The organism is Pseudanabaena sp. CCNP1317, assembly GCF_034931345.1.
GTDB lineage: Bacteria > Cyanobacteriota > Cyanobacteriia > Pseudanabaenales > Pseudanabaenaceae > Pseudanabaena > Pseudanabaena galeata.
Map to the genome: position 1 here is coordinate 1 of NZ_JAYGIF010000111.1, position 43497 is coordinate 43497.

Below are 43497 nucleotides of genomic sequence, written 5' to 3' on the forward strand. Positions count from 1 at the left end.
TTTCAGGATGCTATTTCTTCATGTATTGAGAACGCTCATATTAACCATAAAAAAGAACTGCTATCGCTACTCACTCTCCGTTTCCAAAATCTCAAAAAAGCTCAGATTATACCCGTTTAAAGTATAGCAGAGAACCCATGACAAATTTGCCGCTAGGGACATAGACCATCTCTAAATTGATGCCATTCTTAAGATCGAATTTGAGAAAAGAATCTGGTTGCTTTGGTGGACTAACTATTAAAGGTTCTTCTTGGACTGCGAAAGATTTAGCAACTGACGTTAATTGAGGATTTGGGGCTACATTAACAGACAGAAATTGATTGTGAATAGAACTAATATCTTCATCTCTCAAGCCCAAGATATCTTGCAAATCTTTAAGCTGTCCAAGTATTTTGTTAGACAGTGGCAAGCCCTGCTTAACAACTCTTTCAAGACTTTTTTGATAGCGAGCAAGATTTTTTAGTCGCTTACGATCTGGCTCTAAGACCTCATTCTCGATCGCAATAGCCACCTCATCTGACAAACCCCACCTCTCGCGCTGAACCTCCAAAATATCCTGACCCACAAAAGATATTTCGCCATTCTCAGCATATCTCTCCACCAAACGTCGATACTCTAACTTCGCGTCAACCCTTGCCCTAGCAAGACGAATCTTAATCCCCTGTCTAATTCCATAAATCTCAGGCTTCATCGCAGGCTTAGCCGACTGCACATGCCGCTTAGCATACTCATGCAACTCATCCGCCGAGATCATTCCATCGCCATCAGACTCCGCCGCCCCCGACTCAATCCCCTGCACAATGTAATTTGTATAGAGCGACAGTTCCCCCTCCTTATCCTCATAGGATTTTTGAGTCGAAGTCGAAGAAGTCAACACCACACTCCCCTCCACCTCAAGCTGTGGCTTCAGATTGATATCTGCACTCTTCGCCAGCCAACCCTCCGCAAACGCGCCACTATAGCAACAGTCCAAAATCAAAACATGCTGACGTTGATAGCCACGATCGCGCATGATCCCCTGAATAAAACTCGCCGATACCGCCGTAGATCGAAACGTATCCTTACCCGTGCGGCGCGTTGCCAAATATAGGCGATCGCTATCATCGGTAATCCCATGCCCCGAAAAATAAAGCAAACCCAAATCACCCTTTTGACAGCTTTGAAACAAGCGATCGATCGCTGTTTGCATTTTTTCTAAATCAGGATCGATCAGCGTCTCGACCTCATCAAAAGCCCCAAGCTCAGGACTTTTCAACACGCGCTCCATCGCCGCCACATCCTTTGGTGCAGCCGCAAGGGGTGGCAAACCCGCCTCATACTGACTTACGCCAATCAGTAGAGCCTTCTTAGCCATTAGCAACATCCCCACGCAGAGCAGCTTGCAAATCAATAGCCGCCTGTTTGGCTTGAGCGATCGCCTTTTCGCCAGTGCCTTTAATCGTCACTTCGCGATCGCCAATTTTCACATGGACTTCAATCGGCTTTTCCGCAAATTTCTCACCGACAAAACCAAAAAAGCTGATCACTTTGTCGAACTTAACCTCAGTCGTCAATGCTCCAACCAGTTTATCAATACCGCCTTTACTACCAACTTCAGAGCCAAGATCAACAGTGCATTCTAGGCTCTCCGCATCACCCTGTTCTCGGAGTTGCTTCAATAATTTCTTGGTGAACTCTTGGCGTTCGTAGTCATCCAAATTGGGATCGTCTAGCGCAAAAGTGACTTCAACTAAGGACTCGCTCACCGCAAAAGCTCCAAGAATAAATACTAAAAATAACTATAAACCGAAATCTTATTCTAAAAGGTAGAAATCCTCAAAATTTGTGGTCAAAAGTAATGTCTTCTGCGGGAATTCCTAGCTCTCGGTTTAACTTTCTAATCATTTCTAGAGTTAGAGAAAACTTACGAGATAATACATCAACCGATCTAGCGCGATCGCCAAGACAAGCATCTAAATCATGTTGTGTCCAACCACGAGTATCCATATAGTATTGAATTGCCTCAATCGGATCAGGAATTTCTATAGGAAAATGTAATCTTTCATAGGCTTCAGCTAAGGTACTGAAAATATCTAAGCGATCGCATTCAGGGGTATCAGGAGCAGCATCAAATGAAGATTCAAACTCTTGTAAAACTTGTTGATAGTCTGCTTCATTCCTAATAGGACGTAATTGCATATATTTACCTCTATGAGAATACTAAGATTAGCTTTTATGGCGGCTGGGCTTTGCCAATTAGCATGAGATGCTTCGTAATACCAAGTTTTTAAAGCTTCTTCAACATCAGGGTGAGATCCCCAAAAATCTCGCAAAGTGCTACGGGATAAAATACGCATCGAATTTGTGTTTATCTTAGTGTTTTACTTGTGGATGCACCTGCATTTGTTCCTAAATATTATCTTAAATTTTCTAGATTTATGCTTTACCCAGTAGGCGATCGCGTAAAGACTTAATCTTGTCGCGAAAAGCAGCGGCTTGCTCAAATTCTTGTTTCTTTGCCGCATCTTTCATTTGCACTTCCAATTGCTCAATGATTGAAGGAATGTCATCTAGTGAAATTTCCTTGGCATTATTTACCACATACTCAAGCTGACGCTCATTGAGGCGACGCGACACAGATAGAAAGTCGAGAATTGCGTTACCTTCAATGGATTTCACAATCGATGTTGGGGTAATCTGATTGTCTTCATTATGTTTAATCTGAATACGGCGACGACGCTCCGTTTCCGAAATTGCTTTCTCCATACTGTTAGTCATGCGATCGGCATACATAATCACCTGTCCGCCAATATTTCGCGCCGCCCGTCCGATAGTCTGAATCAGCGATCGCTCGGCTCTTAAAAATCCTTCTTTATCTGCATCCAAAATTGCTACTAGTGAAACTTCGGGTAAATCTAAACCTTCACGCAGTAGGTTTACTCCAATCAACACATCAAAAGTTCCTCTGCGTAAATCTTGGAGAATTTCAATCCGTTCAATTGATTTAATATCTGAATGGAGATAACGCACGGCAAGATTTCGCTCTTGGAAATATGTGGTCAAGTCCTCAGCCATTTTCTTAGTTAGAGTGGTAATTAACACCCGCTCCTTCCGCTTGACCCTTTCTTGGATCTCATGATAGAGATCATCGACTTGCCCTTCCGTTGGACGCACAAATATCTCTGGATCGACAACGCCTGTCGGTCTGATGATCTGTTCGACAACTTGCTCAGAAACTTCCATTTCCCAATCCCCAGGGGTTGCTGACACAAAAATACATTGTTTGACCATGCCCCAAAATTCATCAGCCTTTAATGGACGATTATCCGCCGCACTCGGTAGGCGAAAACCATGATCGATCAGCGTCATCTTCCTAGCCCGATCGCCGTTATACATGCCCCTGATTTGCGGAATGGAAACATGAGACTCATCAACAACCAGCAACCAATCATCCTTGGGGAAATAATCCACCAAACAGGCGGGAGACTCTCCAGCTTGACGACCTGCTAAATGCCGCGAATAGTTTTCGACTCCATTACAAAAGCCGACTTCTTGCAACAGTTCCAAATCATATTTGGTGCGTTGCTCTAAACGTTGAGCTTCAAGTAATTTTCCTGCATTGGTTAACTCTTCAAGTCGCGCTTCTAGTTCTTCTTTGATCTCTGCACAGGCAATTTCTAAGCGATCGGCTGGGGTGACAAAGTGACGTGCAGGATAGATATTCAGTGCTTCCAAACTTTGCAAAATCTCACCCGTCACAGGATCAACATAGCGAATTGCTTCGATTTCATCACCAAAAAATTCTACGCGAATGGTGCGATCTTCATAGGCGGGACCAATTTCTAGAATGTCCCCTTTTACCCGAAACTTACCACGACCTAGCTCAATATCATTACGTTCGTACTGTACATTGGTCAATGCTTTTAGCAATTCTCTCTGGTCATATTCCACACCCACCCCTAACGGAATCGAAGCCTTAAGATATTCTTCGGGAATCCCCAAACCGTAGATACAGCTTACAGATGCGACCACAATCACATCCTTGCGCTCGAAAAGCGATCGCGTAGCCGAGTGGCGCAACATATCGATTTCATCATTAATTGAGGCTGTCTTCTCAATATAAGTATCGGTAACAGGAATGTAGGCTTCTGGTTGGTAGTAATCGTAATAACTGATGAAGTATTCGACTGCATTATTGGGAAAGAATTCGCGCAATTCATTACATAGCTGTGCCGCCAAGGTCTTGTTATGGGCTAACACCAAAGTGGGCTTTTGATATTTGGCGATCGCATTGGCTACGGTCATGGTTTTGCCTGTCCCCGTTGCCCCCAACAATGTCTGATAACGGAGTCCTTTTTGTAATCCATCAAATAACTGGGCGATCGCTTTGGGTTGGTCGGCAGTGGGAGACCAAGGGGTACGAATATCAAACAGAGCCATGAGCTTAGCAAGTATTGAGGAAAGGATCAAAATAGATCTCTATCATAATCAATGGTCAATCATTTAAAGTGCTTTGCGCTTAAACCCAAACCAAGAAAACCTTTAAAAGTGTTGCTTTGCAACACTTTTAAAGGTTTTCTTGGGATTTGTTGCTCTGTGTAAGGTGAGTAATATTCAGATATAATCTAAACTAGTTCACATTCTTGCTAAGGAGTTGTATATGCTAGACAAGCGCGACTATACCCTGATCATCGATAAAAGTGGAAGCATGTCAAATACTGACAGAGGCACTAACAAAAGTCGATGGGAAATTGTCAAGGAATCGACGCTTGCCCTTGCGCGTAAATGCGATCAGTTAGATCCAGATGGGATTACGGTATATTTATTTTCAGGAAAGTTTAAGCGGTTCGATAATGTTTCAGCAGCGAAGGTTGAGCAAATTTTCCAAGAAAATGATCCGATGGGTGGGACTAATCTCACTGCTGTTCTCCAAGATGCGATTAATCAATTCTTTCAGCGCAAAAAGGCTGGTCAAGCGAAAACTGGGGAAACAATTTTAGTGATTACCGATGGCGAACCAGACGATCGCCGTTCTGTGTTTGAAGTCATCATCGAAGCCACAAAGAAGATGAATTCTGATGCAGAGTTAGCCATCTCGTTTATCCAAGTTGGTTCCGATGCTAGTGCTACTGATTTTCTGAAGGCGCTAGATGACAAATTGCAGAGTATCGGTGCAAATTTTGACATTGTGGACACGATTACACTTAGTGATATGGAAGATATGACCTTGGCAGAAGTGTTATTGAGCGCGATTAATGATTGATGTTACGTGGAACTCAGATAATGAACCTCTTGTTGCTAGCATAACAGGGCAACCACGGGGGGATTGCCCCTACCTGTAAATTTTAGATCTTGTAGGGGCTGCGCCCCCGTGCCAGCCCTAGACTTACGCCATCGCAAGAATTCCTTCCACGTAACATCAGTAATGATTAGGTGATTTTTTGAGTAGCGCGGCTTCGCCGCGCCACTCAAAAGCAGAATTAAGTACAAGCAAATTTTATAAATAAATACAAAAATACAAACCAAATGGAATCTCTTGAATCCATTCTTTCCGATCTTCAGGGTAAATATAAAGATCCAAATAAAGAGCCGAATGCTAATAAACAGGATCAGGAAGAGCCGATCGCAACTCCGTCTTTACCCAGTCAAACGAGTATCCCAGCCCCTAACTCACTGGATAGTTTGTTAAATGATTTGCGTAATAATTCACAAAGTCATTCGCAAACCTATACGCCTGATTACACATTTCCGCAGGTAACGCCTGAAGCGTTACCAAGCCAGCCTTCACCTGCGATCGATCGCGATTTACAGCAAATTAGCGATCGCCAAAAAGCTGAAGAGCAAGAGGCGATCGTCAAAACTGCAACTGAATGGGTAAAAAAGCTCGATCCATTGGGTGGTGAAGGCTTATGGTTTGAGGAATTTGCTAAAAATTATCCTTCGCGTCTAGAGGCCGCGATCGCCCTACTACAATCCAAATAATTATAAAGAACCAGTTTTATGTCTTGCGGCAAATCCACTCTACATAAAACTAAATCGCAGGAACCTAATTTATGAATATCTACCGTCTAGCCGTTTTAAGTGACAATTACGTTTTTGTTTTGCATGATCCTGTTAGCAACACTGCGGCAGTGGTTGATCCTGCTGTTCCTGAACCTGTACTCGCCAAAATAGAAGAGTTAGGGGCAACTTTGGTAGCGATTTTTAATACTCATCACCATGGCGATCATGTGGGTGGGAATAAGGCGCTAATAGAAAAGTTTCCCAAGGCAATTGTTTATGGTGGTGAAAAAGATCGCGATCGCATTCCCCATCAGCAAGTATTTTTAAAAGGCGGCGATCGCGTGACTTTTGGCGATCGGGAAGCGCAAGTATTTTTTGTACCTGGTCATACCTACGCTCATATAGCCTATTATTTTGAGCCAAGTGGCGATCAAGGTGGTGAATTGTTCTGTGGTGATACTTTGTTTGCTGGCGGCTGTGGCAGGCTGTTTGAAGGGACTCCTGCGGAGATGCTTGCCTCATTGTCACAATTGCGTCAACTGCCAGATGATACGCGTGTTTGGTGCGCCCATGAGTACACCCTTGGCAATCTCAAGTTTGCTCTAACTGTGGATCAAGATAATCTGGATTTACAAGAACGGATGACAACAGCCACGGCGATGCGTCAAAGAGGCGAGTCAACTGTGCCAACTACGATTGGACTAGAAAAGCGGACTAATCCTTTTATGCGCTGGGATTTTCCTGCTATTCAGCGATCGGCGGGTATTGAGATTCCCGATCGCGTATTTGCCAGAATTCGCGGACAAAAAGATAATTTTGCAGGCTAGGCTCACAGAGCCAAACCCTGCATGTAGGAAGTAGATGAAGGAGAGTTTGTTATCGGGACTGAGGATGCTAACTAGGAATACTGAAAGAAAAAATTGCGCCTTTGCAAAATGAAATCAATCGCCTCAATCGTCAGTTTTGTGTAGATTGGGCTTTGGTCAAATCAAATAAGTATGATCTGTCTGCTAGTCGCTATCGAGTGGTGGAGCAGGATGAGGTGTTTTACGAGTTGCCAGAGGTGACGACGGGACGGATGCTCAAGCTAGAATCTTTTATAGCGGCTGAGGTGCAAGAGTTAGAGCAATTATTGGAGAGTTAAATATATGAATGAACTGCTAACTCGAATCACGTTTGATTCAAAAATTATGGGCGGTCGGGCTTGCATTCGAGGAATGCGGGTTACTGTGTCGCTTGTGTTGAGTCTGATTGCTAATGGTTTGACAACTACCGAAATATTAGAAGAATATCCAGATCTTGAGCCTGAAGATATTAGGGCAAGTCTTTTGTATGCTGCCTTTTTAGCAAATGAAGAGGTGCGTAGTTTTGCGGGGATTAGTGCATGAGGTTTATTGCCGATATGGGCGTTTCGCAAACAGTAGTGCGATCGCTTCAATCGTTAGGCTATGATGCCGTTCACCTGCGAGATCAGGGTTTGCAACGTCTACCTGATGCGTTAATTCTAGACAAGGCAAGATTAGAAGAGCGAATTGTTTTAACTTTTGATCTTGATTTTGGTGATTTGATGGCGGCTAGTAAGGAAAATTTGCCAAGTGTTGTTATATTTCGCTTGAAAAATACATCACCGAAATTTGTTTGGGACAAGCTACAAAGCATTATTGCTGAATGTGCTGATGAGTTGAAGACAGGGGCTATTGTGGTGGTTACCGATGAACGTTATCGAGTTAGACGATTGCCAATCTCATGATATTTAGGATGAAAATCTATGCAGTTAACTGAAAAGCCCGTAAGTGCTGAGCAAGTACCTGAGCAGTCGCAGGAGTCGGCTTTGTTGTCTATTAATGCTCAAGTGTCGTTTGCGAGTTTGCTGGCTCTGATTCAAACTTTGTCCAAAGATCAGAAATGGCAGGTTTATCAAGCGTTGGGCGCGGAGCTTGCGCCCCAGTCGGCGGAGGCTAAGGCGATCGCCCGTTTAGCGGATGAGGATGATGAGTCTATGTGGATCACGGTTGTCCATGAGGATGATGAGATCGATGAAGAGGCTTTAAATGAATGGTTGATGAAGCGTGGTTACAAAAAAGCCGAAGTATAGGGTTACGTTACATCCGCTAGTGGGTGTTGAAGATTTACCTCTGTTACCTGAGTTTCTACGGGACGATCTCGCTAAATATCAGTTTATTTTGGCGATCGATCCAGTGCAAACGCAGGGAGTGCCGAGCCATGACTTACGGGGTGATTTGAGACGTTATCGAGCCTTGGAGATTGACTATAGAGGTGTTTACTATCGTTTGGTGTATCGGGTGTATGAATCACCTACGCCGAAACGAGTGCAGGTGATTAGTTTTGCTGAGCATGATTTAGCTTATGAAAGGGCAAAAGAGAGATGCTGAGAATTTAGGAGTAAGAGAACTTAGAAAGCAGAGATTAGTTCTAGATTGGCTCAGGTGGTAATATTTCCACATCACAATTCTTCGTAAAATGCTTACTAACTGAACCTGTCTTATTTCCAACAACACATCCATGAGCAGAATTGGTGCACACTAACTTTTTTGAAGATACATCGGCTTGATATGCACGACACCCAGCATCTACTACACATACACCTTCATTAGCCAGTTCACATATTTGCGTTGGACAGTGGTTAACCTTTTGCTTTAATTCAAAAGCCAATTGTGCCTTAAAAGATACAACAGCATCCTTTCGCGCTTTTTTTGCCCGTTTATAGCTTTCGTCTAAATTAGTAAGCTCAGCTATATCAACAGACATATAATTGTCTCGAAAAGCTGCTGAAGTTGGGCGCATCTCATCCCACTTAAACTGTCCTGGATGTAACCACCTAAAAAGCTTGTCAGCAGGTTGTACTTGATAGTTGGCGCTCATTCAACCCCTGTTTCCATTAGCCATTCAAGCAGAGAAATTACAAAATCTACATCTGTAAAATTGCCATCCTCATCACTTTCGTGATCGCTTTTTAGATATTCAAAAGGTTGTTCCAAGTCCACAGGTATAAATATCTCTAACTGTCGATCAGGGAACCTCCTACCACACCACTCAAATAGAATTGCCCCATCTGAGCAAGGAGCAATAAAAGGCGATAAGAGAGAGAATCTCAAATTATGAGCATTAAAATAGCATTGAGTCACTGCAAATAAATCTAAAGCTCTTTGAATATGTTGTCTGCTAAAACCTGCTGCCCCATATCCATCCCAGTTATCTTTAAGAGTAATAAGATGCTTTAATCGCTGAAAAGCATTAATATTAGTGATCCAATCAAACTCAGCCTGATGAACTTGAATAGAAACATTTTTCTCAGCTGAGTTTAATTTTGATATTGCTGTATCTCCACCACTAAATTTTGATCTAGAGAGAGCATTAATAGCTACGTCTTCAGTAAACATACTTAACTCCTATCTTAGAGACTCATAATAGTCTGGATTGAGAGATGCGATAAAAGCGTTTTCAACACAATCATGCGCTTCATTAAGCCAATTTTGAAGCCAACTAGATAGATCAAACATTTTATCACTGGACTCAATAGACTCAATTTTTTGAGAAATAAAGTCTAAATCTAGTAGTAACACTAGCTTACCATCAACCCTTTGAACAACCCCTGTTTGGTGTTTCAAAATTGCTTTGGGTTGTACATGCTGAAATTCATAAACTTGGCTAAAACCAGCTAAGTCAAGATTTAAAGGGCTAGGCAATATAGGAAAAACTGATAAGAATTGCTCAATATCAAATCGACCTTCGGGAGGAGAAATATGATTGATATAACGAAGTCCCACCCTCTCAAGTTTGACTTCTCCAATCAGTTCGACATACTTACTACCCATCCTAAGTATTAAATCTTTAAAACTTTCCCAACTTGTATATGGTTGCAGATGATTTACTACTAATAAGTCTGCACCAATTTGTACTACTACAGAGTTGTCTTTATTCCTAATTTGCAATCTTGACAATGCTTTAGTTTGCTCTGGCATATCAATAGTTTGCCCCCCAACAGCAACCTGAAAACTAACTGGATTAAGTGTTGTATACTCTGGGAATTCATCTTTTACTTGGTTATAAAAAAGTTCAGGGATATCTGTGTCCCACTTATCTGAGGGACTAAACTTTAACTCGCAAAGAGCCTCTACGAGTGGTTGTTTAGTTAGTAGTTCACCCATATTTTTATCAACACATCATAAGATTTATTAAATAACAGACATTTAAGTATCTCATTTTAAATCAGTCAAACGACGAAGCAACTTTTATTTCAGTTTAAGTGTTTTGGAGTTTTTGCATCCCTTCGCAATCTAAAAATCAAAGTAGATAAAGGGTAATTTCTTATCGGGACTGAGGATGCTAACTAGAAAAAGGCTAACGGGGACTAGGAATAACTTTACTTGCCAATTTAATTGCCACTTGGCGCGATCGCAGCGATAGGCAATCAGTGACAACAGAACTATCGCAAACATTAATAACGAGATTTGCCCCACCGTAATACCAAGGGATTCCACATAGATTTTTACGCCAAACTGAGGATCGCTCTCGTAGCCCCAAAGCCTTTGTAAAAACATATTGGTATCGGCTAAATTTGGCAAACGGAAGGGAATCCAGCCTAAAAAGACCACTAACTGCGTGATCACAATTGCCAAAATCTGCATTGGTATAGGTTTCCAGATTTTATGTAACCCTTCAAATACGCTGCAAACCTCCATCCAGAGGCGATGGACTACTAGCGCCGCACCATGCCAGACACCCCAAATAATGAAGCCCCAGTTTGCGCCGTGCCAAATGCCTACAACGAGCATAATAATCATCAAATTTAGGCAAGTGCGCCAAAGCCCACCCCTAGAACCACCGAGGGGGATATAGAGATAATTTCTCATCCATGCGCCGAGGGTCATGTGCCAACGTCGCCAAAAATCAGAGATGCTCGCAGAGAAATAGGGGAAATCAAAATTTTGAGGTAGCTTAAAACCAAGTAACAAAGCGCTACCTCTCGCCATATCGATATAGCCGCTAAAGTCACAATAAATCTGAATACCATAGGCAAATAAAGCTAGCCATAGCTCCACACTGCCTGCACGTTCAGTATTCCGAAAAGTGAGATCGACCAGTCGCGCCATATTGTCGGCGATGATCCCTTTTTTGACGGCTCCACAGGCAAATAGCCAGATACCTTCAGCGATATCAGGTAAGACGGGACGCGATCGCGTGACTAGTTGCGGTGCAAATTCTTGATAGCGGGTAATGGGACCAGATAGAAGTTTGGCAAAAAATAACTTATAAGCGGCAAAGTGGAGAAAATCCTTGGCGGGGCTATTACCGCGATAGGTATCGATCAGATAAGCAATTAACTCAAACACAAAAAAACTAAGGGTGATCGGCGGTACGATGTTTGCCTTCGCCCAGATTGCTAGCGAACTCCCCACTGGTAAACCCGTAATATTGCCGATCGCCGTTGCGACAAAAGGAATGTACTTAAACCCAAATAGCAGTAGCACATTAAAAAATATCCCCACAAACAGCAGCCACTGCTTCAGGAATTTATCTCCTTTGCGAATTTCTCCTCCTAGCCAGAAATTAACTGCCAACATCACTAGCAACAGCCAAACATATTGCCTCTGAATAAATGAATAAAACATTAAGCTTGCTGTCAAAATAACTAACAAGCGTGCTTGCACATTTGGTAAGAGCCAATAAACAATCGTTGTGACAATCAGGAATTGAGCATAATCAAGGGATAAAAAATCCATTTTTATGCCAGCCAAAAACTGAGAAAACTGGAGGGATAGAAAATCCATCGTTAGGAGACTACTTCGGGTTCAGGCAGATTTAGCAGCACCGAAGGATCATCAAGGGGGTTGTCGTCAAGTGACTTGATCGGAACCCAGCTTGGTAAGGTGGAGCTAGCTTCTTCTACCTGTAATTGGACACAGGGAATTGTATCCGAAAGTATGGAGCTTGCCATCATGCCTGTATGAATCTCAACATGAGCCGAGGCGATCGCTTCAAAGATGAGATTTTGACCAGGGAACACAACCCGCTCGAAATACCACTGGGGGACATTAGTAATCCGCGCTATTTGGATTTTGCTAGTGGCATTTACATAGGAGCAGACAATTATTTTGTCTTGCAAATCAGCAGGTAATGGATCAAATATGGACATAGTATTTTTTATATAAAGTTATTTAAGCAAAAATTAACAAGATTTTTGAACATCAAACTAACCTAGATTAGTCATAGATCCAAAAATATCCTTAATCAAGTCAAACAGACCCTGCCGATCTCTTTAAAATTAACAAGAATACTAATCTTGCCATTTTGCTCGTACATAAAACTAACACTCAAGGCTAACTAACGATTGTAAACACTACTACCAACTACTAATTCGGCGATCGCTAATTTGATCCCCACTTTGTTGATCCCCATGATTACCGAACTAGTCGTAAAGTGAATATAATTAAGATATGTAAAGACCTAGCGATGAATATTCTCCAATTTTCCAAGGTGGAAATTGTGGTGAAATCTCCAACAAATAATAAGAACAATAAGAAAAAACTTAGATCAAAGATAAAATCCTATGTCCACCACTGAGTTTATAAAAAATCCCATTGATTTAACGAGAGATCGATCTGGTGTATCTGTGGGCTGCGATCGCATTCTCTACATCCGCCTACCATGCAACCCGATTTTCCCGATTGGTGTAGTTTATTTGTCCGATCACATTCATAAGATTGCGCCCAATGTGCAGCAAAATATTTTTGATTTAGGTACTGTGCCACCCCTTGATTTTTATGGGGCGCTGGATCGAGCGATCGACAAGTTTCAACCAAATTTATTAGTATTCTCGTGGCGCGATATTCAGATTTATGCACCTGTGGGCGGACGCGGCGGTAATCCTCTGCAAAATGCCTTTGAGTTTTACTATGCCAAAAATCCTTTCAAGAAATTACGGGGAGCCGTGAATGGGCTGCGTCTATTTACCTCTTACTACACCGAACTTTGGCGCAATTCGCAGTTAATCAGACGCGGATTGGCTCGTGCGAGACGTTATCATCCCGAGGCTCGAACCGTTATCGGTGGCGGTGCGGTCAGTGTGTTCTATGAACAGCTAGGAAATATTTTGCCAAAGGGGACGATTATTTCTGTAGGTGAAGGCGAATCATTACTGGAGCGCTTAGTCCAAGGGCGAGAAATTGAAAGCGATCGCTGCTATGTGGTCGGTGAAACCAAGCCCCGTGAAAGATTAATCCACGAGCAACCTGCACCAATTGAAAAAAGTGCTTGCGATTACGAATACATCGAATCGATTTGGGAAGATTTTAATTACTATTTCCGCGATCGCGACTTTTATATTGGTGTCCAAACTAAGCGCGGCTGTCCCCATAACTGTTGTTACTGCATTTACACCGTCATCGAAGGCAAGCAAGTTCGGATCAATCCTACCGATGAAGTGATCAAGGAAATGCGGACACTTTACGATCGCGGTGTTCGCAATTTTTGGTTCACCGATGCTCAGTTTATTCCTGCCAAAAAATTCATTGATGATGCCGTTGAATTATTAGAAAAAGTCAAAGCATCGGGTATGACTGACATCCATTGGGCTGCCTATATTCGTGCGGACAATCTCACACCTTACCTCTGTCAGTTAATGGTGGAGACAGGCATGAGCTATTTTGAGATCGGCATCACTAGCGGTTCGCAGGAGCTTGTTCGCAAAATGCGAATGGGCTATAACCTCAAGTCTGTTTTACAAAATTGTCGTGATCTCAAAGCCGCAGGTTTTAATGAGTTGGTATCGGTTAACTATTCCTTCAATGTTATTGATGAAACCCTAGAGACAATTCGCCAGACGATCGCCTATCACCGCGAACTGGAGGCAATTTTTGGAGCCGACAAAGTGGAACCTGCCATCTTCTTCATTGGCTTACAACCCCATACACATTTGGAAGACTACGCCTTCAAAAATAACATTCTCAAACCTGACTACAATCCTATGAGCATGATGCCTTGGACAGCCAAGAAATTACTCTGGAATCCTGAGCCGCTTGGTTCTTTCTTTGGTGAAGTCTGTTTGGAAGCATGGAAGCGTGATGATGATGACTTCGGGCGCACAGTGATGGATATTCTAGAGGAGCGTCTTGGACGCGCACCATTGGAAGAAGCTCTCGCTGCACCAATGAAGGAACTAGTTAACGTCTAAAAAAAGAAGATTCGCAATGCGAATCTTCTTTTTTGTGATTCAAAACCCAAATAGTGTGAGGCGGCGCTTCGCGCCGCCTCACACTATTTGGGTTTTATGTCCTAACAAGAATGGCGACAGCTATAATATGTAATCAGCGAATGGAATAACATTTATGGTTCAAGCCGCGAGTCCCCAAGTCAAGTATCTATCCTACGAAGAATACTATGCCTATGATGACGGCAGCGAAGTTTGCTATGAGCTAGAGGATGGAGAATTAGTTGCGATGCCCCCCGAATCAATTTTTAACTCTGATGTATCAAGACGACTGTTTTTTGCTTTAGGTAAATTTATTCCTCCTCACTTGTTAGCCTACAAGGAGGTTTCGATTGAGGTAAGTGGTCGTCGAGCAAGAGTCAGAATACCTGATCTGATCATTTTGGGGGAAGAATGTCGAGCGGCTCTAGAAACTACGAACAGAGGAACAATTACCCATGATATGCCACCGCCATTAGTGGTAATCGAGGTGGTGTCGGCTGGTCATGAAAATGAAGCAAGGGACTATCGTTTTAAGCGTTCCGAGTATGCAGCACGAGGGATAGCAGAATATTGGATTGTTGATCCTGTGCGTAGCCAGATTACGCTGCTGTCTTGGGTTGAAGGTTTTTATGATGAGTCTATCTATACTGGGGATATGGTGATTAAAAGTGGCGTGATACCAGAAATTGAGATTAACTTGAGTGATATTCTGGGTTAGCTTTTTCATGCAAGATTATCTCCAACAGGTGCGCGATCGCCTAATTACTTATCGCAATTTATTCAATCAAGAATTAAAGGAATCTGAGCTAGCAGAGATATCATTCCTTGAAGAGAAGCTAGATAAATGCGCGATCGCGATCGCAGTTTTTGGCATGGTGTCACGGGGGAAATCATCTTTAATTAATGCCTTGCTTGGGCAGAAGTTGAGTGAAACAGGAGCGATTCACGGAATCACTAAGGATATTGCTGTGTATGCGTGGGATATTCTCTCACCCCCAACCCCTCTCCCAAAAGGAGAGGGGAGAAAGAAAATTCAATTGCGATTAATTGATACTCAGGGTATTGATGAGGTGGGTGGTGAAGTGCGGGGAGCAATCGCCCTAGAAGCAGCGAAACAAGCGGATTTAATCTTGTTTGTGATTGCGGGGGATATGACGCGACTAGAACAAGAAGCGATCGCCAATCTTCAAAAAACCTATAAGCCAGTTTTATTGGTTTTCAATAAAACTGACCTTTATCCTGAGTGCGATCGCGTCGCAATTCATCAAGCATTGCAGAATGTTGAAATGCGTAAACTGATCTCACCCCAAGAGATTGTCTTAACATCGGTAGAACCAAAGCCTGTTAAGGTACGCATCCAATATAGTGATGGGCGCGATAGTCAAGAGATTTGGGAACAACCAAAACCTGATGTCCAAGCTTTAAAAGAGAGAATTCTGGAGTTGCTGAATACTGAAGGAAAAGAACTGCTAGCAGTAAATGTGTTGCGATCGCTGTTAGAAATTCAAAACACGGTTACACAGAGATATGTCCAAAGATTACAAGCATCAACAGCGATCGCCTCTCTAGTATTTATCATAGAGGCGATCGCTGTACTAATATCTCCTTTGCGATGGGTTGATGGTTTGATTAGTGGTGGGATTACGGGCTTATTTGTGATTTGGGCGATTGGTAGATATCCGAGTCAGAAGAAGTATTTATGGTTATTTTTGACTGTAGCGATCGCCTGTATGTCAGGAGGTTTGGGAATCAATAACGAAGTTACACGCTATGTTCAAATTATTGGTTTAGGCTTAAGTTTGTTGTTTCTATTTAAGAGCCTCATTACTGATATTGAACAGAGTCGCGCTTCTGGAAAGCTTGGTGCAAAAACGCTTATTACCGCGATTATTCAGGCTGTGCCTGAAGGCTCCATACTGCAAAGATTACAGAACATGTAAGGGCTTCGCCCTAAAGATTTTTGAAGGCGCGGCGAAGCCGTGCCTTCAAAAATCTGGTTCGCTTTGTGCCGAATAATCCCAAAATACAAAATGGCGTAGCCATTTTGTATTTTGGGATTACAGGTTCCAATCACGGCGAAAATTAAACCAGTCTTTGAGTTTGGCTAGTTGGGCATGATTGCGATGAAGTTCAGTCCATTGCTCAGTAATCCGTAACTCTTGTAAGACACCAATATCTTGGATTTTGACTTTGCCTTGCATAGCGATCGCGATTGCCTCTATCACTAACCGAGCACGATCGCCAAACATACTTGCGCCAAGAATTTGTCCTTGGCGATCGCAAATAATTTTACATAACCCATTCTCAGCATAGCTATCCAAAACGTAAACTTGCTTATACTTCAGTCTTGCCAATACTTCGGTCATGCCAATCTGAACGAGTGGCGGTGTTGTAGATACATTAGTAATTTCTGGAACTGTTGGCATAGATGCGGATCGCCAAAAACTAGTTTGTAGGGTCTGGTTTAAAATCTTGGCGATATCTTGATCATTACGACATTGATAAATATGACGATCGCTTGGATAGTCAAACTCTTTTGGTGCTGAGGTTACTAAAAGGCGATCGCAATCTATAGTTGTGTTATTTAGCCAAATTCTGGAACGATCTTGCTCGGCCTTGCTTACCGCCGTTACTTGCATTGACGTATATACTTCCACCCCTTCCGCTTCTAGTTGGGCTTGTAAAGTACGGGCGATCGCCACATCAATATTTGGTAAAACATGGCTGCTATTGGTAATTAAGCTTGTATGTACACCCAGAAAGTTTAGGGTTTGGGCGATCGCACAAGTATCGGGGTCGTCACCTAAAACGGCGATCGAGTTTGGTAAATCTTGTAAATGTAATAGCTGATGTGCGGTTATGTAATTATGGTCAGCAAGTCCAAAGATTTTCCGTAGTGGTGTTGGGGTGTCATAGGCGATCGCATAGGCTCGTGAACTGAGGCAGCGCTGAGAAGTATCGTGGGATAATGCTGAAAGGGAAGTTTCACTAACTTCTAAAATATATGAATTTTTTGCTTGGCTCTGAAACTTACATGCCCCAACAATCACATCAACCCCATTTTTTTGCAATATCTCTTGTATTTCCTCGTGACAAAAATTATGGATAATTGATGGGATTTGCTGTGCAGACAGTTTTAAACGCTCAGGTTTTGGGCGATCCCCTACCTTAGTTTTTAATAACTGTAAAATATAATTAATCTGAGCAATATTCTGAGCAATATTTAGATAAGAGTCATTTGCTTGATTCCAGACCCACGCAACTCTAGCTTTACGCTGAGCCGCAAGGTTAACTAATTTATGAGCAGACGCGCTCATCCCAATTACAACAAGGTCATAATCGACCGACATTCTAAACAAGCTCTTAAATAAATTAACGACTAAACCAATGCTAGTACAAAACAGCATTTATCTTGACCTAGCCATCGATCATTGCCCCCTCATAATTGCTCCAAACAGATCTGTATTAGACGCAATTAATTTGATGAATCAAAGGATTGAGGCTGAATCTATACAGCCCTGTGACCATATATTGCTAGCGGCTAGGGCAAGCTATGTTGTGGTGGTTGATGAGCAAAGGTTAATCGGAGTTTTTTCTGAACGGGACGTATTGCAGCTAGTGCAGAAGCAGGTAGATCTGCCATCTTTACAGGTGATTAATGCTATTTCAGATCGCCCAATGGTGATTAAGCGATCGCAAATTCAAGATTTGGATTCAATGCTCCAGATCTTGCAGTATTCTCAACGTCGCCATCTACCTGTAATTGATGACTCTGGCAACATCATCGGAGTAGCGACGAAGGAAAGTATTCTCTTTGCCAAGAGCAAGCTAACCGAAGATACTTTAGCGAATGTAGAAGCCCAAAAACGTGCAGTTTTAACGGCAATTCCCGATCTAATCTATCGCTTGAGTATTGATGGTATTTATTTGGAATGCTTCTCCAGTAGTTATGTTACGGATTTACTACCATCAGATCTTGATCCGATTAGCAAGCATCTTTCCGATGTTTTGCCTAAAGAATTAGCCGATCGCAAATTGCACTTACTCAGACAAGCGATCGCCACTGGAGAGATTCAGTCCTTTGAGCAGCAATGGAATATTAAGGGGAAAATACAATATGAAGAGGTGCAAATTGTAAAAGTCAATGAACAAGAAGTTTTGACAATTATTCGGAATATTAGCGATCGCAAGCGCTCCGAAGAAGCTTTACGCGAATCAGAAATGCGATTTAGAAGCGTATTTGACAGTGCGGCGGTAGGAATATCATTAGCTGCACTTGATGGAAAACATATTGCTGTCAACCAATCTTTATGCCACATGTTGGGATATACAGAGACGGAACTACAAGTGTTGACGTTTCAGGAAATCACCCATCCTGATGATCTCGATCTCGATCTTTATCACTATCAGAAACTACTTAACAATGAGATTGATAGTTTTCATATCGAGAAACGCTTTCGTCATAAAAATGGGCAATTTATTTGGGGATTAATGAGTGTTTCTATGGTTCGAGATCCCCAAAATCAACCGATGTATGATATTGCGCTAATTCAAAATATTAATGAACTGAAAAATACACAGCAGGAACTATCTAAACTCAATCAAGAATTAGAAATTAGAATTGAACAAAGAACCCTCGATCTTGCCGAAAGTGAAACTCGCAAACAACAGATACTCAATGCGATTCCCGATTTATTACTGCGGCTGAAACTAGATGGGACTTGTCTAGATTGTATGATGCCAATTTTTCCCGATAAGGAAGCTTTCATCCCAATCAAGCAAAATATTTCTGAAATTCTAGCGCCGTCAGTTCTTGCGGAACAATTGGCTGTTTTTAATAAGGCGATCGCCATAGGTGAGGTACAAATCTATGAGCATAAGTTGCGAAAGTATGGCGAATGGGTTTATGAGGAAGTGCGGATCAGTCCCTGTGGTGAAGATGAAGTTTTAGTCTTAGTAAGAAATATCAGCGATCGTAAACGTGCCGAAGAAGCTCTCCAGTTGAGTAATGAAAAACTTCTCGCCACAAATAAAGAACTAGAACGAGTTACCCGTCTTAAGGATGAATTTCTTGCCACGATGAGCCATGAACTAAGAACTCCACTCAATGCCATTTTAGGAATTTCTGAAGGTTTACTTGAGCAAGTTTTTGGTGAACTTAATCAGCGACAACAAAACTCATTAAAAACGATTCAAAAAAGTGGTCAACATCTTCTAGAACTAATTAACGATATTCTCGATGTAGCCAAAATTGAAGCAGGAATGTTTACGCTAGAAATAACATCAGTCTCAGTACGCTATTTATGCGAGAGTAGCCTTAGCTTTGTCAAACACCAAGCTTTACAAAAAAATATTCTATTAAATCTGACAATTCATGACAATATGCCAAAGGCGATCGAGATTGATGAGCGCCGAATGCGTCAGTTGCTAATTAACTTGTTGAGTAATGCCGTCAAATTTACGCCTAAAAATGGGAATGTCACCCTAGAAGCCAAGTTAGTCAATGTTGCCATAGGTGACACAGCCGTAAATACCGAAGCACATTTTCAAGAACATTCTAAAACTGAGATTCATTTTTTGGTGTCTGATACTGGTATTGGTATTTCCCAAGATGATATCAATAAATTATTTCAGCCTTTTATGCAGATTGATAGTAGTCTCAGTCGGCAGTATGCAGGTACGGGGTTAGGTTTAAATTTGGTCAAGAAACTTGCTGAACTTCACGGGGGACAAGTAAGTGTTGAAAGTAAAGTCGGCGAAGGTAGTTGCTTTACTGTTAATTTGCCCTATGAAAGTAGCTAAAGCCATTGTGATAAGTACAGCATTACTGAAGCGCATCTATCGACTGTTTCATTATTGCCCTTGAAGCACTATGAGCCAGTCAGTGATGAGCCAATACCTTGAAAGAAAGCCCACGACAAAAAGAAGTTACTGATAAAGATCGCCAGTAATGCCGTCACAACTGCGGTAGTAGTGGACTCACCCACACCCTTTGCACCACCTGTAGTGGTTAAGCCCCATGTTGTACCGATCGCTGCAATCAAAACTCCAAAAATACTGGATTTGATTAGCGCCGCAATTAAATCCCAAGGCTTCAGTAAATTCTGCACAGAGTTAAGAAACATGCTCTGAGGAATCGCATACATGGCTTGAGATAAAAACAAGCCACCTACCATACCTGTTAAAAAACCTAAAATTGTGAGGACAGGTAGCATCAACAAACAAGCGATCGCACGTGGTGTTGCTAGATAATCAACGGGATTTGTGCGGAGCATGTAGAGCGCATCAATTTGTTCAGTTACTTGCATTGTGCCAATTTCCGCAGCAAATGCTGAACCCACACGCCCCGCGATAATTACCGCTGTCAATACAGGGATTAACTCACGGGCTAAGGCGATCGCCAAAATCCCACCGATCGCTTGTTGTGCGCCAAAGTTAATAAATTCTCGTGCCACTTGAATTGTGAAGACAGCACCAACAAAGGAAGCCGTAATTAAAGTGATCAGCAGTGACTCTGTGCCAACTATCGACATTTGCTCAATCGTATTGCGCCAATGAAAGCGGCGATAGATCAAAACATGGGTGATGATTTGACCGATTAGTAAACAACTTTGCCCAAGCTTAATTAGCCAACTGCCAAAATTTCCCATGTTTTCAATTTCCTATATCACCACTGACAAGCCACAAACAATTTTTGTTTTATCGTAGCCTTCGCAATTATAGCTCTAGCTTTTGACAGGAAAAAGATGGAGCGTCCAGTTGCAGGGTTGTTGGAGATCACCAAACCGACCACTTACCCAATACCAGAGCGTGAGTCGAGTAGGAAAAAATCCAATTACGAGAAAATGATCATCTGGAGTAGCTGTACCATATTTAAGCCCATTGGTGGCGGAGACTAACCAAGGCGTATCAGTATCCTTGACCAATAGCTGAGAACGATGGTAGATGTCTTTGTACTGCAAAGGCAAAGCAAAGATAGAGTAAACATGATGCTCACCGCGCCAAGGTTCGGCGACAACTTTGATGGGGTGAAACCTCAAGCTATTTGACTTACTTAAGTTATCTGTCATTGTGGTACATAAAACAGGATTTGGCTCAGATGAATTTGTTTGCGATGAGTCCTGTAATGACCAAGCAATCACAGTAAAAATAGTTCCTATGGTTAAAGTTATAGCAACAACGAATGAGAATTTACTTTGAGTAGACCAGTTTTTCATTCACAGGGTTCAAGGCGAGTTAGTAGTAGGGCAATCTCATCAACATACTTTTGCAATTCTCTCGGTGTAAGATTGCTGTTATTAATGATGATACTGAAAACCACTTCACGATAATTTTGAGGACTAGCATAACCTGACAGAACAATTGCGCCTGATAGTGTTCCCGTCTTGGCTTGTAGTAAACTTTGCGCTGAAGTATTTTTAAATCGATTGGTCAATGTGCCATCAACATTGGCGATCGCCAATGATTGACGAAAATTGCGATCGCTTGCAACGGTTTGCAAAAGTTGAACGATCGCTTTTGGTGTAGTTAAACTGTGACGGGACAATCCAGAGCCATCAGCTAGAGAAACTTGAGCAGATGGAATATTCACGGACTGTAGGTATTGGCTAATAGCTAACATCCCTCCCTTAACACTGTCATCGGGACTGATACCTTGAAGGCGATCACCTAAAGCTCTTAGTAACAATTCAGCATAGAGATTATTACTATCTTTGTTGGTGATAATAATTAATTGAGAGATTGGTGGAGAGAGATTGATCGCTAAATCTTTGGTGGGTGGAAGCTTTTTTGAAGCAGTGATATCTGATGAGATTTCAATACCTTGAACGGTTAGTTCTTGGCGTAATAAATCTAAAAAATTAGCTTCAGGATCAGGAATAGCTACACCGCCGAGTCTGGGTTTTGACTTTTCAGGGATTTGCCCAGTAATGATTAGTAGGTTTTGTCCATAGGGGCGTTCAACTTTTAAACTGTAGGGAGAATCTGCACTAGCTGTGATTGCTTGATTTTGGATGCGCCAATCTTTAGCCCATTCGGGGTTGTCCCATGTAAAGATTGGAGGTTTGCCAACTTCATCAGGACTCACTGTCCAATAGAGAGAGTTTTCATTGATTGTGAAAGGAGAGGCGATCGCTGCATAGTAATGTTGTAAATCTGACCATTCCCAGCTACCAGAAACTTCTGCTCCTCTGCGAGATGTCAATGACCAAATTCCACCATTAATCCGCTTTACTCCTTTCCTTTTGAGTTGATTAACTAGTGATTTTAAGCCAGTCTTTGAGTTAAAACTAGGATCTCCCGATCCAATTAGCCATAATCCGTTTTCTAGCTCACCATTGGCATTAGGTAAATCATGCGACATCAACCGTGTAGCAAATTGATAGTTGGGACCTAATGCTTTTAGAGCGATCGCCGTTACAAACAGTTTGGCATTTGAGGCAGGTATAAAATAGCGATCCCCATCAAGGTTCGCTAATACTTGGGGACTAGGTGAGTTAGTTTGGACAAATACACCAACTCGCGCAGCCTTTAATTTAGGGGATTGAGCAACTTTTTCTACTTCTCTTTGTAATTGCGCTGGACAAAGACGATTACTATTTGCCTGAGCAGGAGCAGCCGTAATTAGAGAAATTACAACTAAAGTAATCTTGATAAATATTGTATTTCTCAATGGACAAACTGACTAGAACAAGAGTGACAAAAGATTAGCATAAAAAACAATAAAAAACATTACAAAGCATCACCCATAAAATATTTAGGATAATCTAATCATCTAAAATCCATAGATAAATTCTATGTTCGCGATTGCCAACCTTAACTTTCTCAATTTGTTTAGGAGGTAAATCTCCTAAGTTGTATTCATGGGAAACAACTCTTGTTCCTGACTTTAATTTTGGTAAAATTTCAGAGCGTACTCGTAGATTTGCCAGTGGTAGAAGATAAAGGGTAATTACAGTAGCGTCACTTAAATCGGCTTTAAAAAGATCTTGTTTAATAAATTTAATGCGATCGCGAATTTCTGGTGTTTTGGCGATCGCAGCCTTTGATTCTCGATCTGATTCCCTAATTAACTCAGGATCAATCTCGATACCGATTGCCTTTGCTCCAAATTTTTGTGCAGCAGTAATCACGATTCGACCATCGCCACTACCTAGATCATAAACAACATCATTTTTATCAACCTTTGCCATTTCTAGCATTTTTAGAACTACTTCTGGCGGCGTTTGTACATACGGAGCATCGGGAATACGCTCTGGTTCAATATCTTTAGTCGCCATGGAGGGAAGCGGCGGCAATGGTTTGTTTTCTGGTTTATTTTCTAAGGGATCACTTGACGATGTTGAATTATTAAACATCAGAGAATTACAAGCCAATAATGTTGATGATGTGATGGCAGCAATCAACACAAACCTCAAGATCAATCTCAATAAATTTGCCATATTTAGCTTTGGTCAAAACCCAGTTTTTGCAAAACAGCTTCCTGTGACTCTGGCTGTTGACTATAGGCAAACCCCCAAGGCATTTGGATTGGTAATAGCGGCAACAATCGATCTAGTGAGTAGGGACTGCCATAGAGGACTAAAGCTTGCAGTTTATGCTCTAATGTCAATTCTGTTACTAAAATTTGAATCTTATCCTGCAAATTGGTATTGCCACGAAATGGATTGCCACGACTGAAAATTTGGATAAATATTTGCGAAAATTGGTCGTATTTTAGATTTGCTAAAGTCAATCCATCTGCGACAATGCGCTGATAGCCATTGTTTTTTGGCAATAACACCGCAGGCGATCGCGAGTTGAGAAATTCATCGCAAGTCAGGGGATCATCAACAATAATTAAGTTCAGATAATTTGCTTCGATGCGTTCTTGAACAGTAATAGATTGTAGATTGGCAATTGAGGAATAAACATTTATCGATTTTGTGGCGATCGACTTGGCAATTCCTAGATTCAGAGGATTGCCTAATTTTTTAAGATTAGGAGGAATACCACAAACTCTTTGTTTCGCTCTCCATATCCTTTGAACTGAGGCTCGAATTTGATCGCGATCTATTTCTCTGGATTCCACAGCTTCACAGATGGCATGAATTGTGGCGATCGGATCGACAGGCATCAGCAAAATATCTACGCCAGCCTTGACAGCTTGGACAGCGATCGCTTCAGGACTACCCAAATTCGCCACCCCTGACATAATTAGCGCGTCAGTGGTAATCAGTCCCTCGAACCCTAACTCGTTCCGCAAAATTCCCGTAATGATATGGTGTGACAAAGTTGCAATATTATGACGATCAAAAGCTGGCACTAGAATATGTGCGCTCATAATTGCATCCACTCCCGCCGCGATCGCATTGATAAATGGCGGAAACTCCACATTCTCAAATCTTTGGCGATCGTGGGGGATCATTGGTGTTTGTAAATGCGAATCCACAGATGTATCGCCATGTCCGGGGAAATGCTTGGCAGTCGTCAACACAGGATACTGCTTGGCTCCCGCGATAAATCCTCGCGTTGCTCCCATCACTTCGCCGACTGTAATCCCAAAGGCTCGCACATTAATCACAGGATTATCAGGATTGTTATTGACATCAACAATCGGCGCAAGCACCCAATTGAGTCCGATCGCCAAGGCTTCCTCCGCCGTGATTTTACCCATCGCCTCGGCGTATTTCATAGACACTGCTTGCAAAGCCATCGGCGGCGGGAACCATGTTGCACCACTAAAGCGTTGTCCTACACCCTCCTCAATATCAGCAGCAATCAACAACGGAATCTTAGCCCACGACTGCATCTGCTGCGTTCTAAGGGCAATTTCTGGCGCACTACCACCGAGTAAAATTACACCGCCAACTCCATATTCGCCGATCAGAGTTTGTAATTTTGCATTGTTCAACTCCCACTGTGGATACTGAATCTGATGGTCGTAAAGCATCCCGCAGGTGCGAACCACCACCATTTGAGAAACTTGCTCAATGAGGCTAAGGCTGTCAATATCAGGCAAGTTGATTGGCAACATAATTAACTAAGATCAGGACTTAACTAGGAATGTGCGGTGCTTTTCACCGCACATTCCTAAAACTCTAGCGCGAAATCTTTGCGGGTCATTGGTTGCGGTACTTCTAAACCTTCACCACCGATATATTTTAATGGTTTACCTTCAACGGACAAATAAACTTTTGCATCGGGTTCCAAAGTTGTGGCTGTATATAAAACCTGAATGATCCTTCCCTGCATTGAGGCTGAGCCACCACCTTTAGTAAAGTCTTTAGATAAATCAATGCGAATTTCCTTGTTTTTTGATGTTGAACTTAAGACTTTCGTACTTTCAGGAATAGCGCTATAAAGTTCAGTTTCAGGAGGCTTTTCGGTAATCAACATGTTAATTACTGAAGCGATCGCCTCATCATTGCTTTTGGCTTTAACGGCGATCGGCACGGCTGTTAGTTTGTTGCTGCTAGCCTCGATCCAATAAACTGCCAACTCACCATCTACAGCCCTAGTTGCTGAAGGTGATTGAGCCACTTGATTGATTGAAGACGGGACTGATGATTGGGAATTTGGCTGATTATTTAAAGTACTATGCACCAACACAGCCGCACTAGAACCGCCAACAACAGCCGCAGCTACAAGTGCAAACCAAGTACTTTTGCTTAAAACTGGAATTTTCATAATTTCGCTCTTTAATGCTAATTAAGTTTGCATGGTTCTTGACGCAAACAAACATGAATTAGCTCCTTAATCTATTTTATAGCAGTTAGCTCTGCTGAAATTTATGTCTTAAGGCGATCGCTACTTCTGGGGTAACTAAATGTCCAATTTCACCGCCAAAACGGGCAATTTCACGCACTACGCTACTACTTAAAAAACTATATTCGTTGGAAGTAGATAAAAAAACTGTCTCGATATCATTTGCCAAAGTCTTATTGGTATGCGCCATTTGCAATTCCAACTCAAAATCAGAAACTGCGCGTAATCCTCTAATTAAAACCTGTGCTTGCTTGAGATGAGCATAGGTGACAGTTAATCCCGTAAAGGTATCAACATCCACATTATTTAAGTGCTGCGTTGCTTCACGGATCTGAAGCATCCGCTCCTCCATGGTAAATAGAGGATTTTTATTAGGATTGCGTAAAACGGCAACAATCACGCGATCGAACAGATGACTACCGCGCTTAATAATATCGAGATGTCCAAAGGTAATCGGATCAAAACTACCTGGATAAATGGCAATCAATGCAGTCACCAACTTGCTACAGTCAGCGATTATATCGCATAAAACCCAAAAGCATGATGGCGGCGCGAAGCGCCGCCATCATGCTTTTGGGTTTTATGCTTACAGGCTACTGGAGCCAAGATATTTACCGATCGCTGGTGAATAAATTTCATAGAGCATGGTGATCGGTTCGCCGCCATGCCATAACAAATAATGTCTAGCCCAATAGGTGTCAACCTCAGGATAGCCAAAAGCTTTCGCCAAATTAGGACAAGCCCCCTTATAAATACCCTTGAGATCGCGATAAAGCTCGGTATATTTTTGGTTGAGGCTGACCCAGATCGGTAGAGACGGATCTTTTAAATATTTTTGCATCGCCGCTTCTGACCACCAAGATGTCGCATGGGAGAAAATTTCCCCCGTTTGCTGCGATCGCAAAAAGATCTGTCGGCGAATCCGTGGCGCAGCAATCAATGAAATATCCGAAGGCGCATTATCATTATCGTCCCCAATATTCGTCATCGCAAGCACCTCAACCGAGATATCCGATTGAGTCAATAGCTGCAAATGTCTAGTTGGCGCTCCATCACCCATCAAGAACATTTGCCAAGTGGGAGACAGTAAATTAAAAGGTAAACCTTTACGAATATCAGCTTCGCTGCCCTGCCACATGGGTTCTTCGATACGATTCCACGCGGAAATACTTTCCCCGTTGAGAGATTGAGAGTCAGGAATTTGAATGCTTTGAGCAGATGAGATAGTCATACAGGATTTCTCTTAACAATCCGTAACATATCCTCTATTGTAGTCTTAAACAAAAGGAAACGTGCTAAGCGCATTTCTTTTTGTTTAAGACATGCGTAATAGTCTGATTTGAGCAACGATGAAGATGGCAGGAATAATTCGTCCGTAATTAGTAGCGATCGCCCGCCAGCCGAGATCTGCAAAAAACAAGCCCCAAAGTGCAGGTGTAATCACCGAAAAAACAGTCCGCGCCGCCGTGTATTGCGTCGCCGCAACTGCCATGCCCCGTTTGGCTAAATACGTTGACACATAGGCGTTTAATCTTGTGGCGATCGCTGTACCACCAGCCTTAAGTACCTCATAACCAACTTGATAGGATGCAAAATGCCAAGCCATTTGTCGAGCGATCGCCGTTAGTACCGCCGAACGAATCACCGTACTCACGGCGATCGCACTGCCACCTTTGACCAACAAACTCATAGGGTTGCGCTGAGCATCAAGTGGCAAAGACTTTTGCAAATCTGACTCTGTGAGCGCGGCTTGCATCGAATCATCAATACTAGATCGCTCTTGAGGCGAAAGTTTTTTCCACGAGTTGCTAATTAAATTCAGAAATAATTCTGATTCAATATCTTCAATAGTTTGATTTTTGGAATATTTAATGTTTAAGTGCTGACATACGCGCTCTAGAACTTCGCGATAGCTGACATTGCTAGTTTTGCGACGTAAAACCGTTAATCCATCGGCAGCCAGAAATCGAAAACGCTTCGCGATCGCCTCAATCAGTTCATCACGATCCCAGCTTTGTAATTCCTTAACTGGCGGTGTAGCAAAATAGTCAAGGGGATTGAACTTGCGCCGAAAGAGGATATCCGCGATTTGGTATAACTCCTCATCGGTCGCCAGTGTTAGAACATTGCTTAACTCGTCCATTGCCCCATCCATTGATTTGTAACGAACAGCATCTCAAGCTTACTTAAGCTTAGAAGATTCTAGTACTAATTACTCAAATCACAAAATTAAGCAGAGAGGGCTTTCCTAGTCTCTTCCCAGCCTAAAAGAAACAAGTATTAGTGTTGCGGCGCAAAGCCGCCACAACACTAATACTAATTCACGAAAGTGTGACAACATTTTGTGATGTCAGTTCGATATAACCATTTGCGGCGTGCTTCGCACGCCGCAAATGGCTATATCGAACTCACGTTCTATTAATACTAAATAGGTTGTGAGAGTGCGCCCCGAAGGGGCGCACTCTCACAACCCTCAAAATCTTACAACTCATTTAGGAGTGCTATAGCTGTCGCCATTTTTGTTAGGACATAAAACCCAAATAATGTAAGGCGGCGCGAAGCGCCGCCTTACATTATTTGGGTTTTGATTTGTCCTGATACAGGTGACCATAGCTATATATATGAGACACAAGCAGAGTTTTTATAGGTTTTGACCGTCATTTTTAATTGTGACCATCGACCTATAGGTTTCCACGTCGGGCTTGTTCGTTTTCAAGGGCGATAAATAAAGACTTAAAGTTTCCTGCCCCAAATCCTTTTGAGCCATGTCTCTCAATAATCTCAAAAAATAACGTTGGGCGATCGCCAACTGGCTTGGTGAAAATCTGTAATAGATAACCATCAAGATCGCGATCCACTAGAATTCCTAACTCTGCTAGCTTTTCTACAGGAAGCCCTGTTTCAATTACCCAATCCTCTAAATTTTCATAGTAAGCCTTGGGGATAGGAAGAAACTCGACTCCAGATTTTTTGAGCTGAACTACTGTTTGAACAATATCATCAGTACAGAGACCAATATGCTGAATACCAGGACCATAATGGAAATCTAGAAATTCTTGAATCTGAGATTTGCGCTTGCCAATGGCGGGTTCATTTATATTGAAGAAGGTTTTATTGTTGCATCGAAGTACTTTTGACATTAAAGCAGAGTATTCCGTTGAGATAGCTCGATCATCGAAATGCATATGCATATCAAATCCAAGTGCTTTAACAAAGAAATCACACCACCGATCCATTTCACCTTGCTCGACGTTACCAACAACATGATCGATGTGCTTCAAACCAACGGAGTTGGAGGTGGTGGTGGAGCACTCAACAAAACCTGGCGCAAAAACGCCAGAATATTTACTACGATCTACGAATTTGATTAATACATCACCATAAACATGAACAGATGCAAATTTAAAAACACCATGTTCATCGTCTTGTTCAGTTGGTGGAATATAGCTAATAGCACCATGAGAAACTGCCTGATTGTATGCCTTAACTACATCAAGAACTTCAAGAGCAACAATAGCAACTGTATCTCCGTGCTTCATGATGCTTTGCGAAATCGAGTGTTCTGGAAGGAAAGATGAACTCAGTACAAAACGAATATCTCCCTGTTCCATTAGAAAAGAGCTTACTTTACGTTCGCCTGTCTCTAGTCCACAGTAAGCAGTATTCTTGAAGCCAAAGCAGCTGGAATAGTAATGTGCTGCTTGTTTGGCATTTCCTACATAGAACTCAAGGTGATCAAATCGTTTGTTATTAGATGACTCATTCATCATAGAACCTCTTCTATAAAATAGAATATGTGTTTCTTACTTTTGCGAGGTATAAACTAGAGGGCTTACATCTTTCTTCATACAGCATTATCCTTGTATGCCTCATCAGACAAAGAATAACCATATTAGGAACTAAGGACTTTTGAAAAAGCAAATAAATATTCAGTTACTTTTGGACAAGGAGCAAGGAGTAAATCATGGAGTTTGTATTTTCTAAAGTGGATTTCATAATTGATATTGAGTTCTTCCACACAAATTAGATATATGCCTTGCAACTAAATATTTAATTTATTTTTCTTGAATTTATTATTAATTAAAAACTTATATAAACACAATAATCATTAGTTATACAAAGGTTATACATAAGTTATGCATAAGTTATACAGCTATTAACTTGGATACAGGCATTTGCGGCGTGCTTCGCACGCCGCAAATGCCTGTATCCAAGTCACGTTGGATTAAAAAACAAACCTAGTAAGAGTTTTAAAAGCACATTACGTGAGGTCGGGATAAGCTACAAAATTTTAAAGGCCAAAACAGTAAAAGCCTCGCTTCGCGAGGCTTTTACTGTTTTGGCTCCCAGATAGGGTTCGCGGCGCGAATCCTATCTGGGAGCCATTTTGAAGTCATGTAAAAATCGGTTTATTGAAAGTCCGCTAACGATGGACTTCCAATAAACCGATTTTGGTATTTCTAGTGCCTTTGGCACTAGAAATACCAAAATCGGTTACATAATGCGACTTTCTGTCATGGACTTGTGACTTAATAAAATACTAAATATAAAACCAGAATCAGTGGGGCGGCTCCGATGCCCCACTGATTCTGGAAAATCTGGATTGGTATTTTATTTTCTTGCAAGCTCCTAATATCAATCTAAATTTTACGAACGAAACTCTTCAGTAGCTTTCCAGATGATCTGACCAATCTGGTCAGCATTTTTCTTCATACCTACATCAGCATGAGCGCAGTCAAGTTTATGCAATGAAACTTTTCCAGTTAATAGTTTCCCCCACCCACAATAGGGAAAGAGCCACGATAGATCCGTCCACAGGACATCCTTTGTTCTTGATTTTAGTCCGCTCTTTTTCGGTGCTGTTAGTACAACCTTTCCAGAAAAAACTTTAGAGCTATGATTTCTACATACTTCGTCAATAGAATCCCATGCTTGCGGTAGTATGCGATCATATTCACTCATTAGTCTATGGGGCTTTTCGGGAGATTGATCAGCCATAAACTGACTAAAATCCAACTCATTCTCAGATTTATTTATCTCTTCCATCGCATTAAAGGAAAACAATCTTTCGAGAATATACTTACCTTTTTCAGTCAATGACAGTGGCAAGAATTGCATGAGATGAAATTTAAGTATGCAAAGTTTGAGATCGAGTTGGCACAACACATCATATATTTTAGATGGTCCTTCTCTATCAATTATTGCAAGGAAATCAACCTTTTTGCCCTTTTTCTGTAATTGGCAAGCTACTTCCATCGCCACAAGCCCTTCATAGCAGTTCCCTCCAATCAAGTAAGGTTCATCTTGCGGAATTGAGAGTAGCTCATCAACTATTACTGAGGCGATCGCTTCAATATAGTTTTCTGTGGAATGTAATGGAGTCCAACTACCACCAGGTATGGTATATACAGGTTGGGGTAATCCTAAATTCTTGCCGAAATCAATATAACCAATCCAAACAAAAGGTCGAGATGATTTCATCTCGGTTGGAGGAACTTCTACAATTAAACCTCGTTTGCCAATATGCTTACCAATTCGACCACCGCACAAGGATAGAAAAGCCCGATAGTCTTCTAAACTAAGCCCTAAAGGAACGTCTTCAGGTGATATTGTTTCAGAAGGTTTTTCACGCATCCAATTAGCGATTTTGGCGATCGTTCCCATTTCAAAAAATGAGGATATTGGGAAATGATAGTTAAAGACTTTTTCTATTTCCGTAACTAAACGGACTGACAGAAGTGAATTACCTCCTAACTCGAAAAAGTTGGCATTTACACTTATTTCGTTGATACCTAAAAGCTTTTGCCAAATAGATGCTAGTCGTTGCTCTAGTTCATCACGAGGCAAAATTACTTCTACATCTACTAACCTATCTGTACCTAAAGTGAGCAGGGCTTGGCGATCCACCTTGCCATTTGCCGTTAGAGGTAAGGTATCTAAAATGACAAAACTACTAGGTATCATATAGGATGGTAGCTTGCGTTGAAGAAAGTTCTTTAGATCTTCAACATCAATTCCCTGATCCTCTTTAGAACTGAGATAGGCAACTAAAATCTTGTAGCCATTTGGCGATTCTTGGCATAGCACAACTGAGTTACTGACAGCAGGATACTTTTCCAATTGAGTCTCAACTTCGAGGGGTTCAACTCTAAAGCCGCGAATTTTAATTTGAAAATCAGATCTACCGATAAATCCAATATTCCCGTCGGGTAAATAGAAAGCAGTATCGCCAGTTTTATAAAGACGATCCTTGGGATTGTTAGAGAAAGGATTACGAATAAATCTCTCAGCAGTAATATCTGGACGATTTAAGTAGCCACGACTAAGACCAACTCCGCCAATGTATAGTTCTCCATTCACCCCAATCGGGCAAGGTTGTAAATTAACATCTAAAACATAGGTCTGAAGATTGGCGATCGCACGACCGATAGGAATTTCAGAGTCAGCAGGAAGATTATTTTCAGAACTACAGGGATCGTAGATTGTAGCTGTGACAGTAGCTTCAGTGGGACCATAACCATTGAGCCATCTAGGGTAGTCCCCCACAAGCGATCGCCACTTTTGATAGGTAGCTTTAGAAACTTTCTCTCCTCCCACAATTACTAGACGGAGGCTTTTTGGAAGCGAATAATCTAAAATTGACATACCACTAACCATTTCATTCCAAAAAGCTGTTGGTATATTAATTACTGTAATTGCTTGTTGAGCAAGACTATCAATGAACTTGGTAATAGAGTTGTAAACCTCAGGCTGGGCTAAAATCAAAGTACCGCCCTTCAGCCAAGTTGGGAAAATTTCTTCTATCGCGACATCGAAACTGATATTTGAAAATTGTAAAACTCGATCTTGAGTATTTAACTCATATACTTTGCCAACTGCTAGACAATGGTTGACCATACTGCGGTGAGAAATGGTAACGCCCTTGGGTTCGCCTGTGGAACCTGATGTATAAATGACGTATGCCAAGTTATCAGGATCTATTGAAGTTAGGAGATTATCACTACTACACTTGGCGATCGCTTCCCAGTTAGCATCTAGGCAAAATACACTAAAACCATACTCTGAGAAAGAATCCAGCAGATTAGCCTGCGTTAGAATAAAAGAAACCTGAGCATTGCGTAACTTAGATATTCGCCGATCATGGGGATAATCGGGATTTAAAGGTATATAGGTTCCGCCAGCTTTGAGTACACCAAGCATTGCGATCAGCATATCTGCTGATCGTTCTACACAGATGGCAATCATCGTCTCCGTGTCAACGCCCTGAGATTGTAGATAGTGAGCTAGTTGATTGGCTCGGCTGTTCAATTCACGATAAGTTAGTTTCGCATCCATAGCAATAACTGCGATCGCTTCTGGGGTCTGAGCAACTTGGGATTCAAATAATTGATGAATGCAAAGTTCTGGAATTGGGACGTTGTTATTATTCCATTCAGATAAAATCTGCTGCTTTTCTGGAGTTGTAAGCATTGGTAGAACAGCTATCTTCTGCTCAGGATTAGCGACGATACTTTCTAATAGAGTTTGAAAATGCCCCATCATTCTGGCAATTGTACTGGACTCAAACAAGTCGGCGTTATAACCAATAACCATTTCCAGTCCATTTTCTTGCTCTCTCATGGCTAGAGCTAGGTCATATTTAGTCTCACCATTATCGATGTAATTTATCAATGGTGTGATTGTCAAATCAGGAAGTTGCACAGAAGCCATACCACGTCCATTAGACCAAGGTGGGTTAAGCGCAAATTTTATTTGAAATAAAGGAGATCTACTACGGGTAAGCTCTGGCGGCAATTCTTCGACTAATTTTTCAAAGGGCAAGTCTTGATGCATATTGGCTTCGAGAGAAGCCTCACGCACGCGCTCAAAAAGTTCTCGGAAAGTCAGATCCCCCTCAAAGTTAATGCGTTGAACTAGAGTGTTGGAGAAGAACCCCACTACTCTCTCCGTTTCTATATGACCTCGACTAGCACTAGCAAACGTAATGAGAATATCTTTCTGCTGAGAGTACCGATGCAATAAAATCTCAAATGTAGCAATCAGAACCATAAATAATGTTCCTCCTAGCTTCTGACTCAAGCTAGTGAGATCGGCATTTAATGATTTTGACAACACTCGCGCACTAAGTTCACTACGATAGGTCTGAACTAAGTGAGGACGAGGATGATCGGTTGGTAACTGAATAGCTGAAAGAGGTCCCTGTAATTTCTGCTTCCAATAATTAAGTTGGGATTCTAACACTTCACCTTGAAGCCAATTACGTTGCCAATTTGCAAAATCAACATATTGAACTGAGAGTTCTGGTAAAGGGGAGTCTTGATTATTTGCATAAGCAGTATAAAGAGTGTTGAAATCTTGATAGAAAACATCAGATGATGCTGCATCACAAACTATATTGTGTATGTTGAAAACGAGTAGATGTTCAACCTCAGTCAACTGTAGGAGCAGCACTCGTATCATTGGTCCAGTTTCTAGATTGAATGAGCATTGCGCCAATGCTGTAGCTCTTTTCCGAGCCTTTGCATCACGATATTCGGTAGGAACTAACCTGAGATCCTCTACTGATATGTCAATATCTACTTCAGGCAAAATTACTTGAGTAGGTTGCCCATTTACAGAGGGGAATATAGTTCGCAGCACTTCATGGCGAGCAATCACCGAATGTAAACTTTTTTCAAGTGCTGAAACGTTGAGTATCCCTCTAAAACTAAACACGACAGGCATGTTGTTGGAAGAGCTATCAGGTTCAAATTTATGAAGATACCAAAGGCGCTGTTGAGCAAAAGACAGAGGTAAAGTGGTATTACGATCAATCTTTACAATTGGAGGCAACTGCGGGCTACTGTTTTGTGTGGCTTGACGCAGGAACTGAACAATTTCAGCTTTGCGGTTTTTGATCTCAATAAGCAATTCAGGCGTAATAGCATCTTTAGCGGCCCGATATCGTAAACGCTCACCTTCTAACCAAAGATGCACATCTCTCTGACTCAATTCAAATAATAAGGAATCAAGAGTATTCATAGTTCTCCCTCCTCGTAGAAATCCGATAGATCATTTTGAGCAGCTTTCATACTTTGTTTCGCCCAGTTTAATGTTACTATTTTCTCGACCAAGCCTCCTATAGTAGGTGCTTCAAAGAAAATTCGCAGTGTTAGTTCAACGGCAAAAACTTTCCGAAGCCTTGAAATTATTTGAGTTGCCAACAAGGAGTGTCCCCCTAACTCAAAGAAATTGTCGTAGATACCCACGCGTTCTAAATTAAGTACCTGCGCCCAAATATCAGCGATCTGCTGCTCCATAGAGTTGCGAGGAGGCTCATATCTCCCTTGCGAGTTAATTATTCCATCGGGTGCTGGCAGTTCTTTGCGAGCAATCTTGCCATTAGGAGATAAGGGTAATGAATCTAAACTGACAAAAGCATTAGGAATCATATAGTCAGGCAGCTTTTGCTGAAAAAAGTTACGCAACTCATTTACAGAAACCTCTTGTCCTGATACTGGTACAAAATAAGCCACTATCCTCTTATCCGCAGGTATATCTTCTCGAATGATGACAACAGATTTTTGGATGGTTGGATATTTACTCAGGACTGCCTCAACCTCGCCTAGTTCGATCCTAAAACCCCGAATTTTCACCTGATTGTCAATGCGTCCAATAAACTCAATATTCCCATCGAGGAAATAGCAAGCTAAGTCACCAGTTTTATAGAGTTTGGTTCCTGATTGACTACTAAAGGGATTAGGAACAAATCGCTCGGTTGTCAACTCAGGGCGATTAAAGTAACCCGATGCTAATCCATCCCCGCCAATATATATTTCCCCGATCGCCCCAATGGGCATAGGTTGCAATTGGGGGTTCAATATATAAACCTGTGTGTTGTTAATGGGACGACCAATTGGCACAGAGTTACCTATAGTTTTTGCATCTTCAATGGGATAACAGCAAGTAAAAGTTGTGCTTTCGGTGGGACCATAACCGTTAATCAACTTACAGTTAGGTAAAGCTTCTCGAAAACGCTGGACATGATTTACGGAAAGTACATCGCCACCCGCTAACAATTGTTGTAATGGGCGTAACGCTTCAATTTGTTCGTCTACCATCAGGTGAAATAATCCAGCAGTAAGCCAAATAATTGTGACTTGATAGCCTTGAATAACCTGACCTAATTCTTCAAGCGAGGGTTTGTCCGATGGAAATAGAACTAACCGTGCTCCATTCAACAGCGCCCCCCAAATTTCAAAAGTGGAGGCATCAAAGGCAAGAGGAGCCAATTGGAGAAAGATTTGTTCAGGGCTAAAATCAGCATAATTAGCACTCTTGACCAGTCTTACTACTCCTCGGTGGACAACACTTACGCCCTTTGGAACACCAGTTGAGCCAGAGGTATAGATCACATAGGCAAGATTGTCTGGGGTCACATTACAAGTGGGATTTTCTTGGCTTTGTAAAGCGATCGCTTGCCAATCCGTATCTAAGCAAACAACTTGAGCCTTGCTAGGGGGAAACTGCTCCACCAATTTTTGCTGTGTAAGCAGAACAGACACCTGAGTGTCTGCCACCATAAATGCTAATCGTTCTGGAGGATAGGAGGGATCGAGTGGGACATATGCACCACCAGCCTTCAAAATACCAAGAATGCCAATGATTGTTTCTAGCGATCGCTCAATGTAAATGCCGACTAAACTATCAGCGCCAATACCCAAGCCTATCAAGTAGTGAGCTAGTTGGTTCGCCCGACAGTTTAACTCTTGATAGCTAAGCTGTTCGTTCTCAAAAATCAAAGCGATCGCGTCTGGGGTAGCAAGTACTTGTGCTTCAAACACCTCTTGAATTGAAGAATTACGAGGATAATCTACTTGTGTTTGATTCCATGATGTTAGTAGCTGTAGCTCGGTTTCTGGTAAGAGTGGTAAGCGGTCAATAATTGTATCGGGAGCAGACACAATCCCAATCAATAGAGCCTCAAACTCCGCCAAGCGACGACGAATCGTTGCGGCATCAAACAGGTTGGTGTTGTATTGGCATTCTAAAGTAACCTTGCCCCGCAGCTCTGTGGCATTAATAAATATTTCAAAGTTCTCATAGCTACGAGGATTAGTAGAGAACTCTACTTTGAGATCCTCAAACAATAGGCGATCGTTATCCAGCCCTTGATCGAGGTTAAATGTAATCGGTACTAGTGGAATGCGGCTAGTATCGCGAGGGATTGCCAACTTTTCTACTAAACTGCCAAAGGTAAATAATTGATGATCATAGGCATCCAAAATGACTGGTCGGCGTATCTGTAAGTAGTCACTGAATGCTTGTGTTCCATCCACCCAACTTTTTAAAGGGAGCAAATTGACACAATGACTTACTAGCTGATAATTTCCTGTCGCAGCCTGTCCAGCCGCAGGAATCCCCACCATAATTTCATTGCTTCCAGTTAACCGATGCAGAAACACCTCAAAGCTGGTCAACAAAGTAGTTGTAAAACTGCATCCTAGCTTGTTTCCCAATTGCTTTAAATTGCTAACTAAAGTAGGATCTAAATCCCAATCTTCGCGAGCAGCATTGAAGGTGCGAACTGGTGGACGAGGGCGATCTGTCGGAAAATCTAAGACAGGAATGGAATCAGAAAACTGGTTTAGCCAATATGCTTCGGTCTCGATTTCTTCTTCACTACCCTTAGCTTCTTGTTGGGCGATCGCATATTCACTAAAATTTGCTGGTTCTTCTAAGTCGTGCGTTTCTCCATTTTTTAAGGAGGTATATAACTTGCCAAGATCGGTCATTAGCACAGCCCAAGACCAGCCATCACAAATAATATGATGTGCCGTCAATAGTAGAAGATTTTCCTGATCTTGAGTCTTAATTAGCTGTACCCGAATCAATGGGCCATGCTCAAGGTCGAATGGAGTCTCTACAGCTTGCTTTAGCAAGTCCGCTAACTTAGTATCTCGTTCCCCCGAATCCAATCCAGAAAGATCGATTTCTGGAATTTCAAGATTGAGTGAAGCCACAATACAAAGATTAATTCCATCAGGACTAAAGGTTGTTCTCAAAGCTTCATGGCGAAGGACTAGCTCTTGCAAAGCTAACCGTAAAGCATCAGTATTAAGTATTCCTCTTAACCACAACTTCTGTGATTCATTGTAGGCACAGTTAGCATCACTACCCATTTGCACTGAAGCCCAAATTTCTTTTTGAGATTCGGTCGCTGGTGCTGTTAAAAGTAATTCTCCATCTGCGAAAGGATTAAAGTCAACAGTAGTAAATTTGGGTTGAGTACCTGATGGAGAATTCATAATTTATACTTCCTATTAATGATTTACGATGACAATAGTTGAGAATCTTATATATTTTTCTTGCTATAATTTTTTTGATACTAAGATAATCTACTTCTACAATACAGCAGTAATCATGAGTAAATATACTATCCATATTTTCTCATGATTACTGCTATATTGTAAAGCTTGAAGAAAAAATCACAGCAATTCTCATTATGAGAAAGATTTGGGTATTTCCAGTGCCTTCGGCACTGGAAATACCCAAATCGTTTTTTTTGAAAGCCCGTCAACGGCGGGCTTTCAAAAAAACGATTTGTATAATGAGAATTGCTGAAAAAATCATACATTTAGCACCAATTCACAAAAGTATTATTGTACTTTCACAAATCATATAGCAATCCTAAATAGGTTGTGAGAGTGCGCCCCTTCGGGGCGCACTCTCACAACACTCAAAATCTTACAACTCATTTAGGAGCGCTATAAGTAAGTCAAACTTAATATTTATATATAGCCAAGAAATTGCATAGCCATTTCTTGGCTATATATAAATATTAAGTTTTTAAATAATGCAGGATTTAATTTCATGTATTAAGTTAGTAATAAATAGCAATGATTGAGTTATATCAAATCACAAGATGGATTAGCTATCTTGTGATTTGATATAACTCAGAGATAAATTAAAGAACCTCATTTAGAAGTCTTTCTTATTATTTTTAATACTTAACAAAATAATTTGTATTTCTAAAATTTGGTGTGATACATCTAATATATTTTTTAAAATGGATTTGTCAATTCAATTCCTACCAACTATCCCCTACTCAACATAGAAATTAGTATAGCCATCCTAAATGAGTTGTAAGATTTTGAGTGTTGAGAGAGTGCGCCCCGAAGGGGCGCACTCTCTCAACCTATTTAGGATTGCTATATCATCCAATGAATAAAGAATGTTATACGGCAAAACCAAATACTATTATTTATTCATTGCTAAGGAAGTATACTTGCAGACTGAGAAATATTTTCACCTAAACTATTGAATGCTGATACTGCATAGATAGCATTTTCTCCAGCAGCTTTATCTCGAAACTCAAGCACTATATGTGGATATATTGGAGCGTCACCACCATCGCGTTCTTGTCCCTGTAATGTTGCGATTAGAGTATTGTTACGATAAACCCGAAATTTTGGTAATCCATTTTCAATGTCTGGGGTGAAATCCCAATTTAAGACAACCTCAGTTGCTCCGATTCTTATAACACGCACATCAGTTGGTGCATCAGGCTTTCGAGTTGGGGAAACTCTGTCTGGATAACAGCTTTCAGGTAGATATGGAGCACCTAAGAGAGTAACAAGGCTTTTATTTGAACAAATACTATACCTAATCTTCTCAAATAAATTTGGATTAGAAACGTATTCCTGCCATTTATAAGCAGTTTCTTCATTTGGCAACCATGTTGCATGTAAAGGATCTCCCTTGTAGTTACTAACTGGAGCTATTTCATGGGTGTCTGGATTAGCCAACCAACCTTGAGATGCCTCAAGTTGACGGAGTTTTTGACTATCTTTTGTCAGCCGAGTGGTTAAAATCGAGTCCAAGTAAGGGATGGCGATAAGCCTTGTATCGGTAGATCCATGCCCCATATCCGCTTCTAGAGCAAGACCCCAAAGCGCACCAGCTTTTCTAAACCGAGAGAAAACTTGTCTGGGTAGATCAAGCCCTTCACTGAAATAGAGCGTGCCAACTGCTTCACCAGCTCCCAACGCGTACAGAACTGGCATTCCAAGAACATTTGGATTGATATCGGAGGCAAGAAGTTTAATAGGCCCTGAATGAGAAATATTAGCGCCACCTCCTCGCATAGCTATTAATGCAATCGTGCGATCGGGATACTTGTGAGACATTTGTACAGCCCAATCGGCTCCACCAGAATATCCCCAGAGAACCCATGGAATCTCACCTAATTCTGGATGACCACTCTTTTGCCCAAATTCATTAAGAGATTTTAGAAAAGCATCTTCTGAGCCTCGGTCAATGACAGCCCAACTATCGCAAGGATCGACAGGATATATACCAACTGTTTGATATTTAGTTCCGAGAATTGCTAGTTGATGCTTAATTGCTAGGGCTTGCCAGTGTAAATCGTTCGCGTAAACAAGCCCCATATCTGTAGCATCATCACCACCACATCCATGCTGCCTAACAATCACCCCACGAACTGTTTCTACTCCGTTGGGAATCCATATTCGATAATTGGCTAAAATATGATTGGCTGTATCAGTTATTGGAACTGATGTTTCGTAATAGATGCCACGCTCAAGACTATTTTTTTGTCCAGTAGATATAGCTGATTGTTGTGGCAATGGCTGAGGAATAGACAACAGCCATTTTATCCATCCTAAGTGAAGCAGAAGTGTAGTTAAAGTGGCTAAAAGGAAAATTACAACAAGTTTCCATTTGATGTGAATACCAAATGGTATAAATGGCAGTCGCATAACAGACAAAATCCTATTGAAAAACTGAACAAAGAGACATCTCGATATGCTGGTGCATATCAAGATGTCAATGCGGCATGTCTTTACGAAACACCTCCAAGTTGCAAATATTTACCAGGATTATCTAGATCAGGGATATACCAAGCAGGATTACCTTCGGGATCTCGTCCCAAACGAGCCCCTGGTTGGGGTGGCCGATTGCGATCAAAGCCGCCATTATTGCCGTTAGCAACATTCTTAGGCTGCGGTAAAAATCCAATCATCTGCATTTCGGCAACAGTATCTTTAAAGGCTCTGATCACAAATTCAATATCAGCGTCGGAGTGAGATAGTGTAAAGAAGCAAGGACGATGATCCCAAACATGGACACCTTTTTCGCGCAATAAATAGAATATCAAGCTGGCATAAGGGCTTTCATGGGGATAGTTAATATAGAAGTAAGAACTAAAGTGAGCAATCTCAATTGGCGCTTCAATTTGCTTGAAGTATTGGTTGAGATGAGTTGCAAATTTACTTACCTTGTCGGCAAGCGATCGCTGCAACTCAGGTCCACCTACCTTAAGTTTATAGAGAACAGCCTCGGCTGCGGCTAGCGCCATAGGATGACGGACAAAGGTTCCCGCAAAGAAGGTAACTCCAACTTCAGGAATAGAGTTATCACCATATTGCCAGAATCCACCATCAAGGGCATCCATATATTCAGCTTTACCAGCTACAATCCCAATCGGTAAGCCGCCACCAACCACTTTGCCGTAAGTTGCCATATCAGCTTGGATATTGAAATAAGCTTGAGCGCCACCTGGGTGAACACGGAAGCCAGTCACAACTTCATCAAAGATGTATGCAGTTCCAGATTGCTCAGTTAAAGTCCGCAAATCTTGCAAAAACTCTTTGGGTTGAAGGTTTGGATCACGGCTGCGAACTGGCTCCACTAAAATTGCGGCTAAATCATCGGCGCGATCGCGCAGAATCTGTAAAGACTCAGGCGTGTTGTAATCCAATACCAGTAGATTCTCAAACATGCAGGGCAAAATCCCAGGAGCTGCGGGCAAAGTTTTTAGCTTGGGTCCTTGGCGGTAAAGCACCTCGTCAAACGTACCGTGATAATCCCCAGCAAAGGTAGCCACGAGATCGCGTCCCGTAACTGTCCGAGCTAGACGTAAGGTTGCCATTACCGCTTCCGACCCCGTGTTACAAAATGCTACTCGTTCCATGCCTGTAAATTCGGCAACAAGCTTAGCAACTTTACCTGCTAGGGGAGTTTGGGGCCCAATTTCAATACCCTTATCTAGCTGTGCTTTTACGGCTTCTGTCACGAAATCTGGTGACCAACCAAAGAAATTCAAGCCAAAGCCATTGGTGATATCCACATATTCGTTACCATCGACATCCCAGAGCTTGGAACCAGATGCGCGATCGGTGACAATCGGATAAACCATTTCTTTAAACAATGGTGTAAATCCTGAAACTGTGCGTGGATCAGCTAGGTATTTGCGATGCTCCTGTGTCTGCCGTTTTGATTCTTGAGTCCGAGCGATATAACGAGCAATGATGCGATCAAGAGCTTTTTGCTGTTCCGATGTTAACGCGGCAGTGACCGACTTTTCAATCTTAGCTCCAGGACCAAAGTTTTTGCGTGGTTTAGGTTCCTCTGCTTCAGTAACCGTTACAACTTCTGCCTTGATTGGCGCAGCAGCAGGTGCAGGCTGAGTTGGAGGTGCTGCTGGAGGTGCTGGAGGTGCAACCGTCTGAACTACAGGTGCAGCGATCGCAGGACTAATCGTTCCACCTGTTTGACTTAGTAGCTGCAATTGTTGCGCCATAATTTGCAGTTGCTGAGCCACCACAGATTGCATCGTACCAGCCATTTCAGGGCTTAGTGAAGGCAGTACAATGCCATTGTTTTGATTGCCATTGGCAGGATGAGGTTGTCCGACAAAATTAGACATGGCTGGAGGATGGGTAGAGATCGATATGGGATTAGCAACTAAAGTTTCAGCAGCAGGTGCAGGTACAGCAGGGGACGCAGGGGTAGAGACAACTTCTACTGGAGTTGCTGCGATAGAGGCGGGAGCAGGGAATGCATCAGGGGGAAGCGATCGCAGTACAAAGTCAGACAACGTATCGAGATTGGGATAATCTTCTAATAAATGTCGAAAAGTGATTTTAACCTTGAACTTCTTTTTCAAAGCCATGGCAACTTGGGTGAGAGAAAGAGAATCCAATCCCATTTCCAAGAATGTCGTTGTGCCATCATTACCATCAATTTCTAGCCCTGAGGTGGTTTCTAGAACTTCTTGAAGTTGGGGGATAAGTTGTTGCTTACGAGCTTCAGTCATAATATGCGCTTGCACCTCTATATTAGGGGTAGGATTGGGTTGTAAAGATGGGATGGGTGGGAGTGATTGAATTTCGACGGTGGGCTGAATTGGGATTGGTTCAGCAGGTGGGGGCAGGGGAAGCGTTGGTTCAATCGAAGGTTTCGGATCGATCCAATAGCGCTTGCGCTCAAATGGATATGTGGGTAGTGGGATGCGATGTCGGTATTCATCAGCATAAAACTTGGCTCTGTCAAGATCAATCCCAGCCAGCCAAAGTTGCCCGATCGCCTGCAATATGGCAACCCATTCGGCATCATTATCGGTGGTGCTACCCAAGGAGGAAATCGCAATTGGGTGCGACCTCAATACAATACAATTATTAGACAGCAGCAGGAAACCCATACTGATTGAGATTGTCCCAGAATTGCTCCCAACGAGTAGAAGTTAAAACTAAAGCTCTTAAACTCAAAATTATGCT

General features: G+C 41.9%; 35 protein-coding genes and 1 pseudogene. 12 read left to right on the forward strand and 24 right to left on the reverse strand.

The window, feature by feature from the left end; translation table 11 throughout:
* Positions 1–106: 106 nt before the first annotated feature.
* From VB775_RS20405 to uvrB, 4 genes are all read right to left on the reverse strand, one after another.
* Positions 107–1354 (reverse strand): caspase family protein, encoded by a 1248-nt coding sequence (locus VB775_RS20405; RefSeq protein WP_281008586.1) that lies wholly within the window; start codon positions 1352–1354, stop codon positions 107–109.
* Positions 1347–1745 (reverse strand): hypothetical protein, encoded by a 399-nt coding sequence (locus tag VB775_RS20410; RefSeq protein ID WP_281008587.1) that lies wholly within the window; start codon positions 1743–1745, stop codon positions 1347–1349. The genes VB775_RS20405 and VB775_RS20410 overlap by 8 nt, the downstream gene beginning before the upstream one ends.
* Before the next feature lie 70 nt (positions 1746–1815).
* A complete protein-coding gene (locus VB775_RS20415; RefSeq protein WP_281008588.1) occupies positions 1816–2178 on the reverse strand; it encodes a helix-turn-helix domain-containing protein in 363 nt (120 codons plus the stop codon).
* A 237-nt stretch (positions 2179–2415) separates the two neighbouring features.
* Entirely contained in the window at positions 2416–4419 is a 2004-nt protein-coding gene (uvrB, locus tag VB775_RS20420) for an excinuclease ABC subunit UvrB (RefSeq protein WP_281008589.1), read from the reverse strand.
* A gap of 220 nt (positions 4420–4639) precedes the next feature.
* Here uvrB and VB775_RS20425 point away from each other — a divergent pair, with 220 nt between their 5' ends.
* From VB775_RS20425 to VB775_RS20460, 8 genes are all read left to right on the forward strand, one after another.
* Positions 4640–5242, forward strand: a complete 603-nt coding sequence (locus tag VB775_RS20425; protein ID WP_281008590.1) for a vWA domain-containing protein — start codon at positions 4640–4642, stop codon at positions 5240–5242.
* 263 nt (positions 5243–5505) lie between these two features.
* Positions 5506–5961, forward strand: coding sequence for a salt stress protein, Slr1339 family (locus VB775_RS20430; RefSeq protein ID WP_281008591.1), 456 nt, complete (start codon positions 5506–5508; stop codon positions 5959–5961).
* A 71-nt stretch (positions 5962–6032) separates the two neighbouring features.
* Complete coding sequence (gloB, locus tag VB775_RS20435; protein ID WP_281008592.1) at positions 6033–6809, forward strand: hydroxyacylglutathione hydrolase; 777 nt, start codon at positions 6033–6035, stop codon at positions 6807–6809.
* 101 nt (positions 6810–6910) lie between these two features.
* Positions 6911–7126, forward strand: a complete 216-nt coding sequence (locus VB775_RS20440; RefSeq protein ID WP_281008593.1) for a hypothetical protein — start codon at positions 6911–6913, stop codon at positions 7124–7126.
* Positions 7127–7130: 4 nt separating this feature from the next.
* Positions 7131–7370: a DUF433 domain-containing protein gene (locus VB775_RS20445; RefSeq protein WP_281008594.1), complete on the forward strand. Its 240-nt coding sequence runs from the start codon at positions 7131–7133 to the stop codon at positions 7368–7370.
* Positions 7367–7732, forward strand: a complete 366-nt coding sequence (locus VB775_RS20450; RefSeq protein ID WP_281008595.1) for a DUF5615 family PIN-like protein — start codon at positions 7367–7369, stop codon at positions 7730–7732. Before VB775_RS20445 ends, VB775_RS20450 begins: the two co-directional genes overlap by 4 nt.
* A gap of 18 nt (positions 7733–7750) precedes the next feature.
* Positions 7751–8077 (forward strand): hypothetical protein, encoded by a 327-nt coding sequence (locus tag VB775_RS20455; RefSeq protein WP_281008596.1) that lies wholly within the window; start codon positions 7751–7753, stop codon positions 8075–8077.
* Positions 8052–8375 carry a hypothetical protein gene (locus VB775_RS20460; protein WP_323216925.1) on the forward strand — a complete coding sequence of 108 codons (324 nt, stop codon included), beginning with the start codon at positions 8052–8054 and terminating at the stop codon, positions 8373–8375. Before VB775_RS20455 ends, VB775_RS20460 begins: the two co-directional genes overlap by 26 nt.
* A gap of 40 nt (positions 8376–8415) precedes the next feature.
* Here VB775_RS20460 and VB775_RS20465 read toward each other — a convergent pair whose 3' ends face one another.
* The 5 genes from VB775_RS20465 to VB775_RS20485 form a co-directional block, all read right to left on the reverse strand.
* Positions 8416–8865, reverse strand: coding sequence for a hypothetical protein (locus VB775_RS20465; RefSeq protein WP_281008598.1), 450 nt, complete (start codon positions 8863–8865; stop codon positions 8416–8418).
* Positions 8862–9383, reverse strand: a complete 522-nt coding sequence (locus tag VB775_RS20470; protein ID WP_281008599.1) for a hypothetical protein — start codon at positions 9381–9383, stop codon at positions 8862–8864. The genes VB775_RS20465 and VB775_RS20470 overlap by 4 nt, the downstream gene beginning before the upstream one ends.
* Positions 9384–9392: 9 nt before the next feature.
* Positions 9393–10151, reverse strand: coding sequence for a TIGR04255 family protein (locus VB775_RS20475; RefSeq protein WP_281008600.1), 759 nt, complete (start codon positions 10149–10151; stop codon positions 9393–9395).
* A 129-nt stretch (positions 10152–10280) separates the two neighbouring features.
* Positions 10281–11774, reverse strand: coding sequence for an MBOAT family O-acyltransferase (locus VB775_RS20480; protein WP_281008601.1), 1494 nt, complete (start codon positions 11772–11774; stop codon positions 10281–10283).
* Between the two features lie 2 nt (positions 11775–11776).
* Positions 11777–12139 (reverse strand): DUF1830 domain-containing protein, encoded by a 363-nt coding sequence (locus VB775_RS20485; RefSeq protein WP_281008602.1) that lies wholly within the window; start codon positions 12137–12139, stop codon positions 11777–11779.
* Positions 12140–12553: 414 nt separating this feature from the next.
* Here VB775_RS20485 and VB775_RS20490 point away from each other — a divergent pair, with 414 nt between their 5' ends.
* From VB775_RS20490 to VB775_RS20500, 3 genes are all read left to right on the forward strand, one after another.
* On the forward strand, positions 12554–14176 hold the full coding sequence (locus VB775_RS20490; protein WP_281008603.1) for a photosystem II high light acclimation radical SAM protein: 1623 nt from the start codon (positions 12554–12556) through the stop codon (positions 14174–14176).
* A 154-nt stretch (positions 14177–14330) separates the two neighbouring features.
* Positions 14331–14912 (forward strand): Uma2 family endonuclease, encoded by a 582-nt coding sequence (locus VB775_RS20495; protein ID WP_281008604.1) that lies wholly within the window; start codon positions 14331–14333, stop codon positions 14910–14912.
* Between the two features lie 7 nt (positions 14913–14919).
* Positions 14920–16134, forward strand: a complete 1215-nt coding sequence (locus tag VB775_RS20500; protein ID WP_281008605.1) for an Era-like GTP-binding protein — start codon at positions 14920–14922, stop codon at positions 16132–16134.
* 117 nt (positions 16135–16251) lie between these two features.
* Here the strand turns inward: VB775_RS20500 and VB775_RS20505 are convergent, their stop codons facing one another.
* Positions 16252–17601, reverse strand: coding sequence for an FAD-dependent oxidoreductase (locus VB775_RS20505; protein WP_281008606.1), 1350 nt, complete (start codon positions 17599–17601; stop codon positions 16252–16254).
* Here VB775_RS20505 and VB775_RS20510 point away from each other — a divergent pair.
* On the forward strand, positions 17582–19996 hold the full coding sequence (locus tag VB775_RS20510) for a PAS domain S-box protein (protein WP_281008607.1): 2415 nt from the start codon (positions 17582–17584) through the stop codon (positions 19994–19996). The genes VB775_RS20505 and VB775_RS20510 overlap by 20 nt on opposite strands.
* 68 nt (positions 19997–20064) lie before the next feature.
* Here VB775_RS20510 and VB775_RS20515 read toward each other — a convergent pair whose 3' ends face one another.
* From VB775_RS20515 to VB775_RS20580, 14 genes and pseudogenes are all read right to left on the reverse strand, one after another.
* Positions 20065–20844 carry an MlaE family lipid ABC transporter permease subunit gene (locus tag VB775_RS20515; protein WP_281008608.1) on the reverse strand — a complete coding sequence of 260 codons (780 nt, stop codon included), beginning with the start codon at positions 20842–20844 and terminating at the stop codon, positions 20065–20067.
* Positions 20845–20919: 75 nt separating this feature from the next.
* The gene (locus tag VB775_RS20520; protein WP_281008610.1) at positions 20920–21411 is read right to left on the reverse strand and encodes a hypothetical protein; all 492 of its coding nucleotides are present in this window, start codon (positions 21409–21411) and stop codon (positions 20920–20922) included.
* On the reverse strand, positions 21408–22865 hold the full coding sequence (dacB, locus tag VB775_RS20525; protein ID WP_281008611.1) for a D-alanyl-D-alanine carboxypeptidase/D-alanyl-D-alanine-endopeptidase: 1458 nt from the start codon (positions 22863–22865) through the stop codon (positions 21408–21410). The genes VB775_RS20520 and dacB overlap by 4 nt, the downstream gene beginning before the upstream one ends.
* A 94-nt stretch (positions 22866–22959) precedes the next feature.
* Positions 22960–23634, reverse strand: coding sequence for a methyltransferase domain-containing protein (locus tag VB775_RS20530; RefSeq protein ID WP_281008612.1), 675 nt, complete (start codon positions 23632–23634; stop codon positions 22960–22962).
* Between the two features lie 2 nt (positions 23635–23636).
* Positions 23637–25208, reverse strand: a complete 1572-nt coding sequence (locus VB775_RS20535) for a glycoside hydrolase family 3 N-terminal domain-containing protein (protein ID WP_281008613.1) — start codon at positions 25206–25208, stop codon at positions 23637–23639.
* Positions 25209–25264: 56 nt separating this feature from the next.
* Positions 25265–25861, reverse strand: a complete 597-nt coding sequence (locus tag VB775_RS20540) for a GerMN domain-containing protein (protein ID WP_281008614.1) — start codon at positions 25859–25861, stop codon at positions 25265–25267.
* A 109-nt stretch (positions 25862–25970) separates the two neighbouring features.
* A pseudogene (coaD, locus tag VB775_RS20545) lies at positions 25971–26426 on the reverse strand (pantetheine-phosphate adenylyltransferase); the annotation flags it as partial.
* Between the two features lie 99 nt (positions 26427–26525).
* Positions 26526–27170: a chorismate lyase gene (locus VB775_RS20550; RefSeq protein ID WP_281008615.1), complete on the reverse strand. Its 645-nt coding sequence runs from the start codon at positions 27168–27170 to the stop codon at positions 26526–26528.
* An 84-nt stretch (positions 27171–27254) separates the two neighbouring features.
* Complete coding sequence (locus tag VB775_RS20555; protein ID WP_281008616.1) at positions 27255–28082, reverse strand: YaaW family protein; 828 nt, start codon at positions 28080–28082, stop codon at positions 27255–27257.
* A 538-nt stretch (positions 28083–28620) separates the two neighbouring features.
* Positions 28621–29706, reverse strand: coding sequence for a 4-hydroxyphenylpyruvate dioxygenase (gene hppD / locus VB775_RS20560; protein ID WP_323216927.1), 1086 nt, complete (start codon positions 29704–29706; stop codon positions 28621–28623).
* 880 nt (positions 29707–30586) lie between these two features.
* Positions 30587–34960 carry an amino acid adenylation domain-containing protein gene (locus tag VB775_RS20565; RefSeq protein WP_281008618.1) on the reverse strand — a complete coding sequence of 1458 codons (4374 nt, stop codon included), beginning with the start codon at positions 34958–34960 and terminating at the stop codon, positions 30587–30589.
* Entirely contained in the window at positions 34957–38226 is a 3270-nt protein-coding gene (locus tag VB775_RS20570; protein ID WP_281008619.1) for a non-ribosomal peptide synthetase, read from the reverse strand. Before VB775_RS20570 ends, VB775_RS20565 begins: the two co-directional genes overlap by 4 nt.
* Positions 38227–39192: 966 nt before the next feature.
* Positions 39193–40698, reverse strand: a complete 1506-nt coding sequence (locus tag VB775_RS20575; RefSeq protein WP_281008620.1) for a hypothetical protein — start codon at positions 40696–40698, stop codon at positions 39193–39195.
* An 83-nt stretch (positions 40699–40781) separates the two neighbouring features.
* Positions 40782–43355: an aminotransferase class III-fold pyridoxal phosphate-dependent enzyme gene (locus tag VB775_RS20580; RefSeq protein ID WP_323216928.1), complete on the reverse strand. Its 2574-nt coding sequence runs from the start codon at positions 43353–43355 to the stop codon at positions 40782–40784.
* Between the last annotated feature and the right edge of the window lie 142 nt (positions 43356–43497).

Excerpts from the sequence above, each read along its gene's own strand:
- VB775_RS20430 (WP_281008591.1), top strand. The coding sequence starts at position 5,506 with ATGGAATCTCTTGAATCCATTCTTTCCGATCTTCAGGGTAAATATAAA.
- hppD (WP_323216927.1), bottom strand. The coding sequence starts at position 29,706 with ATGAATGAGTCATCTAATAACAAACGATTTGATCACCTTGAGTTCTAT.
- VB775_RS20485 (WP_281008602.1), bottom strand. The coding sequence starts at position 12,139 with ATGTCCATATTTGATCCATTACCTGCTGATTTGCAAGACAAAATAATT.
- VB775_RS20555 (WP_281008616.1), bottom strand. The coding sequence starts at position 28,082 with ATGGACGAGTTAAGCAATGTTCTAACACTGGCGACCGATGAGGAGTTA.
- VB775_RS20475 (WP_281008600.1), bottom strand. The coding sequence starts at position 10,151 with ATGGGTGAACTACTAACTAAACAACCACTCGTAGAGGCTCTTTGCGAG.
- gloB (WP_281008592.1), top strand. The coding sequence starts at position 6,033 with ATGAATATCTACCGTCTAGCCGTTTTAAGTGACAATTACGTTTTTGTT.
- VB775_RS20505 (WP_281008606.1), bottom strand. The coding sequence starts at position 17,601 with ATGCTGTTTTGTACTAGCATTGGTTTAGTCGTTAATTTATTTAAGAGC.
- VB775_RS20550 (WP_281008615.1), bottom strand. The coding sequence starts at position 27,170 with ATGACTATCTCATCTGCTCAAAGCATTCAAATTCCTGACTCTCAATCT.
- VB775_RS20540 (WP_281008614.1), bottom strand. The coding sequence starts at position 25,861 with ATGAAAATTCCAGTTTTAAGCAAAAGTACTTGGTTTGCACTTGTAGCT.
- VB775_RS20415 (WP_281008588.1), bottom strand. The coding sequence starts at position 2,178 with ATGCAATTACGTCCTATTAGGAATGAAGCAGACTATCAACAAGTTTTA.
- VB775_RS20470 (WP_281008599.1), bottom strand. The coding sequence starts at position 9,383 with ATGTTTACTGAAGACGTAGCTATTAATGCTCTCTCTAGATCAAAATTT.
- VB775_RS20480 (WP_281008601.1), bottom strand. The coding sequence starts at position 11,774 with ATGGATTTTCTATCCCTCCAGTTTTCTCAGTTTTTGGCTGGCATAAAA.
- VB775_RS20575 (WP_281008620.1), bottom strand. The coding sequence starts at position 40,698 with ATGCGACTGCCATTTATACCATTTGGTATTCACATCAAATGGAAACTT.
- VB775_RS20520 (WP_281008610.1), bottom strand. The coding sequence starts at position 21,411 with ATGAAAAACTGGTCTACTCAAAGTAAATTCTCATTCGTTGTTGCTATA.
- VB775_RS20425 (WP_281008590.1), top strand. The coding sequence starts at position 4,640 with ATGCTAGACAAGCGCGACTATACCCTGATCATCGATAAAAGTGGAAGC.
- VB775_RS20455 (WP_281008596.1), top strand. The coding sequence starts at position 7,751 with ATGCAGTTAACTGAAAAGCCCGTAAGTGCTGAGCAAGTACCTGAGCAG.
- VB775_RS20515 (WP_281008608.1), bottom strand. The coding sequence starts at position 20,844 with ATGGGAAATTTTGGCAGTTGGCTAATTAAGCTTGGGCAAAGTTGTTTA.
- VB775_RS20450 (WP_281008595.1), top strand. The coding sequence starts at position 7,367 with ATGAGGTTTATTGCCGATATGGGCGTTTCGCAAACAGTAGTGCGATCG.
- VB775_RS20465 (WP_281008598.1), bottom strand. The coding sequence starts at position 8,865 with ATGAGCGCCAACTATCAAGTACAACCTGCTGACAAGCTTTTTAGGTGG.
- VB775_RS20405 (WP_281008586.1), bottom strand. The coding sequence starts at position 1,354 with ATGGCTAAGAAGGCTCTACTGATTGGCGTAAGTCAGTATGAGGCGGGT.
- VB775_RS20445 (WP_281008594.1), top strand. The coding sequence starts at position 7,131 with ATGAATGAACTGCTAACTCGAATCACGTTTGATTCAAAAATTATGGGC.
- VB775_RS20500 (WP_281008605.1), top strand. The coding sequence starts at position 14,920 with ATGCAAGATTATCTCCAACAGGTGCGCGATCGCCTAATTACTTATCGC.
- VB775_RS20530 (WP_281008612.1), bottom strand. The coding sequence starts at position 23,634 with ATGGCAAATTTATTGAGATTGATCTTGAGGTTTGTGTTGATTGCTGCC.
- VB775_RS20510 (WP_281008607.1), top strand. The coding sequence starts at position 17,582 with ATGCTAGTACAAAACAGCATTTATCTTGACCTAGCCATCGATCATTGC.
- VB775_RS20570 (WP_281008619.1), bottom strand. The coding sequence starts at position 38,226 with ATGAATTCTCCATCAGGTACTCAACCCAAATTTACTACTGTTGACTTT.
- VB775_RS20495 (WP_281008604.1), top strand. The coding sequence starts at position 14,331 with ATGGTTCAAGCCGCGAGTCCCCAAGTCAAGTATCTATCCTACGAAGAA.
- VB775_RS20535 (WP_281008613.1), bottom strand. The coding sequence starts at position 25,208 with ATGTTGCCAATCAACTTGCCTGATATTGACAGCCTTAGCCTCATTGAG.
- VB775_RS20565 (WP_281008618.1), bottom strand. The coding sequence starts at position 34,960 with ATGAATACTCTTGATTCCTTATTATTTGAATTGAGTCAGAGAGATGTG.
- uvrB (WP_281008589.1), bottom strand. The coding sequence starts at position 4,419 with ATGGCTCTGTTTGATATTCGTACCCCTTGGTCTCCCACTGCCGACCAA.
- VB775_RS20490 (WP_281008603.1), top strand. The coding sequence starts at position 12,554 with ATGTCCACCACTGAGTTTATAAAAAATCCCATTGATTTAACGAGAGAT.